Origin of the sequence: Paradesertivirga mongoliensis (assembly GCF_024436395.1) — a bacterium.
Lineage (GTDB): Bacteria > Bacteroidota > Bacteroidia > Sphingobacteriales > Sphingobacteriaceae > Paradesertivirga > Paradesertivirga mongoliensis.
In genome coordinates, this window is the sequence record NZ_JAFMZO010000001.1 from 486867 (window position 1) to 544537 (window position 57671).

At 41.9% G+C, this 57671-nt stretch carries 52 protein-coding genes (2 of these 52 cut by a window edge); 13 read left to right on the forward strand and 39 right to left on the reverse strand.

Annotation, left to right across the window (positions count from 1 at the left end; translation table 11 throughout):
* From J3P43_RS01835 to upp, 30 genes are all read right to left on the reverse strand, one after another.
* On the reverse strand, nucleotides 1–20 hold the start of the coding sequence (locus J3P43_RS01835) for an AglZ/HisF2 family acetamidino modification protein (protein ID WP_255898398.1). It extends 742 nt beyond the left edge of the window; 20 of the gene's 762 nt are visible here — the first part of the coding sequence; the start codon lies at nucleotides 18–20; its stop codon lies beyond the left edge, outside the window.
* Nucleotides 14–643: an imidazole glycerol phosphate synthase subunit HisH gene (gene hisH, locus J3P43_RS01840; RefSeq protein ID WP_255898400.1), complete on the reverse strand. Its 630-nt coding sequence runs from the start codon at nucleotides 641–643 to the stop codon at nucleotides 14–16. Before hisH ends, J3P43_RS01835 begins: the two co-directional genes overlap by 7 nt.
* Before the next feature lie 6 nt (nucleotides 644–649).
* Nucleotides 650–1720 (reverse strand): non-hydrolyzing UDP-N-acetylglucosamine 2-epimerase, encoded by a 1071-nt coding sequence (wecB, locus tag J3P43_RS01845; protein ID WP_255898402.1) that lies wholly within the window; start codon nucleotides 1718–1720, stop codon nucleotides 650–652.
* 12 nt (nucleotides 1721–1732) lie between these two features.
* Nucleotides 1733–3172: a lipopolysaccharide biosynthesis protein gene (locus J3P43_RS01850; protein WP_255898404.1), complete on the reverse strand. Its 1440-nt coding sequence runs from the start codon at nucleotides 3170–3172 to the stop codon at nucleotides 1733–1735.
* Between the two features lies 1 nt (nucleotide 3173).
* Nucleotides 3174–4337 carry a TDP-N-acetylfucosamine:lipid II N-acetylfucosaminyltransferase family protein gene (locus tag J3P43_RS01855; RefSeq protein WP_255898406.1) on the reverse strand — a complete coding sequence of 388 codons (1164 nt, stop codon included), beginning with the start codon at nucleotides 4335–4337 and terminating at the stop codon, nucleotides 3174–3176.
* Between the two features lie 31 nt (nucleotides 4338–4368).
* The gene (gene rffA / locus J3P43_RS01860; RefSeq protein WP_255898408.1) at nucleotides 4369–5526 is read right to left on the reverse strand and encodes a dTDP-4-amino-4,6-dideoxygalactose transaminase; all 1158 of its coding nucleotides are present in this window, start codon (nucleotides 5524–5526) and stop codon (nucleotides 4369–4371) included.
* Nucleotides 5523–6425, reverse strand: a complete 903-nt coding sequence (locus J3P43_RS01865; protein ID WP_255898410.1) for a formyltransferase family protein — start codon at nucleotides 6423–6425, stop codon at nucleotides 5523–5525. The genes rffA and J3P43_RS01865 overlap by 4 nt, the downstream gene beginning before the upstream one ends.
* Nucleotides 6412–7431, reverse strand: coding sequence for a Gfo/Idh/MocA family protein (locus J3P43_RS01870; RefSeq protein ID WP_255898412.1), 1020 nt, complete (start codon nucleotides 7429–7431; stop codon nucleotides 6412–6414). Before J3P43_RS01870 ends, J3P43_RS01865 begins: the two co-directional genes overlap by 14 nt.
* A 2-nt stretch (nucleotides 7432–7433) precedes the next feature.
* Nucleotides 7434–8009: an acyltransferase gene (locus J3P43_RS01875; RefSeq protein ID WP_255898414.1), complete on the reverse strand. Its 576-nt coding sequence runs from the start codon at nucleotides 8007–8009 to the stop codon at nucleotides 7434–7436.
* Nucleotides 8002–9138, reverse strand: a complete 1137-nt coding sequence (locus J3P43_RS01880; protein ID WP_255898416.1) for a DegT/DnrJ/EryC1/StrS family aminotransferase — start codon at nucleotides 9136–9138, stop codon at nucleotides 8002–8004. Before J3P43_RS01880 ends, J3P43_RS01875 begins: the two co-directional genes overlap by 8 nt.
* 133 nt (nucleotides 9139–9271) lie before the next feature.
* A complete protein-coding gene (locus tag J3P43_RS01885; RefSeq protein ID WP_255898419.1) occupies nucleotides 9272–10549 on the reverse strand; it encodes a nucleotide sugar dehydrogenase in 1278 nt (425 codons plus the stop codon).
* Nucleotides 10539–11618 (reverse strand): Wzz/FepE/Etk N-terminal domain-containing protein, encoded by a 1080-nt coding sequence (locus J3P43_RS01890; RefSeq protein WP_255898421.1) that lies wholly within the window; start codon nucleotides 11616–11618, stop codon nucleotides 10539–10541. The genes J3P43_RS01885 and J3P43_RS01890 overlap by 11 nt, the downstream gene beginning before the upstream one ends.
* Before the next feature lie 112 nt (nucleotides 11619–11730).
* Nucleotides 11731–14214: an SLBB domain-containing protein gene (locus tag J3P43_RS01895; RefSeq protein WP_255898423.1), complete on the reverse strand. Its 2484-nt coding sequence runs from the start codon at nucleotides 14212–14214 to the stop codon at nucleotides 11731–11733.
* A 574-nt stretch (nucleotides 14215–14788) separates the two neighbouring features.
* Nucleotides 14789–15925, reverse strand: coding sequence for a GDP-mannose 4,6-dehydratase (gmd, locus tag J3P43_RS01900; protein ID WP_255898425.1), 1137 nt, complete (start codon nucleotides 15923–15925; stop codon nucleotides 14789–14791).
* Between the two features lie 819 nt (nucleotides 15926–16744).
* On the reverse strand, nucleotides 16745–17221 hold the full coding sequence (locus J3P43_RS19620; protein WP_369414764.1) for a UDP binding domain-containing protein: 477 nt from the start codon (nucleotides 17219–17221) through the stop codon (nucleotides 16745–16747).
* Nucleotides 17222–17379: 158 nt separating this feature from the next.
* A complete protein-coding gene (locus J3P43_RS19625) occupies nucleotides 17380–17715 on the reverse strand; it encodes a nucleotide sugar dehydrogenase (protein WP_369414765.1) in 336 nt (111 codons plus the stop codon).
* 169 nt (nucleotides 17716–17884) lie between these two features.
* Entirely contained in the window at nucleotides 17885–18751 is an 867-nt protein-coding gene (rfbA, locus tag J3P43_RS01910; RefSeq protein WP_255898427.1) for a glucose-1-phosphate thymidylyltransferase RfbA, read from the reverse strand.
* Nucleotides 18752–18807: 56 nt separating this feature from the next.
* Nucleotides 18808–19671, reverse strand: coding sequence for a dTDP-4-dehydrorhamnose reductase (gene rfbD, locus J3P43_RS01915; RefSeq protein WP_255898429.1), 864 nt, complete (start codon nucleotides 19669–19671; stop codon nucleotides 18808–18810).
* 358 nt (nucleotides 19672–20029) lie between these two features.
* Nucleotides 20030–20611 carry a DUF3109 family protein gene (locus tag J3P43_RS01920; protein WP_255898431.1) on the reverse strand — a complete coding sequence of 194 codons (582 nt, stop codon included), beginning with the start codon at nucleotides 20609–20611 and terminating at the stop codon, nucleotides 20030–20032.
* A complete protein-coding gene (locus J3P43_RS01925) occupies nucleotides 20604–21389 on the reverse strand; it encodes a DUF3108 domain-containing protein (protein ID WP_255898433.1) in 786 nt (261 codons plus the stop codon). Before J3P43_RS01925 ends, J3P43_RS01920 begins: the two co-directional genes overlap by 8 nt.
* A gap of 8 nt (nucleotides 21390–21397) precedes the next feature.
* Nucleotides 21398–21913: a DUF2480 family protein gene (locus tag J3P43_RS01930; protein WP_255898435.1), complete on the reverse strand. Its 516-nt coding sequence runs from the start codon at nucleotides 21911–21913 to the stop codon at nucleotides 21398–21400.
* A 114-nt stretch (nucleotides 21914–22027) separates the two neighbouring features.
* Complete coding sequence (locus J3P43_RS01935; RefSeq protein ID WP_255898437.1) at nucleotides 22028–24139, reverse strand: peptidylprolyl isomerase; 2112 nt, start codon at nucleotides 24137–24139, stop codon at nucleotides 22028–22030.
* A gap of 91 nt (nucleotides 24140–24230) precedes the next feature.
* Nucleotides 24231–24797 carry an LPS export ABC transporter periplasmic protein LptC gene (gene lptC / locus J3P43_RS19630; RefSeq protein WP_255898439.1) on the reverse strand — a complete coding sequence of 189 codons (567 nt, stop codon included), beginning with the start codon at nucleotides 24795–24797 and terminating at the stop codon, nucleotides 24231–24233.
* Nucleotides 24798–24801: 4 nt separating this feature from the next.
* The gene (bamG, locus tag J3P43_RS01945) at nucleotides 24802–26091 is read right to left on the reverse strand and encodes a BamG family beta-barrel-assembly machinery protein (RefSeq protein WP_255898441.1); all 1290 of its coding nucleotides are present in this window, start codon (nucleotides 26089–26091) and stop codon (nucleotides 24802–24804) included.
* Nucleotides 26084–26827 (reverse strand): type III pantothenate kinase, encoded by a 744-nt coding sequence (locus J3P43_RS01950; RefSeq protein ID WP_255898443.1) that lies wholly within the window; start codon nucleotides 26825–26827, stop codon nucleotides 26084–26086. The genes bamG and J3P43_RS01950 overlap by 8 nt, the downstream gene beginning before the upstream one ends.
* Nucleotides 26828–27250: 423 nt before the next feature.
* Complete coding sequence (locus J3P43_RS01955) at nucleotides 27251–28228, reverse strand: DUF6427 family protein (protein ID WP_255898446.1); 978 nt, start codon at nucleotides 28226–28228, stop codon at nucleotides 27251–27253.
* Between the two features lie 75 nt (nucleotides 28229–28303).
* Nucleotides 28304–29293 carry a glycosyltransferase family protein gene (locus tag J3P43_RS01960; RefSeq protein ID WP_255898448.1) on the reverse strand — a complete coding sequence of 330 codons (990 nt, stop codon included), beginning with the start codon at nucleotides 29291–29293 and terminating at the stop codon, nucleotides 28304–28306.
* 15 nt (nucleotides 29294–29308) lie between these two features.
* Entirely contained in the window at nucleotides 29309–30157 is an 849-nt protein-coding gene (locus J3P43_RS01965) for a UDP-2,3-diacylglucosamine diphosphatase (protein WP_255898450.1), read from the reverse strand.
* A 75-nt stretch (nucleotides 30158–30232) separates the two neighbouring features.
* Nucleotides 30233–30922 (reverse strand): YjjG family noncanonical pyrimidine nucleotidase, encoded by a 690-nt coding sequence (locus J3P43_RS01970; protein ID WP_255898452.1) that lies wholly within the window; start codon nucleotides 30920–30922, stop codon nucleotides 30233–30235.
* Between the two features lie 192 nt (nucleotides 30923–31114).
* Complete coding sequence (gene upp / locus J3P43_RS01975; protein ID WP_255900163.1) at nucleotides 31115–31756, reverse strand: uracil phosphoribosyltransferase; 642 nt, start codon at nucleotides 31754–31756, stop codon at nucleotides 31115–31117.
* Between the two features lie 195 nt (nucleotides 31757–31951).
* Between upp and uvrB the strand changes: the two genes are divergently transcribed.
* The 5 genes from uvrB (at nucleotide 31952) to J3P43_RS02000 (ending at nucleotide 37739) form a co-directional block, all read left to right on the forward strand.
* Entirely contained in the window at nucleotides 31952–33991 is a 2040-nt protein-coding gene (gene uvrB, locus J3P43_RS01980) for an excinuclease ABC subunit UvrB (RefSeq protein ID WP_255898454.1), read from the forward strand.
* Between the two features lie 58 nt (nucleotides 33992–34049).
* The gene (locus tag J3P43_RS01985; protein WP_255898456.1) at nucleotides 34050–34247 is read left to right on the forward strand and encodes a YwbE family protein; all 198 of its coding nucleotides are present in this window, start codon (nucleotides 34050–34052) and stop codon (nucleotides 34245–34247) included.
* A complete protein-coding gene (locus J3P43_RS01990; RefSeq protein ID WP_255898458.1) occupies nucleotides 34244–34744 on the forward strand; it encodes a cupin domain-containing protein in 501 nt (166 codons plus the stop codon). The genes J3P43_RS01985 and J3P43_RS01990 overlap by 4 nt, the downstream gene beginning before the upstream one ends.
* Nucleotides 34745–34825: 81 nt before the next feature.
* Complete coding sequence (locus J3P43_RS19635; RefSeq protein ID WP_369414766.1) at nucleotides 34826–35083, forward strand: DUF4834 family protein; 258 nt, start codon at nucleotides 34826–34828, stop codon at nucleotides 35081–35083.
* A 175-nt stretch (nucleotides 35084–35258) separates the two neighbouring features.
* The gene (locus tag J3P43_RS02000) at nucleotides 35259–37739 is read left to right on the forward strand and encodes a YfhO family protein (RefSeq protein ID WP_255898462.1); all 2481 of its coding nucleotides are present in this window, start codon (nucleotides 35259–35261) and stop codon (nucleotides 37737–37739) included.
* A gap of 70 nt (nucleotides 37740–37809) precedes the next feature.
* Here the strand turns inward: J3P43_RS02000 and J3P43_RS02005 are convergent, their stop codons facing one another.
* Both J3P43_RS02005 and J3P43_RS19640 read right to left on the reverse strand, forming a co-directional pair.
* Entirely contained in the window at nucleotides 37810–39240 is a 1431-nt protein-coding gene (locus J3P43_RS02005; RefSeq protein WP_255898464.1) for a LamG domain-containing protein, read from the reverse strand.
* Between the two features lie 81 nt (nucleotides 39241–39321).
* A complete protein-coding gene (locus tag J3P43_RS19640) occupies nucleotides 39322–41349 on the reverse strand; it encodes a glycosyltransferase (RefSeq protein WP_369414767.1) in 2028 nt (675 codons plus the stop codon).
* Between the two features lie 92 nt (nucleotides 41350–41441).
* On the opposite strand from J3P43_RS19640, the gene J3P43_RS02020 reads away from it, so the two are divergent.
* On the forward strand, nucleotides 41442–42383 hold the full coding sequence (locus J3P43_RS02020) for a class I SAM-dependent methyltransferase (RefSeq protein ID WP_255898466.1): 942 nt from the start codon (nucleotides 41442–41444) through the stop codon (nucleotides 42381–42383).
* Here J3P43_RS02020 and J3P43_RS02025 read toward each other — a convergent pair whose 3' ends face one another.
* Genes J3P43_RS02025 through J3P43_RS02035 form a run of 3 tightly spaced genes read right to left on the reverse strand, consistent with a single transcriptional unit; the run spans nucleotide 42384 to nucleotide 45055 of the window.
* A complete protein-coding gene (locus tag J3P43_RS02025; RefSeq protein WP_255898468.1) occupies nucleotides 42384–43292 on the reverse strand; it encodes a glycosyltransferase in 909 nt (302 codons plus the stop codon).
* A 41-nt stretch (nucleotides 43293–43333) separates the two neighbouring features.
* Nucleotides 43334–44056: a class I SAM-dependent methyltransferase gene (locus J3P43_RS02030; protein WP_255898470.1), complete on the reverse strand. Its 723-nt coding sequence runs from the start codon at nucleotides 44054–44056 to the stop codon at nucleotides 43334–43336.
* A 6-nt stretch (nucleotides 44057–44062) separates the two neighbouring features.
* Nucleotides 44063–45055, reverse strand: coding sequence for a glycosyltransferase (locus tag J3P43_RS02035; protein WP_255898472.1), 993 nt, complete (start codon nucleotides 45053–45055; stop codon nucleotides 44063–44065).
* A 46-nt stretch (nucleotides 45056–45101) separates the two neighbouring features.
* Here J3P43_RS02035 and J3P43_RS02040 point away from each other — a divergent pair, with 46 nt between their 5' ends.
* Nucleotides 45102–46628 (forward strand): lipopolysaccharide biosynthesis protein, encoded by a 1527-nt coding sequence (locus J3P43_RS02040; RefSeq protein WP_255898474.1) that lies wholly within the window; start codon nucleotides 45102–45104, stop codon nucleotides 46626–46628.
* Nucleotides 46629–46661: 33 nt separating this feature from the next.
* Here J3P43_RS02040 and typA read toward each other — a convergent pair whose 3' ends face one another.
* Entirely contained in the window at nucleotides 46662–48467 is a 1806-nt protein-coding gene (gene typA / locus J3P43_RS02045; RefSeq protein ID WP_255898476.1) for a translational GTPase TypA, read from the reverse strand.
* A 115-nt stretch (nucleotides 48468–48582) separates the two neighbouring features.
* On the opposite strand from typA, the gene J3P43_RS02050 reads away from it, so the two are divergent.
* Complete coding sequence (locus J3P43_RS02050; RefSeq protein ID WP_255898478.1) at nucleotides 48583–48738, forward strand: FeoB-associated Cys-rich membrane protein; 156 nt, start codon at nucleotides 48583–48585, stop codon at nucleotides 48736–48738.
* A 1-nt stretch (nucleotide 48739) separates the two neighbouring features.
* Here the strand turns inward: J3P43_RS02050 and dxs are convergent, their stop codons facing one another.
* Nucleotides 48740–50668 carry a 1-deoxy-D-xylulose-5-phosphate synthase gene (gene dxs, locus J3P43_RS02055; RefSeq protein WP_255898480.1) on the reverse strand — a complete coding sequence of 643 codons (1929 nt, stop codon included), beginning with the start codon at nucleotides 50666–50668 and terminating at the stop codon, nucleotides 48740–48742.
* 117 nt (nucleotides 50669–50785) lie between these two features.
* On the opposite strand from dxs, the gene J3P43_RS02060 reads away from it, so the two are divergent.
* The 5 genes from J3P43_RS02060 (at nucleotide 50786) to J3P43_RS02080 (ending at nucleotide 56569) form a co-directional block, all read left to right on the forward strand.
* Nucleotides 50786–51544: a segregation and condensation protein A gene (locus J3P43_RS02060; RefSeq protein WP_379125805.1), complete on the forward strand. Its 759-nt coding sequence runs from the start codon at nucleotides 50786–50788 to the stop codon at nucleotides 51542–51544.
* 17 nt (nucleotides 51545–51561) lie between these two features.
* Nucleotides 51562–52833, forward strand: a complete 1272-nt coding sequence (gene glyA / locus J3P43_RS02065) for a serine hydroxymethyltransferase (protein ID WP_255898484.1) — start codon at nucleotides 51562–51564, stop codon at nucleotides 52831–52833.
* A gap of 256 nt (nucleotides 52834–53089) precedes the next feature.
* Nucleotides 53090–54094, forward strand: a complete 1005-nt coding sequence (locus J3P43_RS02070; protein WP_255898486.1) for a sensor histidine kinase — start codon at nucleotides 53090–53092, stop codon at nucleotides 54092–54094.
* Between the two features lie 134 nt (nucleotides 54095–54228).
* Nucleotides 54229–55608, forward strand: a complete 1380-nt coding sequence (locus J3P43_RS02075) for a LutB/LldF family L-lactate oxidation iron-sulfur protein (RefSeq protein ID WP_255898488.1) — start codon at nucleotides 54229–54231, stop codon at nucleotides 55606–55608.
* A 157-nt stretch (nucleotides 55609–55765) separates the two neighbouring features.
* A complete protein-coding gene (locus J3P43_RS02080; protein WP_255898490.1) occupies nucleotides 55766–56569 on the forward strand; it encodes a hypothetical protein in 804 nt (267 codons plus the stop codon).
* On the opposite strand, the gene J3P43_RS02085 is transcribed toward J3P43_RS02080, so the two are convergent.
* Together J3P43_RS02085 and feoB are read right to left on the reverse strand one after the other, a co-directional pair.
* Nucleotides 56566–57177, reverse strand: a complete 612-nt coding sequence (locus tag J3P43_RS02085) for a SprT family zinc-dependent metalloprotease (protein ID WP_255898492.1) — start codon at nucleotides 57175–57177, stop codon at nucleotides 56566–56568. The two genes, J3P43_RS02080 and J3P43_RS02085, sit on opposite strands and share 4 nt — an antisense overlap.
* 5 nt (nucleotides 57178–57182) lie before the next feature.
* Nucleotides 57183–57671, reverse strand: partial view of a ferrous iron transport protein B gene (gene feoB, locus J3P43_RS02090; RefSeq protein ID WP_255898494.1) — the final stretch only. It continues 1626 nt past the right edge of the window; only the last 489 of its 2115 coding nucleotides appear in the window; the start codon falls outside the window, past its right edge; the stop codon is at nucleotides 57183–57185.

Sequence of the window (57671 nt, forward strand, 5' to 3'; positions counted from 1 at the left end):
ATTACTCGGTGTCTCAGCATTTAACAGATAAAAAGTTTTTTAGTAAAGCCATTCCAAAAGTGTGACTTTTTTCCGGATGAAATTGCACACCGTATATATTATTGCGTTGCACTGCTGCGGTAATGTCAGATCCGTGGTGGGCTGTAGCTACTAAATCATCGACATCTCCACATATAGCATGATAAGAATGCACAAAATAATATCTCAGTTCTTCTTCCATTTCAGGAATAATACTTTCGCGACGGTATACGTTTAAGGCATTCCAACCCATATGGGGGATTTTAATTGGATCTTCGTGTGTGCTTACAAATCGTTTTAACCGGCCGGATATCCAGCTCAATCCAGGCAGTTCCCCTTCTTCGCTACCTTCAAAAAAAAATTGCATACCCAGGCAAATTCCCAATATTGGCACCTTTTTCTCAAGCACCAGTTTATTAAGCACATCAATCCATCCCTGGTCCCTAAGTTCGTTCATTCCCTCATCGAATGCACCCACGCCAGGCAAGATGATTTTCTTTGCAGAAGATAAATCTTCAGGGGTCATGGCAATAATCACTTCGCCTCCCACGCGTTTTATCATATTTGCTACAGACTGGGTGTTTCCAAGTGATAAATTAGGTATGTGAACTACAGCATTTTCCATGTCGAATTATATCACCTTGTCTTTAATAATCTTTACTATTTTTTTTCCAGCGTTTCCATCCCCATACAAATTTAGCGCTGGACTTATCTTCAGTTTCGCCATTCCGGCTACAACATCCGGGATATCGACTCTACCAGGGGCGGCCAATCGGTTTACGCCGGAATGAACCAGTTCTACCCACTCCGTTTCATCCCGAAGTGTAACACATGGTTTTTTGTGAAAGAATGCCTCCTTTTGCACACCACCACTATCAGTCATCACCATTAAACAGTTTTGTAGCAGCCAATGCATTTCCAAAAACCCCACAGGATCGATTACTTTAATGCTATCACCCAATTTTACATCACCCATTGCTTTAATGATACCAGCTGTGCGCGGGTGAAGTGGTAAGACGATCTGAGTAGTTTCGCTAATTTCATTTAAAGCACTGATAATCGCACGCAACTTTTGCTGATCATTGGTATTTTCTGCACGATGGATAGTGCACATTATGAACTCATCTCTTATATCTGAAAGCTGCGGACGACGGGTCTTTTCTCCATAGTACAGCGTAGCATCAAACATTACGTCGCCCACCTGACTTATTTTGTCAGCCGCAATTCCTTCATTAACTAAATTTTCAACGGCAGTTTCTGTAGGCGCGAATAATAGACTGGCAGCATGGTCAGTCAATACCCGATTAATTTCTTCTGGCATTTTGCGATTGAATGATCGCAAGCCCGCTTCGACGTGAGCTATCGGTATATGAAGTTTCGCAGCCGCTAAAGCGCCTGCAAGTGTAGAATCTGTATCGCCATAAACCAGTACATGATCAGGCTTTTCATCGATCAGCACTTTTTCAATACTCTCGATCATACGGCCGGTGTTCTCTCCGTGAGTACCCCCGCCGATTTTAAGGTTATAATCAGGTACAGGGATATCAAGTTCTGTGAAAAAAACGTCAGACATGTTGGCATCAAAATGCTGACCAGTGTGTATCAATACTTCTGTCAGTCCTTCTACTTCTGAAATCGCCCTGGATACAACTGCGGCTTTTATGAACTGGGGCCGAGCACCTATTATCGTACAAATCTTCATATTACTAATGATTTAATCAGGCGAACAGTCTGATAAATTCCGCTTTGTTAATAGTTTAACCTCTTCTATCATATACGTAAAATCATTTCGGTTGAAAATACAAATCAATATAATTGATAAACAGTTTACCACTGTTGAGGCTGCATCATTGGGGTAAAAAGTGTTCGCTGTAGCTGATACAAATAAAACCATACAACCGGATGCAAACTTAACTATATTAAAATCAACAGGAAAAAGGCGATATGAAAAATATGTCCGTAAACTAAAAAATACTAGATACGAACAGGCGGCTGATAGCGCTGCGCCTTTAGCTCCAAATTTTGATACTAGTGGAATTGTTAAAGCTATACCTACTACTGTACATACGATAGAAATAATGACATGCAAATATGTCTTCTTCATGAAATTAATTCCGCCAACAGTTATCTCTGATAGTGTATTGATAAGTGGTATAAACACTAAAAAAGGTATTATAACAGCTGCTGCTGAATAATCAGAAGCAAATAACTTAATTAACAGCCGATTAGATGCCATTAAAATTAAGCCTCCTAAAAAAAATAAGGCACTGAGACATTGAAACCAGCGACTTAGTAATAATTTCGCATCATTAGTTCCTTTTTCAAAGGCTTCTAAGGCTACTGGCACCCAAAAATTAGAAAACGTTGTTTGTAACAAGGTAAGTATTGCTACAATTTTCATAGCTGCTGTATATAAACCTAGCTGACTAAAGTCTGCCAACTGTTTTATTGCTACCCGATCAATTGCCTCGAATAACCAACCTACTATAAATGCCGGTATGAATGGTAAGCCATATTTTATAAGCGCTATAATAGATATGGGCGGATAAACACCTAATTTAACTTCATCCCTCTTTGTTGTAACCAAACAACTGGCGACTATTGTTGATACAACTAATCCAGACAAACATCCTATTAAAATACTTAGTAAATCAGCTTTTACATATTTTGCGTAAACAATCGTAACAGCAACATTTACAATAGAATTAGTTACTTTAACTATTGAAAATGCTACTCCTTTCTGTGCCATTCTAATCTTCAATGATGCAAAACGCTCCAAAGTAGCGGCAAATGATAATGCACCTAACAAAACAACCACATCTTTTCTCTCCTCACCAACCAGGTAGTTACTAATAGGTTTATAGAAATATAATAATGGCAGTACTAATACAGCACTTATAAAGATTGGAATAGCGGCTGACCGCTTTAGTAAGACCGGACGGCTTTGTTCCGGTGAATTATAGTATTCCCGTACATAACTCTGATCAAGGCCTAAAAGAATCACTTGCAACATAAAACTGTAGCATAGAATGATGAAACCAGATTTGCCAAAATCGACCGGTGAAACTAAGTTACTTATGATAGGTGTTGATGCAAAAGTGATAGCCGCAGCAGTAAACCCACCCAAAGAAAATGTGAAAAACTTCTTCAGCATCTTATTTGTAACTGAAATTACTAAAAAAGTCCTTTAAATTATTACTAAGCCTGGTTGTGGAGAGTCGATCTTTGAGAATCCGTCGATTCTCTAAGATTTGAGCTTGGGTAAGCCGGCCTAATGCTTCCTTGCCTACTCCAATTTCATCTACCGAATAGATATTGCATCCTATTCTTTTTAAGAAATGATACATGGTATTCCTATCACTCAAAAACACTTTAGCACCGATCCAAAGTAAACTTAATATATTACCGACCGCCTGTTGGCGGTAATGGTTCATTATTGCAACGCTACAAGTATTTAACAGCTTGTTATAATTCTCTAAGGGCATAAAGTCTGTAATAGGCATGAAATCTTCAGCCAACATCCGCAAGCCTTGATCTATTACTTTGTCTCTATACTCAAGGTCACCGTAACTTAATATCGTTACAACCTTAGCTGGCTTGATATCAATCGTTCTTAATACTTCAAAGATCTCGGCGTGATTATTTTCTGGAGTTGCAGAATTACCCAAAAGAATATTATCCCCTAGTACCGGAAAATCCTCTGAGTTTGTAAACACATGTTCGGGTGGATAATAACTGTATATAAGGGGTATACAATCCGGATGGACGGCTGTCTTTGCTTTTAAATTTACAAAATCCTCTTCATATGGAACTCCGATGTATTTAATTTTTGGAGCTACTTTAGCTATATCGCAATGTAATGACGAAGGGTAGATATACTTTCGGATTAAATATTTAACCCCTTTCAATGTCCAGAAATTATTAAGAGCTAACAACTGTTTAGTCGCCGGGCCCAGAAGCGTATCCCTATTAAGTTTAGGATTGTTGTAAACTTCTCCACCCCAAAACAGCCAAACAATTTTTTCAAACAAAGAAGAACTTAGCGCAAGATTGGTATGAACACGTGTAAGCCCATGAAAAACAATCACGTCAAAATCGCTCACCATGTGGATTAACTTATCTTGGGCATTAGCTTCATTGTAGCCCGTTATAAAGTGGTCACCAGTGTATATATGGTCATTTGCCCCACCTGAAATTAAAAAGAAAATATTCTGTCTAGGAAAGGCTTTCTCAAATAGATACTCGCTCGCTAGAATAAACGGGCTATCATGCTTATGTGATGTTCCAATGTGTAGAATATTTAAGGGCTTAACGCACATATCAGCAATTATCAGTTAGTTTCAGCAACTTTTAACTCTCTCTGCTCTTCAAATATGTTGTGATTAAATCACATATATATTCTACACTGCCCGACTCTAAGCTATAATACAATGGCATTCTTAATAAGCAATCTGTAAATCTGTCTGAGTTAGGCAGTTCCGAATGCGATTCGCCAAAACCGGAATAAAATTCACTTTTGTGTAAGGAAAGGTAATGAAACACAGCCAGGACATCATGCTTGCGCAAATGTTCAATTAATCCTGAACGAGTTTCCAGACTATTCAATATAATATAAAACATATGGGCATTATTTGTCGCATACGTCGGTATTTTGGGCAGCTCCAAAAGCCCAGCTTTTTCTAATGGAATTAGCTGATTATGATAGTGTTGCCAAAGTATTCTACGCCTATCCTGAATACGTTCTAAATTCTCAAGCTGCGCGTATAAAAAAGCAGATATTATATCCGAAGGCAAAAAAGACGATCCTATATCAACCCATCCATACTTATCTACTTCACCTCTAAAAAAAGCGGAGCGATTAGTACCCTTCTCACGAATAATTTCTGCTCTGCCTGCAAACCTTTCATCGTTTACTATAATCATTCCCCCTTCACCACTAATAATATTCTTGGTTTCGTGAAACGAGAAAGCTGAAAATGTACCAATAGATCCCAGTGGCATGGTTTCGCCGCTTGGATAGGTATAATAACTATCTATCGCTTGGGCTGCATCTTCGATAACCAGCAAATTATACTTTTCCGCTAACTGCATAATCTTATGCATATCGCAAGCAAACCCAGCGTAATGCACAGGAATAATTGCCCTAGTCTTTTCGGTAATTAAAGCTTCAATTTTGTTAGCGTCTATATTGGGGTGATCAACTTCGCTATCGCAAAATATGATTTTTGCACCTCTCAAAACAAACGCATTGACCGTTGATACAAATGTGTACGAAGGGGCAATTACCTCATCCCCAGGAGAAATATTTCCAAGAATAGCCGCCATCTCCAATGCGTCAGTACACGAGGTAGTTAGTAGCGCCTTTTTGAAGCCGTATCGCTTTTGGAAAAAATCATGGCATTTTTTGGTAAATATACCGTCTCCTGAGATTTTCCCCGAAGCAACGGCTTCTTGAATATATTTGGTTTCCTCTCCTGTTAAATACGGCTTGTTAAACGGTATCTTCATCTTAACCTTATTCTAAATTTCTTTAAAGGTAATATACTCGTATTATCATCGATAAACACTGCTTCATCAATTCTAAGTAGTCCTCTGCCACAGACTATTACCGGACGTTCGTTGTCAAACCATATAATTTTTCCTACGTCTCGGTTCTCTATTTTCACCTCAGGAAGCACAATCGCATCATCAATTCTGATGGTTCTATCAAGTAAAGACGTCCGGGCTCCTCCATAAGGAAATCCTACAGCGTTAATAAATCTTTCAATGTATTGGGCATCCCAATTCCAATCTATAAAATAGTCATTATCGCTGAGCCAAAGACTATACGTAGCATTACTACAATCCTGAGGCTCCGACTGCAACGGTATGTCATCAGCAATGGTCTGAAGTATCTCCAACACCAAAGCCTGATAAGCGGAAGCGATTAACTGTATCGCATCTCGAATTTTAATAGGATAACTGATTTTTATAGACTTCTGGCTAATTATTGGCCCTTCATCGTAATTTTCTGACGCAAATAACGCAGTAACACCAATTGAAGGCTCTCCATTTTTAAGCGCATTTACTAAAGGAGCAAACCCCCTGTATCTAGGCAACAGTGAGTCATGAAGTACAATTAAATTTATCCCCTTGCTTTCAATCATCCATCTCCATGATACCGCTAAAAGATATTTGACCTTATCGCCTGAAATATAGTCCTTTCGATTAAGGTATTGGATATCATTCTTTATACACAATGCGATTATTTCTTGTGAAGAGTCTTCAACAAGGTTTTTATCATCTCCGACACAGACAAATGAAATTAAATAATGTTGGTTTGACTCTATAATTGCTTCCAACACCTTTAGACCTTTAAAGGTCATCAAAAACAGGCCTATCCTTTTGTCGTAATTATTTTGACGCATTATAGATTCTTTCTATAATATCCACTACCTTCAGTCCTTCTAAAGCATTCGTCGTGATCGGGGCTTTTCCTTGTAGCACATCTACTACATTTTCTATTATATAGTGGTGATTCGCTGCTGAACCTTTATATGCTCCATAATCATTGCCGGGATTAGTGGGTGCTAATTGTGGCATGCTATAATCCTTTATATGGCAATATTCTACCTCATTCATGTATTGGCCACCAATCTTAACACTGCCGTTCTCAGCAATAATGGTCATCGAGCTCTCCAGATTCTGGCTCCACACAGAAGTGGAGAAATTGAGGCAACCCATACCCCCATTCACAAAATCAAAGCTTACAAAACCGCTGTCTTCAAAATCTGTAAGATCACTATGATTAAAATCATTGAACTTCGCATGAATATTTTCAATGTCACCAAATAGCCAGTACATGATATCTATGAAGTGCGAAAACTGGGTAAACAACGTACCACCATCCAGATCTTTTTTACCATGCCAGCTTTCGGGCTTATAATACCTGTTGTCGCGATTCCAATAGCAGTTAAGCTGAACCATGTAAATCTGGCCCAGCTTCTCTGACTCTATTAACTCTTTAATCCAAACAGAGGGAGGGGAGTAGCGGTTCTGCATAACAGCAAACAAATGCTTATGCGCATGCAATGCCTTAAAGATGACCTTTTCTGCATCATTTTTACTTAAAGCCATTGGCTTTTCTACAACAATGTGCTTTTTTGCTTCCAAAGATTTCAAAGCCTGCTCTGCATGAAAGCCATTGGGTGAGGCGATGTTTACCACGTCAATGTCTATCCCTGCATTTAAAAGTTCATCAATGTTCTTAAAAAGCGGAACCTGATAGTCTTCGATACCTAACTGGGCCTTTTCTTTTACATCAACAAGTGCAACAAGTTCACAATCAGGGTGGCGTATTATCATTTCAGCATGGCGTTTTCCTATATGGCCACAACCGATTACTGCAAATTTTATTTTATTCTCAGTTACCATTTTTATTTTATTCTGGTTACAGAATCATTTTCAAGTTTATATTCTTGCCCGCTTTCATGGCAAATCGCTATAGAAGTTTCTTTAAAATCCAGTCGATGTCCATATTCACTCACCCAACCCAACTGCCTGGCTGGATTACCTACCACTAATGCATACTCTTTAACTGTCTTGGTTACAACTGCTCCAGCGCCTATAAACGCGTATTTTCCGATGTCATGGCCGCAGACTATTGTTGCATTTGCACCGATTGATGCTCCTTTGCCAACATGTGTTGTTAGATATTGTCCCCGTCTATTAATTGCACTTCTAGGATTAGTCACGTTTGTGAAAACCATTGAAGGACCCAGAAACACGTCATCATCACAACTCACTCCCTCATATACGGACACATTGTTTTGTATTTTAACATTTCTCCCTAGCTGTACCCCTGACGAAATAACTACATTTTGTCCAATGTTACACCCTTCCCCAATCTTACAATTAGACATGATGTGAGAGAAGTGCCAAATTTTAACACCTTCGCCAATATCGGCACCCTGATCTACAATAGCCGTTTCGTGAACAAAATATTTATCCATGTGTGAAAAAATGCACTATATTTTTTATAATAAAGTCTTGTTCCTCAACCTCCATTTCGGTATGAATTGGAAATGAAATAACCTCTTTGCATAGTTTTTCGGATACCGGAAAATCACCTTCCTTATATCCATAAGAAAGATAAGCTTTCTGTAAATGTACAGGTATAGGGTAATAGATCATGCTAGGAATTCCTTGCTCCAGGAGATATGCCTTTAGCTCATCTCTCCGTCCGTTCTCAACACGACAAGTGTATTGATTGTAAACATGAGTTGAATACTGCGCCTTTTCGGGAAGAATTAGCCCTGCTATGTTAGATAAACATAGATCATATTTTTGAGCTACAGCTCGTCTCGCTTCGGTGTATTCATCCAGGTATTTAATCTTAACTTGTAAAATTGCAGCCTGAATTGTGTCCAATCTGGAATTTACTCCGATCGTTTCATGATAATATTTTTTTCGCTGTCCGTGATTGGCTATTATGTATAACTTATCACCGAGTGTGCTACTCTGGGTCATTAATGCCCCACCATCTCCGAAACAGCCTAAGTTTTTTGAAGGGAAAAAGGATGTGGTTCCGACATCACCTATCGTTCCGGCAAAGGCTCTTGAACCATCTTGGAACAGGTATTCAGCACCCATCGCTTGAGCTGTATCCTCTATGACAGCAATGTTGTATTTCCTGGCTACCGACAGTATGGCTTCCATATTTGAGCACTGACCAAACAAATGAACAGTGATGATCGCTACAGTTTTATTAGAAATGAGCCCCTCTAATTTTGAATAATCCAGCTCAAATGTATCCTCCTTTACATCAATAAATTTCGGAACAAGTCCGAGCAGGGCAATTACCTCCACAGTTGCTATATATGTAAAAGCAGGGACGATAACTTCGTCGCCGGGTTTAAAACCCAAGCCCATCATAGCAATTTGAAGTGCATCTGTTCCGTTCGCACAAGTGACCGCTGATTTAACATTATTATACTCCTGCAAGCTCTGAGCAAATAGTTTTACCTGCGGTCCATTAATATAGGCTGTCCCTTGAACAGCATCCAGTAAAGCTGCATCAATTTCTTCTTTTATTCTTAAGTATTGACCCCTAAGGTCTACCATCTGGATGGTATTTTTCATACATTAACTTTTTATCTCTTTAAGTTTCTAGCACAAGATGTAGTTAAGCACTTTTAGCGATCCGATTCAAACCCTTCAGATTCGGCTAAGAGCCCTTTAAGTGTCCTGCTAACTGGTGCTTCCTGTTAATATCCTAGAGCCTTGCATCAATCACACTACGATCCAGACAAGATTTAGTGTCGAAAATTACAGTATCATGCCCATTTCTAAGCTGTTTAAAATCAATCGATAAAAATTCTTTATGACATACTGCTAAAACGATTGCATCGTACTGCTCTTTCATATTGTTAACCAGATCAATATTATACTCTTGCTTAACCTCATGAGGATCTGCATATGGATCAAAGACATCTACAGTTAGGCCAAACTGTTTCAATTCTGTATAAATATCAATAACCCTTGAATTACGGATATCAGGACAGTCCTCCTTAAAGGTGACACCTAGAATTAAAGCTTTAGCACCCTGAATTCTGTGCCCTTTATGAATCATTAATTTTATCACCTTGTTGGCGACAAACATTCCCATGTTATCATTAACCCTGCGACCCGATAGTATTACTTGGGGATGATAACCCAAAGATTCAGCCTTATGAGCCAGGTAATAAGGGTCCACACCAATACAGTGACCTCCAACTAATCCAGGTTTATATTTTAGAAAATTCCATTTGGTTCCGGCTGCATCAATAACATCAGTGGTGTCAATACCAATCCGATCGAAGATTAAAGCCAATTCATTCACAAAGGAAATATTAACATCCCTTTGAGCATTTTCTATAGCCTTTGACGCTTCTGCGACCTTCAAGCTAGGAGCCTTATGTGTGCCCGCCGTAATGATGCTTGCGTATAGCTGATCTACTAAATCTGCAATTTCCGGTGTCGAACCGGACGTAACCTTTTTGATTTTTGTTAGTGTATTCACCTTATCGCCGGGATTGATACGCTCCGGCGAATAACCGCAATAAAAATCTTCGTTGAATTTTAAGCCGGAAAATTTTTCTAGAACGGGTACGCAATCCTCTTCTGTGCAGCCGGGATATACTGTTGATTCGTATATTATAAGGTCCCCCGTCTTTATTATTTTTCCGAGCATCTCCGAAGCTTTAAGCAAAGGTTTAAGATCTGGGGCTTTAAATTGATCAATCGGCGTGGGTACTGTAACTATATAGGTGTTAACCTTGTATAGGTCTTCGGTTTGACACGAAAAACTCAAGCCATTTCCGGATTTGTTACCCAAAACTAGCATTAGATCATCTAGATTTGCCTCTTTTGTACTATCAACCCCCTCGGAGAGCTCTGCTACCCTATTAGTATTAATATCAAATCCTACAACAGAATATTTCTTAGCAAATTCTATTGCTAAAGGCAAACCAACGTAACCAAGACCGATTACCGCAATGCTTCTATTTTCCATTCAAAATTTCCAAGTAATTCTTCCTAATGATCAAGAACAATATTGCCATAAACCCCCATATGATTCCCCCAAAAAATGCTCCTTTTAATTTCCCGAACTCATGCTTAGTTAATGGATAGATAGGTTGGTCTACCACTTGGATTAAAGGGGTTTCTTTTCGTAAACTCATTTTAGACAACTCCAAGTTTTTAAGTAGTTCTGTTAACATGGCTCTATTTGTCTCCGCATTAAATTGCGAGCGTTGCGCTGGTGCTCGTAATACCTGCCTAGCAGGGTTTAAATTTGGTGTCGCATCTACCGTACGAGCAGACGAGTAAATTGCCCCATTCATTACAGCCCGAACAGAATCCGTTTGATTTTGAAGGATCTGAACATTCTGCAGACTCTTCTTTGTCTTAGTTTCGATGTAAAAGTTGTTCACAGTCAATACAATTTTGTCATTAAACTCTTTGGCAAATTGTTGGTCTGCAGCTTTAACTTCAACTTTTAAAATATTTAGCTTCTTATCCAGCTTGCCTACCGCTATATTATTGGTCCTGATTTGACTAACTATCTCGCCAAGTATGCTGTCTTGAAGACCTGTGAACCTGCTGGTGTCTGCAAAGGATAATGCCTTTAATTCTGGACGTTCCCACCGTTCTCTTATTTTATTAAATTCAAGATATCGATCTATCAACAGTTGCCTTCTTCCATCAAAATCGGCAGGACTCAACAAAGCCTTTTGAAGCATTGTTCGCGATTTATATAACTCCAGTATATTTTCTCCCTGAAATAAACCTCCACCCCCTCCCATATCTATGCCCACCATGGCCGCCATGCCCGCGTACTGTCCAATCCCTCCAACCTCACCCTCTTCAAGCACAAACGTAGTTGTAGCTTCAAAAATGGGCTTTTTGTAATAAGCATATCCTAATCCTAGCAGAATGCCTACAGCTATTGCAATAAAAATCAACCATTTCTTGGTCCAAAGATAGTGGATCCACCTTCGCACAAGCAGAACAAGTTCTTTTAGGGAAATTTCGTCACCATCTTGAGATGATGAATTTAATTTTTCGGATCGTATTGTCATTACATTTGTAGCAGCGTTTACCTGCTTTACAGAAAATTAATCTACTAATTCAGCACCTTTACCATCGTTAAAACCTCGGCTATTAAAGAGTCTTCCCCGCTAGAGGACCGAATTACTTTATAAGATTTAAAACACCCAACACAATTGCACCCAACGAGGCTATTCCAGAGGTTAATCCGACAATTTCAGAGGCCGAGAGAGATTTCCTCTCCGCCTTTTTTGGCACGAAAATTTCAGCACCAGGCTTCACCATCGGATAATTATTGAAAAAAAGAAACTTCTTTGTACTTCTTACCGACCCATTTGCATAAATCACATACGACCGCTTCTTTAATGAATTATCAGAAAAGCCACCGGCATCCGATATGTATTGCTTAAAGCTTTTACCCCCATTAAAAATAGAAGTAGTAGGATATAATACTTCTCCACTTACTTTTATGGTTTGAAGCTGCTTTGGAATGCGCAAAACATCGCCTTCTTCCAAGATCAGATCCACTTTAGATTTAGGTTTATCCAATATTCTTCCCAAGTCGATACCTACAAAATCATTTCTTAGAATGGATTGTTGCTGGGTAATATCGATAGAGTCTTTCGTTGTTTCCTGTAAACGCTGTAGCTTCTGGATTTTTTGCTGATCTTCTTCTTGCGTATTAATCCGATTCTTACCGGAGCCTTTTTCACTCGCATCCGTTCTTTTTAAAGACGCTCCAGCTAAATACGCAAGGTCAGTCAATCCACCCACCCTCTTTATTAAATCTGAAATCCGCTCATCCTTCTTGGTAATGGTATAAGTCCCCGGATAAAGCACCTCTCCTTCCACACGCACCTGCCGCTGTACCTCATAGCCCGCAGCATTTCTCACCAAAACTATATCAAAAGGCTGAAGAACAAAAGTCGCTCCCTGAATTTGCAAATTCGAACTCACGTCTACCTGATAGACTTGAGCGATTCTCGAATTTGCGGCCCCAACCTCACTATCCTTCACTCGACGCGATATCTCTATCCGCTTAGGTGAAGCTCCTTCTTTGAATCCGCCAGCTAAAACGATCAGGTCCTCCAATGTCATGTTCTCGGCATAGTCTACCGTTCCGGGCGCTCTTACCTCTCCTTCAATGCTCACTTTATATTCCTCCCTCAAATCAAAGATGGAAGAGATCGTGATCTGATCCTCTCTTCTGAGCGGAATATCCGCAGCCGTTCCATTTAATATTTTTGCAAGATCGAAAGAGACGAGTTCCGGAGTATTGTCCGCTTTGAGACGGGTAATGTATCCACGCGATAAAAACGCATCTTCTGTTACGCCCTCCGCTTTTTGGATCAATTGACCAAGTGTTAAATTAGGATCTAACTGGTATTGACCCGGACGAAATACTGCGCCGTTAATGGTTACCCTGTTTTCAAAGCGATCCAGGATGGTTTCAGCAAAATACTTGTCCCCATTTTGAGGAATATACGTATTGAATTCAGTGGAAAGGACATCGGTAATGCGCCGTTCTTTAGGGGTGTTCTGTATGACTTTTACTCTCGCGATATAGGCTTCGCTGGTGAAACCACCCGCAAAACTGATGACATCTTCGAGTGTTTCGTTTGTTGTCGCCTCGAAGATTGCTGGCCGCTTAACCTCCCCAGAGAACTCCACGCGTTTGCGATAGGTAGGAATGCGAATAATATCCTGATCCTGCAGGCGAATATTGTTTCGCTGAAACCCCCGTAAAAGAAACTCGTACACATCGAGCTTGGCGATCACCCGGTTATTTCTGATAATCTCAATTTCCCTAAAGGATCCGTTTTCTGATGGACCACCGGATGAATAGAGGGCATTAAAAACTGTAGACAGGGAAGATAAGGTGTAGGTTCCGGGACGAGTCACCTCACCTAGTAATGTTACTTTGATACTTCTGATATTACCCAGGCTGATGTTGACTTTAGTATTACCGCCACGCATGTTAGGGTATACGGTAATCAGTCGCGAGCGAATCCGCTGACTTGCCTGCTCGATGGTTTGTCCGCCGACAGAAACGATTCCGACATAGGGGATATTGATATTGCCTTCCGGCGAAACTCTTAATTTATAGTTTGCTTCAGAATAACCGTAAATGTCAATATTGAGTTCGTCATCTGGCCCCAACTGATAGTTGAGTGGTGTAGCAAGACGAAGATTAGGTTCGAAAGAAATAGTCGAATTTCGGAAAAGCTCTGCACCGAAAATACGGGAGCGTTCGCCTGATGCGTCTACTTTAGCGGTATCTGCTTTGAAATTCAGTTCGCGGCCTTCGTTGCTGCCTGCTGCCGAAGAATTGTTTTGGTTCGAAGTGGTATTGGTGCTTGATGAGCCGGCTTGCTTGATCTTGTTTACCCGCGCCCGTAATTTTGATATTTCCGAAGCGCTCATTCCGCGGGCTTGGGCTACTTGCTCTAATTGAGATTCGCTTAGTCCCTGGGCTTCTACCTGCTGGACAAATTGTTTTATCTGGGCGTCGGATAACTGGTCGACGTTGATATTACTGAAGTTTTGAGTAGATTGTGCAAACAGGGGCTGAGTGAGGCCTAGGCAAAAAAACAGTATAAGTATTCTAACAGATTTAAATAGTTTCAATCTATTAATATCTTTAAATTTCATAAGTCTCAACGTTTTCCTTCGGCACTGTTTAAAGAATTTCTTTAAACAACTCATCACAAATTATAAGTGTCTTAATTTGTGAGGCAAAGATAGAAGAATTTGAAGAAGATTAAAGGGGTATTTTAAATCTTGGGGAGGAGGTTTAGTGAGCGGATTTCTTGCAGCACACTTCCGTCATTCTTGCGCAGGCCTAGCTACGGAACGGGCAGGCAGGAATCTGAATGCTGAGCACGATAAAATTACCGGCATGGTGCTTTACGATTGCCGATTTGCCCGACAATAACGAAGGACGTTTAATCCCCGTAGCCTCGATCCGCTGGCTGGCGGGCTCCAACCGTTGAAAACGATGGGTTATGTCTTCGAACCGCGGAGATATCTCACGCGCTGGTCTAGGGCGCGGGCCTGTTCGATATGACGGGGGAGTATGTTGGGTAGCTGTGTTATAGGGAATGCAGCTCAAAAAAGACCAAACGGAGCGGCAATAAAAAAAGCAGGCAGAATAAAATCCGCCTGCTTTTTTGCCTATATATGTCTGCGTTAATTACAGAAATTACTCAAAATAATTCAGCACCTGGTGCCCACCCTGCTTCAAATACTCATCTTTCTTCATCAGATTCAAGTCTGAAAGCACCATATCCTTCACTAAAGCCGGCAGATCGTATTTAAGCTTCCATCCTAATTTCTCTTTGGCTTTGGTTGGATCTCCTAACAACAGATCTACTTCAGTTGGACGGAAATAACGAGGATCTACTTTTACTACTGTTTGGCCTGGCTTTAAAGCGTCCAGATTTAGTCCCAGCTCAAGCGCTTTTGAAGAGTCAACGTCTACAATCACGCCTTTTTCGTTCTCGTCTTTTCCGCTGAACTCGATTTCGATACCCAGCTCCGCAAAGCTCATACGTACAAACTCACGAACTTCGGTAGTGATACCGGTAGCGATCACATAATCTTCCGGTTTATCCTGTTGAAGTATTAGCCACATTGCTTCGATGTAATCTTTAGCGTGGCCCCAATCGCGCTGAGCCGAAAGGTTACCCAGATACAGGCAGCTTTGTAAACCTAAGGCAATTTTTGCAGTAGCCCTGGTGATCTTACGGGTAACGAAAGTTTCCCCTCTTATCGGACTTTCGTGATTGAACAAAATACCGTTGCAGGAATACATTCCGTAAGCTTCGCGGTAATTCACGGTGATCCAGTAACCGTAGATCTTGGCCACCGCATAAGGTGAACGCGGGTAGAAAGGCGTAGTTTCACTTTGGGGAACCGCCTGAACTAATCCGTATAACTCGGATGTTGAAGCCTGGTAAACACGGGTTTTGTTGGTCAGTCCGAGAATACGCACAGCCTCAAGGATACGTAAAGTTCCGATACCGTCGGCATTCGCGGTGTATTCAGGAGTGTCAAAGCTCACTTTTACATGGCTCATCGCCGCCAGGTTATAGATCTCATCCGGCTGAACTTCCTGGATGATGCGTATGATATTGGTGGAATCGGTTAAATCGCCGTAGTGCAGTTTAAGCTTCACATTAGTCTCGTGGGGATCCTGGTATAAATGATCTATCCGGTCGGTGTTGAATAAAGATGATCTTCTTTTAAGGCCATGTACTTCATAGCCCTTTTTTAGTAAAAATTCGGCCAGATAGGCTCCGTCCTGGCCAGTAATCCCTGTGATTAATGCTACTTTCATTTAAATGTTTTTTATGCGAACTCGGTAAGGTATCTAAACCTCAAAAGTACAAATTAATAATATGTTACGATTAAAATCAGAAAAACATCAAATTTGAATAATAGTTTTCAATGAGCGAATTAAATAATTATAAAACTAATATCAAACAGCTTCAAAGATTGACAATTCTATATTGGGCCAGTTGACTTTTCATCAGTGGGTAAAACCCATATCACATTACCCGCATTATGCGTCAACCTGTCTCCTTTTGTTGGTGTCCCCACCAACAAATTGCTTTTTCAAAAAAACTGCTGCGGCGAAATTAACATCATTATTTCGGTTGGTGGAGACACCAACCGAGGAGCAGATTGACAATTCTATATTGGCCCAGTTGACTTTTCATCAGCGGGTAAATCTCCTATCACATCGCCCGCAACATTATGCGTTAACCTGAGGCATCAGGGGGGCAATGTGTGTTTAGGCATGCCGTGAGGATCTCCGCGGGGCGAAGGGGGAAACAGAGGTTTTTACTTTTATCGGTTGGAGACCTCTCATGGCGCAGGGCCTGGCACTGGCTTTCGAGGTGACGGTGTGGTGGGCAGGTGCTCTATTTCATCGGTTACTAAGTTTCGTAAGCATCGCCTGCGACGTTATCCGTCAAATGATAGGTAGCTTGTCGAGTTGGATATCGTCGCGCTCATTATCAGCCTATTACAGGCGCGAATTCACCCATTCCCGCTGTATGATAGACTTAGTATCGAAAATGACGGTCTGTTCGCCGGTCAACCTTTGAAAGTCCAGCAACTGAAATTCTTTATGCGCGACCGCGAGGATAACTGCCTAATAAGTATGTTGAAAAACATCATCAATCAGGGAAAACTGAAAGGCCTCTTCAACCTCCTGAGGCTTTGCCCATGGATCGAAGACGTCTACGTTAATTCCGTATTGTTTTAATTCGTGGTAGATGTCAATGCATTTGGTATTGCGGATATCCGGGCAGTTTTCTTTAAAGGTGATACCGAGGATTAAGGCTCTGGAATTCTTTACCGCGATATTCTTGGCGAGCATCAGCTTCACTACCTTACGGGCGATAAAAGTCGACATATAATCGTTCACCCGCCTTCCCGAAAGGATCACTTCGGGATGATAACCGAGGAGTTCGGCTTTATGCGCCGGATAATATGGGTCTACCCCTATGCAATGGCCGCCGACAAGTCCGGGCTTGAAGTTTAAAAAATTCCATTTGGTAGCGGCGGCTTCCAGAACATCAGAGGTATCGATCTCTAACTTATCGAAGATCAGGGCCAGCTCGCTCACAAAAGATATGTTGACATCGCGTTGTGCGTTTTCAATGGCTTTCGCTGCTTCAGCAACCTTGATGGACGGAGCCTTGAAAGTGCCTGCCGGGATAATTCTCTGGTAGAGATTATTTACAAAGTCTGCGGCCTCCGGATTTGAGCCGGAAGTTATTTTTACTAAGTTCTAAGGGTGTGGACACTATCGCCGGGACTAATCCGCTCCAGGGAATATCCACAGTAAAAATCCTGGTTAAACGTCAAACCACTTACTGCTTCGAGCACAGGTACACAGTCTTCTTCGGTGCATCCCGGATACACGGTTGATTCGTATATCACCACATCTCCTTTTTTGAGATGCTTGCCCACGCTGGCAGAAGCGCCGATCAGCGGCTTCAGGTCGGGCTTCTTTGATTCATCCACCGGAGTAGGAACGGTGATGATGTAAACGTTGCTGGCTGCAATATCAGATGAACTGTCGCTGAAGTGTATCTTAGACGAGAGAAGCCCAGACATCTCGACTTGCAGGGTATCATCCTGGCCGGCGCGTAGTTGTCTGATCCGGTCGCTATTATATCATAACCGGTTACAGTATATTGTTCGGCGAAAGCCAGGGCTAAGGGTAAGCCGACATACCCTAAACCAAGCACGGTTATTTTGATATCCTTCGATTTAGGAAAAGCCATTATTTCTGATTAATAACTCTCAGCAAATACTGTCCGTAACCGCTTTTTACCAGTGGCTCTGCAATGCTTTTCAGTTGCGCGGCATCAATAAATCCCATCCGGTAAGCTACTTCTTCAATACATCCTATCTTAAGTCCCTGGCGCTCTTCGATCACTTGCACAAACTGACCCGCCTGCATCAAGGAATTGAAAGTGCCGGTATCGAGCCAGGCAGTACCGCGGCTTAATACGCCCACTTTAAGTTTGCCTTGCTCGAGGTATACCTTATTTACGTCGGTGATCTCGTATTCGCCACGCGGAGAGGGCTTTATATTTTTTGCGATCTCTACTACCGAGTTATCGTAGAAGTACAATCCCGGTACGGCATAATTGGACTTCGGCTGTTCCGGCTTTTCTTCGATGGAGATTACATTATTTTCGATATCAAATTCCACCACACCATATCTTTCAGGATCTGAGACCGGGTACGCGAAAACGACACCTCCCTGCGGCTCTTTCATATCCTGTAAGAGATGAGACAATCCGTCTCCGTAGAAGATATTATCTCCCAAAATCAGCGCTGCGCTATCTGTGCCGATGAAATCTTCACCGATCACGAAGGCCTGAGCAAGTCCGTTGGGTTGTTCCTGCACTTTGTATGAGAATTTGCAGCCCAGTCGTGATCCATCACCCAGAAGCTTTTCAAAATTTGGCAGATCCTGAGGTGTTGAAATGATGAGGATCTCCCGAATCCCGGCCAGCATTAAGATGGATAAAGGATAGTAGATCATCGGCTTGTCGTAAACCGGCATCATTTGCTTGCTGGTAGCTAGGGTGAGCGGGTGCAAGCGGGTGCCGGAACCACCGGCCAATATAATTCCTTTCATGTTGTTTGAGATGTGAGAACTTTACAGCTCGCCTAAGTTTTTGGACTTTTTAATTTTTAATTTTGACTTTTTAATTTCCCAACGCATTCCACCAAACTGTCCCTCCAATACGGTATTTCCAATCCGAAAGTCCCTTTGACCTTAGATTTATCCATTACTGAAAAGCCTGGCCTGATGGCTTTAGTGACATATTCCACACCCCTTATGGGCAAGGTATTAACCTTAATATCTGCAATATCGAAAATTGCTTTGGCAAAATCGTACCACGAACATACCCCTTCGTTACTGTAATGATAGAGTCCGTATTGAGCGTTGTCGTTTTCGATAATGTGGAAAATATAGTGAGCGAGATCGATGGCATAAGTGGGGGTGCCTATCTGATCGGCGATGATGCGAAGTTCGTCCTTTTCGGCTCCCAGACGCATCATGGTTTTTACGAAGTTATTTCCAAATTCGGAATATAACCAGCTGGTGCGCAGAATATAATACTTATTTAGAATTGATTCGATAGCGTGTTCACCCTCCAGCTTGGTCAGTCCGTAGACATTGATCGGGCGCGCCTCATCCAGTTCAGTTAAAGGGCGGGCAAGATTTCCTTCAAAAACGAAGTCGGTGGAGATATGAATAAGTGTGGCGTTAAACTGCTTGCAAAGCGTGGCGAGATTTTCAGCGCCATCGCGATTGATGCGCCTGGCGAGGTCTACTTCGTCTTCGGCTTTATCAACCGCGGTGTAAGCCGCACAGTTAATGCAATAAGCCGGTGTTTCCGACTTGAAAATCGCTTCCAAACCTGCCACATCTAAAATATTAGCCTGCTCTTCCGGAAGGAAATTGATATCGCTGATGTTCTGCTTTTCGGAAACAACCTTTAGGCAAGCCCCTAATTGGCCTGAGGCTCCGAATACAATGATTTTGCTCATTAAAATTTAAAGCCCAAACTTACATAAAATAGAATGGGGGACAAATTTTATGGATAGGGGGTGTAACTTTACAAAAGTTTCGAACTTTTGGAAAGTTTAAATTCTCATTAGCGTACAAAGGGCGCTCTGTCATCGGATGACTCAAGGAACTCTCGATATAAGACCACCGGGTAAGTCATCCGCTGACTAAACTGGGGCATGCTCAAACTTACAAATTATCGAATAGTCGTCGGATAACTTACCACATTATCGAGTCACAAAATTCAGGCAAAGTCATCCGATGACTAAGACGTTATAGAGTAGCTACACCTTTCCAAAAGTTTCGAACTTTTGGAAAGTTTAAACGAGTCGTCGATGATTACAAACTACACCCCGCCTTATACGCCGTATTCGCTTCTTCCAGCTCATTGTACCATTCTTCGCCGTACTTTCTGATGAGAGGTTCCTTCAAAAACCTGAACACGGGTACCTTCAGTTCACGACCGAAAGAGCATGCCGAGCTGCAGATATGCCATCGATCATAATGAAGGACATCAAACTCAGGGTATTCGGTGGTGCGTATGGGATATAAATGACAGGAGACGGGTTTTTTCCAGCTGATCTTGCCATCAAGATAAGCCTGTTCAATTCCGCATTTGGTGATACCGTTTTCCCAGGTAACGTAAGCGCATTCTTTATTGCCGTCTACACAGGGTGTGGTATAATCGCCGTCAGAATCTTTCACCCAGGTTCCGTATTCTTCTATTGCTTCAATACCTTTTTGAGTAAGGTATGGCTTTACAACAGGATATATTTCTTCGAGCACCGACAACTCTGACTTTGCTAATGGTGCGCCGGCATCTCCCTCTACACAGCAGGCGCCTTTGCATTTATCAAGATTACAGACAAAGGTCTCCGTCAGCAGGTCTTCATCAACCAGCGTGTTTAATACTTCAATCATTTTTACTTTTTGATGCGCCTAAAGGATATCGCAACCCTTTGGCACCGGTCAGCTCCATCGTTACCGTTCCCACTAAAATCTCTACCTGGGCCTTAACCGGGATTCGGTTACCGTCATCTGTGATCCACAAATACAGCTTGCTATCTTTCTTGAAGACACGCCCAGCCTGAATTGAAGGATTAAATTTCAGGCAATTGAAATATCCCATACTGGTTTTGATACGCTCTTTACCGATATAAGTAATCTCCAGATCCGCCAGTCCGTCGTCGAGGAAATATGTCATTTTGAATGTTTGATTCGGACGAACGCCTGTGAGATCGAGGCTTCGTGCGAAATAATAAGCAGAGAGGATATCGAAGGTTTGGTCTTTCCCGGTAAATGTTCCTTTGTTAGACACTACCTTTCTTTGATCCTGGTAAAACCTCGCTTTATCATTACGCCTGTAATTTCCTTCCTTTATATTCTCTGTGTAAAGAAAAGGTGTAAGCTCGGTTTGATGCACATACGAATCATAGCGGTTTCTGACCTTATGAAAGAAGTCGAAAGAGCCCGAGGTTTTACCCTGAGCCACAAAATGATATGCAGATTTATTATCAAACTTTGCGTCGGAAGCGAGAACTCGCAGAGTGGCTTCGGCGGCGGTAACAATGCCATAACGCAAACGGTACCGGAGTTCCTCACCTACTTTAAAAACCGGCTCTTTCCGGTTTTCTAAGGTCTGCGCATTGCCCTGTGTTACAGCGATGAAAAATATGATCAATAAAAAGGCTTTCCTCATAAATACACTCAATCCTTCCGTTTATATATGGGAACTGTTGAACAAGGTTCGCCATACATAATACTTTTTGCCACCGCAGTAAGCTTTGCGGTAAGTTCAACATAAGCAGAAACCGGCACATAGATATCTCCGCAGCCCTTTATCACCACCCGTTCATCACGATACTTTTCAATATCCAGCTTAGCCAGCGCCCGGTCGAATAGTACGGTTTCAAGCGCTTCAAGGTTACCGAATACTACAGTGCTGGCATATGGAGCCATCTTGTTCGCTAAAAGCATATAAGCCCATGTCGGCACGATAGCGTCGGAAGAACAGGTGATCGCTACATGTTTGTCCTGGTATTGCGACCAGTCATGCTGCTTTACAAACTCACGGAAGTCCTTTTCCCTTAACATCAGTCCATGGAACAGATTGTCTTTAATATCATAAACTACTCTTTCCCCTGCAGGGTATAACTCCGCAGGATCCAAACTGATCAGGCCGCTCTGAGCAACCCGGTTAACAATATTTTCCTGTATATCCATTTTAAAAAAAGAAAAGTAATTTATAAAGCTTCGAAGAAACCTTGATCATCCTACAGTTATATAACAAAAAAACCGGAAGATTATTTCTTCCGGTTTTAATTTAGCTAATTTCTGTTAAAAGAAACGCAACCGGTTATCTTTAATTTCGGCCTTATCTTTTAATATTTCAAAAAACTGACTTTGAGCTCTTTGAGAAACTGATTGCAGGATCTGCTCTTTCTGTTTAAACGTATTTGTGAGAGGTGCAGGAGTGGAGAAGCCATTCACTTGTACCACATATACACCGCTCTCTCCCTCAATCGGTTTTGAAAGCTTATTTACCTGCGATCCAAATACTGTCCCTATAACTTTATTCTCTTGTCCGCCGCCCGGTATGATCGGATTGGCAAAAACAATGTTCTGTGCAGGCTGTACCGGCTTCTTAAGTTTTTGAGCCACCTGGCTGATAGAAGACGAGCCGTTAAGTGCTTTCTCCATTTGTTCGGTAAGCATTTTTGCTTTCACGCGGTTGCGAACCATCGGCTCAATATCTTTCTTCACCTTCTCAAGCGGCAAAATGCCTTTCTCGCGAATGTCTGTCATTTTTGCCACCACATATTGGTTACCAAGTTCGTAAACCTTATCCGTTACATCTCCTTCTTCAGCTTCAAAAGCCCAGCGTACTAACTCACGTGGATTTTCGAGTCCCTGGATAGAAGGCTGTGAAGCCGAAACATTTTCTGCTTTTTGAACAGCAAGTTTACTTCCGGCAGCCTTTTTATCGAAATCCTTAGCATCGTCAGCCGCGCCAAGGAATTCTGAGGCCTGGCGATAGGCTTGCTGAAGTGTCTCGCTGCTGCTTCTTACGTTCTTATCTACGATCGCCGCCTTAACTACTTTAGAGGCGCCTACCTGTTTGTCAATACGGACAATATGCACTCCAAACTGGCTTGTCACAACTTTCAAGTCTCCTGTTTTACCGTTGAAGGCAGCCTCTTCGAATGCCGGAACCATGGCTCCTCGTCCGAAAGTGCCTAAATCGCCACCCTGTGACTTAGAAGGGTCGATGCTGAATTTAGCGGCCATTTCTGCGAAGCTTGTGCCTTTGCGGATCAAAGCCAGAATAGAATCGGCTTTGGCTCTTGCCTTATCTAAACCGCCCTCGGTAGCCGGATTTAATAAAATATGGCTTGCTTTTACAGAATCGGGGCTGATCTTGGCGTCTAAAACTTTTGCAACTTTGAATGCTCCGCCAGTAAATACCGGCCCTACGATTGAACCAGGGGCAGCGTTAAACACCGCCGAATCTAAAGCCGGGTCTAACTGACCTTTCTTCACGTAAGTAAGAGGTGTTTTAGTGTCTGCGTTTATAGCTACAAAAAGAGAATCGTTAGTGGTTGTCCTTAAATCAGCTGCAATTTTGTTGATTGCTGCACGAACCGCAGCCGAGTCAGCTTTAGAAGGATTAGCATCAAACACGATATAATCAAATGCTCTGGTTTCTTCACGGTTTCTAAAACGCTTTTTATTTTCGTTATAGTAATCGCTGTAGTCACCATCTGTCAGAGTTACTTTATTATCGGGAATAGAAGCGTAGTCTAAATTCACATAACTGAAGTTAGCTGTTTTATTACGCTGTGAATAATCCTCTCTTGCTTCAAGGGACGTTACATACACACTGTTTTTTACAAGGTTATTGTATTTTTGAAACAGCCTGTCGCGACGGATAGAAGTTAAGAAATTGCCCCACTGCTTACCGATATCGCTATTAGGTCCCTGCATTTTCACATTATCCATGAAACTGGCGATCTGGCTGCGGTTGATTTGTCCCGTTGCAGGATCAGCGAAAGCCTGAACCACCTGCGCGTGCGGATTACTTCCGTGGATCATGTCGTTCAGCTCGGTTTTACTTACCTGCAAACCTAAACGCTCCACTTCTTTGTCGACCAATATTTCAGATATAGTTTGATTCCAGGTATTTTCTACTACATAGGCGCTCATCTGAGGATTCAGCTCTCCACCCATTTGCTGACGGAAATTTGCTTCGTTTTGATCAACTTTAGCTTTAAACTCCTCGTAGGTAACAGCTTCACCGGCTACTTCACCCACCTCGTTTGGATTGCCGCCCCATGTAGAACCACCGCCCATTTGAACTGCATCACCTAACAAAAATGCAAAAAGCGCAAAACCGATTGCTGCTATCAGGATAACTCCTGCACGGTTCCGCAAAAAACCCATTATTCCCATATGTTCTAGTATTCTTTCGTTTTAAAAGAGGGCGCAAGATACAATTTTTTAAAAAAAATTATAACATAAAAGCAGGCCTTAAAATTCATTATTAATGTGTTAGCTTATTCCCCGTAGCAAGGGTTCCTGTGGCGTTTTGAACGATGGGGTTGTCGAAATTTTGATCGCTTTCGAAACTAGTACCATTAATGGAGGTGCCGTCGGGTTTTGTAATATTTACTAATTGGTTGGAGTAAAACACCTTCCTCTTTTCGTCGTAAAAAAGCTCCTCAGATTTCAACACATCGCCTTTCTGGGTCGTAACTACTACATTTTTCCGTAGTTCTATCAGCTTGCCGTTCTCGCGACTGTAACCATGATCTGCTGTTATACGACTGCTTTCCTTCTGATTTTCATCGTAAAAAATAGCCGTGAGGCCATTTGGCATTTCGTGATACGGATTAGCAGCTTTATGATTTAATAGTACGGGAGTTATCAATTTACCCTTTACTACCGCAGAATCGCTTATAATGATTTCTACCCCTTTCGAGGTATCGACTGAAATATTAAGCGTTCGGGAGGAGATCTTTTCAATTTCCTTCAGATCATTTTCGCAGGATACGATCAAAGCCGATCCGACAAGGCATAATGCAGCAGTATAACGTTTAAAAGAGCGCACACCCTTAGTCAAATTTGTATTTCTGGAACCACTGGTCGTTCATGGTAAAACTTAGAAAGAGGTTTACATAACGCTCGCGAACCAGATTATTCTTCAAACTACCGCGCTGACCCAATTCCGTTCCGAAGTTGATCTTATAGAAAGTGGAACGGTTTGCCGGAAGAGGCAATCCGAGACCAAAAGTGAAAGCCATTTGCTTAATATCCTGATTCTGCAGATTGATATAAGTTTTATCGTATTTAAAACCGAAGCGATAGTCTACAATATTAAAATAGTTTCCTACTGAGCTGATATCGGGTGTAACCTGACCACCTATTGCAATTCCGGTGGAGTTCTGCAATCCGCCGTTAACCCCTCCTTCACTATAGTTTTTCCACTGCCCTAAAGACACATCGGCTCCGATAAGCCATTTGTTTGGACGCTGGAAGGCAAATCCGATTGTATGCATCATGGGCAGCTGGATCTTTGTAACATCGTTTTGCTTAAACTCGGTAGTATCCACCGAAACGCCGCCAACTCCGGAGTTGATATCTTTGTAATACCTGGTGGTAAGAAGCTCTGCCTTAGATCTGACTTTTGAATTTGAACTTCCGGAATATCCCAGTATAAGCGAAACCTTGCTGTTTACCGGCGCCTCGTACTGAACACCGTAATCAAAGGTCAGACCCGAAATTGAAGTACTTGACTGAGTACGCGAATTAAGGAAAGCCACGTCTTCATATTCAGCAGCTTTGCTTTCGGTAAGTTTACCAAACAGAAAGGAAGCATTCGCTCCAACACTCAGCCGGCTCCCTATCTTGAAACCGTAGCCCAGGTAAGCTTTCGAAATGCCGCCATTTGCGCTGTAAACGTAATTTACCGGCTCAGCATTAACAAAACCATCATCGGTGAAGTTGTAGCCTTTGCTGCTGTAGGGCACTAAGCCGAAACTTAAAGCAGAGGTTTTAGTAACCGGAATTCCAAACACCAGGTGATTCAGCGAAGCATCGAAAGTTTTTTCTGAGATCTCTCCTTTGCTGAGGTTAGTCTGACTTCCAAATACGCCGATATCAAACGTGGTGATTCTTATAGCTGAATATGACGCAGGGTTGGCCAGGTTTATATTATTGTATAAGGAAGGTTTTCTTAAACCGGCAGATATTCCGCCCATCGAGCGATTTTGGGGCAGCTGAGAACCATTTAAATTACCAATCCCATACTGCGAATAAGGAGAACTGGTGGTGCTCTGAGAGAAACCCTGCAATCCGCCCAGAAGAAAGATGGCGACAATTATATTTTTTAAAATTCTAGTCATTGTTATAATGTATAACTTCATTCAAACCAATAAGTACCAAATGCGGCTCGGTTTTTAGAGTGTGGGCAAAGATGCTACTTTTCAATTCGGTATCAAAAAAATTAACATCGCCTCCGCAGAGTAACACTTTTATATCATTCCATTTTTTAGAAAACGAGTCAATAAAGCCCAGAGCCTCATAAATCACCCCTTTCTGGACTCCGCTTAATATGGCCGAACGGGTGTCATCTCCATATTCAGGATGCCTTTCCGGATTGGGATCAACCAAAGGCAGGCGCCCCGTAAACCTGTTCATTGCTTTGAAGCGCATTGAAATACCCGGACTTATACTCCCGCCCCGGTAATTTTTGCCGGCATCTATAAAATCATAGGTAATACACGATCCGGCGTCAATTACCAAACAATTTTGGTTTGGATAAAGCGCCTCGGCTCCTATCACTGCTGCGTACCGGTCGAGGCCGAGGGTTTCGGGTGTTTTGTAATGATTAATGACTTTTGTAGACGTTAATCCGCTGAAGCGCTGATAATTTACCCGCTCCTTTAAAAGCGCTTCAAACTCCTCAACTTCGGCATTTACGCTGGAAATTACCGCATTGTCGACGGGTTGCTCATCCAAAAAATTGCGCAGGTATGGCGGACTAAAGTTATCAATCTGTAAAAAGCTGCTCAGCTTCCGGTTATTGAATATGGCCAGCTTTGAAAAAGTGTTACCAATATCGATAACCAGATTTGTCATTACGCGTGAACAGTTTTAAGGATCGATATGTTCTCTGATACACATGTATTGTCCTGATCGCAATTGGACCAGACGAGAACTACAACTCCGAACTTCATGATACAAAACTATTTAATTTTTAAGTTCTAATGAGGTTTATTTTGTTAAAAAAGGTTAAGATGATGTAAACAGAGAAGAAGGAGATTAGTAAACGAGTCGGCTCGGCGGCGGGTGTACTTCCGGACCACAGAACCACCTCTTGATCCCCTTCCCGAATGTGTCCGGGACAGGCTCTTAAAAAAAGAAGGGGTGGAAAGCGCACTAGGCGGGCAGGCTACAGAATACATTACGTTTTTGCGCGCTCCTTTTTTCCGGCTCTTAGCAATTTGTTATCTTCAATGCAATAAAAGATGATTAAAATTCTCTAAGGCATCAGCAATCAACCTAAAAAAATTGAAAAAACATAATACATCCCACGAGGACCAAATACAAACTCTCGTAAAACCATCTTTTATTCGACGAAATAAAATAGAAGCCCATAAACACCGCCGTTGCCGGCACTGCAAGCATAAAATGATACACCTGATACTTGGAAGCAATAAAGAAGGATAAGAGAGAAAATATCAGGATGAAAAAAAGCAATAAAAAGGCTTTCCGGATATGCACATAACTCCTGTAAAGCTTCTGTTGTAGAGATATGATAGATAAAAAGAGGATCAGGGCGAGCGGGATCAGCACCAGATAATTATAAATATCAATATGAACTAACTTAAATCCAATAGCCAGAGGCACTTCAAATTTCTCCAGTCTCTCGAACGAACCGGTCCAGTAATAGGCTACGGCGATAAAGAAATATACCATGGCAAAGCCGATGATCCCGGCGATCCACTCCCGCCAGTTAAAAGGCCTGAAAATGATCAAACAGATCCACAAAAGCAGCATCATCGCTACGAAAGGAAGATAAATAAGGGAGCCAATGGCCACAATCATGCCCAGATCGAACATAGTGGATAAGGCTGATTCTTTCCGGTGAATACTCAAAAATTTCTCCAGCATCCAAATTATCAGGAAATTACAAATCAGGGCGGGTGTTAACACCAGAAAATGCACCAGAAGGCTTGAACAGGTAACGTACATCAGGGCCGGGAGAAAGGAATGCTTGCCGAGTAAATTATATTCGTTCACTATAGAATTGAAGATCAGCGCCTGTATCAGCGTAAGCACCAAAGCCAGGACAAGATTAGTTTCTACAGAGAACAGATTTTCTGTCGGGATATTGAATAACACAGAGGCATACGACTCGAATATAGAAAAATCAAGATGCTGCGGTGGGTCTAAAAAAATCCCCAGTCGCAGTAATACTGCGATTATACCAAGGAGTAATAAATTAACGAGACTTAATGTTCTGAACAGACTGATCATGCCCTACCATGCTTTTCTTTGCAGGACAATATTAAAATAAAAAGCCGGCGGATTAAAACAATCTGTTCAGTAAAATCAGGCAGAGTATTTTTCAACCATATCGGCAACGATGTCTGAAGTGGAATCGGGGAAATGAACTGAAACTTTATCGGGACAGTGCAGCCAGGATTTTACTCTAGGGATAAAGTCGTCGTCGAGGCTATAAATAACCGGAACACCCATCTGCTTTATCGCTTCGGCATTGCACAATTGCTCATATTGGTATTTCATTGGCATCACCAGCACTTTTTTGCCGAGATACAAAGCCTCAGCAGGCCCTTCAAATCCCCCTCCGGTGAGCAGTCCGGATGAATTGGCAAGACTTTTATTGTATTGCTGATTGTTGATCGGTTGCACAAAAACATTCTTATCGGTATACGTTCGCTTAGAATGCTTTGAGAACACTTCCCACCGTACTTCGGGAATTCTTTTCAGGAAATTTACCAGGAGGTTATCATGGTAAGCCGGTAAATAGACGGTAATATGCCCAAAATCGTTTGTTTCGAGGCTTCTGATCTCGCTGCGGATAACCGGCGTATTGATAAAACTGTCGTATGTTTCAAAATGGAATCCTATTTGATGCGTGGTGGGAGCATAGTGTTTGAAAACCCACTCCTGCCAGTGAAAAGTATCTTTCGGCCGCGGAGTGTTCTTTGACAGGAAGGAAGCCTGATGGCTCAGCGCTACGCTTGGACGACCCTGAAGTTTACAGGCCCAGGCAGTAACCGGTTCAAAATCATTAATGATCAGATCATATTCGCTCAAAGGCAGCGAACGGATATCGCGCCACAACCTTCGAAGGTTCATGGTTTTATAGGTTTCCCAATGGTTTACGCTCCCCTTTTTTCCAAAAATATAGCTGAACCCATGAAAACGATACCGTAATGGGCAATTGAGCAACACATCGGCCTGTGTACCGCTCACTAATAAATCTAACTCTCCGTATTGCTTAAGCAAAGGCACAATCTCTCTGGCCCTGCTGATATGGCCGTTTCCTGTCCCTTGTATTGCAAATAGTATTCGCATAATGATGTTGTAATACTAAACAGATTCTTCCAGAAAGTGTGCAAATAAATTTTTCATACTCAGTTTTGAGCTTAGATCCTCTTCGTCCGAAGCGTCTGTTTCTATCTCGTCGGTGATGAAATTGGCCGGAATATATTTAAAAATTGTCCATTCGCCATCATTATATTCCAGCGATGTTAAATTTTCAACCCAATCGCCGGAGTTGAGATACATCACCCCGCCTTTACCGTTTTCAATGATCCGCTTTTCCGTTTGGTGAATATGCCCGCAAATAACAAAATCGTACCCTTTATCGATCGCCAGATCTGCTGCGGTTTGCTCAAAATCGTTTATAAACTTAACGGCGTCTTTAAATCTTGCCTTTATTTTTTTTGAAAAACTGAGCTTTTCCTTTCCCAGAATCGACAAGCACCAGTTAACAAAACTGTTCAGCAAGATTAAGGAATCATATCCGATTGCACCTAATTTTGCAAGCCATTTGGAATGCTGCATGGTAATATCAAACACATCGCCATGAAAAACCCAGGCTTTTTTACCATCAAGTTCGAGAACCAGCTTGTTTATGAGCTTGAAGCTTCCGATATCCAGTTCGGCAAACTTACGAAGCATTTCATCATGATTACCCGTCAGGTAGTATACAGGTGTGCCCTCTGAAATAAATTTCATGATACGCCTGACAACCTTCATATGAGATTCGGGCCAGTATGACTTGCTGAACTGCCAGATATCAATAATATCCCCGTTAAGGATCAAGGTTTTGGGTTTTATGCTTTTCAGGTAGCGAAGCAATTCTTTGGCATGGCAGCCGTAGGTACCCAAATGAACATCGGAAATAACTACCACATCTACGTCGCGTTTGGGCATACTCTTGTTTCGCACTAAAATGCGTCACAGATATTAGTAAAAAGTTAAGAATTGATTAAGGAATGCCCGGGCTGTTTAAAGAATTTCGATTAACTCATTTAAACTGTTAATCTGCCTGGCTACATCGGCAGGCACCTCCTTTTGCAAGGGATTGAAATAGATCGCTTCCATTCCAAAACCGATGGCTCCGCGGATATCGGCCTCAATACTATCGCCTATCATAATACTTTCTTCTTTACGTGCTTTTGCAGCATTAAGAGCGAATTCGAAGATGGCTTTATCGGGTTTGTTTATTCCAACTACTTCCGATATCACGATATTTTCGAAATATTTAGCCAGGCCGGTAACCTGTATCTTCAATTCCGTCGACTCTTTGAATCCGTTAGAAATAAGATGAAGCGTATATTTCTCTTGCAGGTAGCTTAGCGTTTCATGGGCTTGGGGAAAGAGATTGGTCTTTGTAGGACAAATACGGACATAATCCTCTTCAAATTTCTTTGGAATGTCTTCTGCTGCCAAACCCAGCTCGAGAAATGTGGTACTGAAACGGGTGGTACGAAGATGCTCCTTGCTGATCTTTCCGGTATGATAATCGGCCCAAAGCAAATGATTATTGCGCGTATAGGTTTCGATAAAAGTAACGGGGCAGGAAAGACCTAAGCTCTCTAAGGAATACTGATGATAGAGCTCATGAAGAGTCTCTTCCGCATTTTTGTCGAAATCCCAGATGGTATGGTCTAAATCAAAGAATATATGACGGAGCATGAGAAGGATGTGCAAATGAGAGAATGTGCAAATGTGCAGATTTCCCGGCAAACGAAATTAAGTGGATTGTCAAATGGGCAAAAATTTTAGATGGGCGCATTTTGGATATGCGAACGATGTTAGCTGTGCAAATCTTTATGCACCACGCATTCATCTGCATATCTGCACATTACCTTCATTTGCACATCTATTCTATTCCCTCACCCCGAACGCCAAATCTCCCGCATCACCCAGCCCTGGAACGATATACGCTTTGGTGGTCATTTCTTCATCTATCGCACCCAGCCACAGTTTCGCTTTGGGTAAATTTGCTTTCACATGAGCTATCCCCTCGGCACTGGCTATAATCGCAACAATGTGCAACTGCTGAATGCTATACTGGCTAAGAAGTTCTTTACAGCAGGCAACCATACTTAGTCCGGTGGCCAGCATCGGGTCGGAAAGGATAACAATTTTATTGTTTAGATCGGGCGTGGCAACATACTCCTGTTGAATGATAAAATCTCCGCCTTTTGTCGGCTTTCGGTAGGCAGCTAAAAAAGCAGAATCAGCCTTATCGAAAAAATTAAGCAGTCCCTGATGCAGAGGTAAACCCGCTCTTAAAATTGTTGCTAAAACAGGTTGTTCTTTAAGGATAGATACTGTGGCAGTGCCTAAAGGCGTTTCAAACTCTGTTTCGATGTACTCGAGCTTTTTACTTATTTCATAGGCAAAGATCTCTCCTAAGCGTTCAAAGTTTCTGCGAAAGCGCATACTGTCCTGCTGAATCTGCGCATCGCGTAACTCTGCTAAAAAATTATTGCCAATGGATGGTGTATTGCTGAGTAGAAACATCCTTATAAAATTAGCGTTTTTAAAAATAAGATTAGCATTGGTTTCATTAAAACCAAAATAGTTCTTCTTAAGTTTGACTTTATCTAACATGTTGCTTTTGTTAGATAAGGTTTGTACGGGGATCCACCAGGTGGTTCCCCTTTTTTATCTGCCCAACACACATCATAAGCGTTCAATTTGTAAATTTGGTTTCGCATGGATTTTAAAATATTATCAGAATATCAGCCTGCCGGCGATCAGCCCGAAGCCATCAGGCAATTAGTCGAGGGCGTAAGAGGCGGCGAACATTACCAGACTTTACTCGGTGTTACGGGATCGGGCAAGACCTATACGATTGCGAATGTGATCGAACAGACACAGAAACCTACCCTGATACTGAGCCATAATAAAACATTAGCGGCGCAGCTTTACGGCGAATTCAAGCAGTTCTTTCCGGAGAATGCTGTGAACTATTTTGTATCCTATTACGATTATTATCAGCCTGAGGCATATATAGCGAGCTCAAATACGTACATCGAAAAAGATCTGCAGATAAATGAAGAGATTGAGAAACTGAGGCTGCGAACCACTTCATCATTAATGTCTGGCCGCCGCGATGTGATCGTGGTATCATCCATATCCTGTATTTATGGTATGGGGAACCCGGAAGATTTTTATAACTCGGTTTTTAAATTTGCGGTGGGAACCCGGATTACCAGAAACGCCTTTTTGCACCGTTTAGTTGAAATTCTCTACTCCAGAACAACTGCCGATTTCAGAAGAGGAACCTTTAGGGTCAAAGGTGATACGGTAGATATTTATCCTGCTTATCTTGACCATGCCTACCGTGTTTCATTTTTTGGCGATGATATTGAAGAGTTAACAGCGATTGATCCGGCTACGGGTAAAACGCTGGAAAAGATGACCCACATGGTTGTTTATCCCGCAAACCTGTTTGTTACGCCTCGCGAACGTTTTAACGAATCGGTCTGGGCTATCCAGGAAGAGCTCGAAACACGAAAAAAGCAGTTTGTAGACGACCAGCGTTATCTCGAAGCCAAAAGGCTGGAAGAGCGGGTTAACTACGATCTGGAAATGATTCGTGAACTGGGATATTGCAGCGGGATAGAGAACTATTCTCGTTTCTTTGACGGCAGAACCCCCGGAATGCGGCCATTCTGCCTGCTTGATTATTTCCCTGAAGATTATTTGATGGTGATTGACGAGAGCCATGTTACCGTCCCCCAGGTTCGTGCCATGTATGGCGGCGACCGCTCAAGAAAGTTGTCGCTGGTTGATTATGGTTTTCGATTGCCTGCTGCCCTCGATAACCGCCCGCTTAATTTTGAAGAATTCGAAAGGCTTGCTCCTCAAACCATTTATGTAAGCGCCACTCCGGGCGATTATGAGCTGGAACAAACAGGCGGCGTAGTGGTGGAACAGGTTATCAGGCCAACCGGATTGCTGGACCCTGTTATCGAAATCCGACCCGTAATTAACCAGGTAGATGATTTGCTGGACGAAGTAGATAAGACCATTAAATTAGGCGACCGGATCCTGGTAACCACCCTGACAAAAAGGATGGCCGAAGAACTTGCCAAATACATGGATCGACTCAATATAAAAGTACGCTACATTCACTCAGAAGTAAAAACACTAGAGCGGGTAGAAATATTGCGGGGACTACGCCTCGGCGAGTTCGATGTGCTGATCGGTATAAACCTTTTACGGGAAGGGCTCGACCTACCTGAAGTATCCCTGGTAGCGATTCTGGATGCAGATAAAGAGGGCTTCCTGCGTTCTGAACGTTCATTAATTCAAACGATAGGGCGTGCAGCACGTAATGACCGCGGACGTGTAATTATGTATGCTGATACCATTACTGAAAGCATGCGAATAACTATACAGGAAACCAACCGTCGCCGGGAAAAACAAATAAAGTACAACGAAGAACACGGAATAACGCCAAAAACCATTGGAAAATCGCGTGAAGCTATTATTGAACAAACGTCAGTAGTCGACTTTAAAGGCGGAGTTCAGAAAGTGTATGTGGGTCATGAAGGAGCCGATAGCATTGCCGCAGATCCGATTGTACAGTACATGACCAAACCCGAGCTCCAAAAAGCTATTGATAAAACCAAGAAAGAAATGCTTGCCGCAGCAAAAGGAATGGACTTTTTGATGGCTGCCAAACTGCGTGATGAAATGTTTGCGTTGGAGAAAATGATGGAAGAAAAGTTTGGGAAGAAAGGGTAAGGAGGAGAAAGGTGAAAGGTGGAAGGTAAAAGCAAAAAGGTAAAAGGTAAAAGGTGACATGAACGGACAAAACAGAGAAGATATATATCCAGGCTTGGAGGTTGATATTATATTAAAAAAAGATCAGCGAAGCGGCAAATTAACCCGTGGTATAGTGAAGGATTTGCTCACCAGTTCCTCATTCCACAGTCGTGGGATTAAAGTGCGTTTGGAAGACGGGCAGGTTGGACGCGTAGCAAATATCGTCGAGGAATGAACTATACGGCATGTTACTTTGTCAACAAGCTGGGGCTGCAGGCACATCCGGAAGGAGGCTACTTTGCAGAAACGTACCGGTCGGTCGAGCAAATCTCATCAAGAGCTCTTCCATCGCGATTTATCGGCGACAGGAATATTTCAACGGCTATCTATTTCTTATTAGAAGGACATCAATTTTCGGCTTTTCATCGAATTAAGTCGGATGAGCTTTGGCATTTCTATTATGGAATACCGCTTATGGTTTACATCATACATCCGGATGGCCAACTCGAAACTTTAAAAATTGGGAATGATCCTGAAGAGAGTTGCCTTTTCCAGGGCACTGTAAAAGCCGGATGCTGGTTTGCTTCCAAGCCAATAAATGAATCAGGATTCTCGTTAGTAGGGTGTACTGTTGCACCGGGTTTCGACTTTAACGACTTTGAATTGGCCAATGAAGAGCTGATTCAACGTTTTCCGCAGCATGGCAATTTGATAGCCGGGCTTATCCGCTAATTATCACGAAAGTGTAAGCTTGCTCGGACGACTGAAACATTTAATTTTTTTTATAGTCATATTTGTAGCGATTTAATAGCAATGCCATTACTTAAGTTTTTAATTATAACAATCCTTGTACTGTGGCTTATCCGAATGATAGCCCGCTTATTACTACCCCTTTTATTTAAAAAAATGGTGAGTAAAGTCCAGGAACAGGTAAACAATCAATATCGTCAGCAAGAATCACCCCGCCGCCCGACGGGAAAATTAAGCGTAGACTATGTTCCGCCAAAAGATAAGGAAGCACGTGCCGCTGACAAAGCCGGCGACTTTATTGATTTCGAAGAGCTGAAATAGCGCTCTCGCCTATTATTTCCCAAAGAGTTGAACGAAACTTAAGTCGCCTTCCTGTTGTAGACATGTTTATTCATTAGGATATTTGCAGGCATCTGCACATCTGCACATTTACGATTTTGCACATTTATTAATCCCATCCTTTTTCCTACTTTTGGTTTCTTCAAAATCGAAATAAATGAATAATTGGTTCAAAAATAATGGTATTCACCTGGCTATCATCGGGATTTTTATCGCTTTATGTTTTGCTTATTTTAGTCCGGTAATACAGGGTAAATCTTTATATCAAAATGATGTAAGGCAAGCTCAGGGCGGACAGAAAGAAATAATGGATTACAGAGCCAAAGACGGCAAAGCTCCATTGTGGACCAATTCTATGTTCGGGGGGATGCCAGCCTATCAGATCTGGGCAGAATACCCCAGCAACGTTACCAGCTATATTATTTCCTTTTTCAAGACGATTTTCCCGACTCCGGTAGACACCGTATTGCTTTATCTGCTTGGGGCATATTTGCTGTTTTGTGTTTTGCGGATACATCCCTGGCTTGCCGCTGCAGGAGCCATCGCATTTGCATTCTCATCTTATAACTTCCAGATTCTTGAAGCAGGGCATAGTAATAAGGCCCTTGCAATAGCCTTTTTTGCCCCAATACTGGCGGGTATCATATTGACTTTACGCGGTAAATACTTGTTGGGTAGCCTTTTAACAGCTTTCTTTCTGGCACTGGAAATCAGGTCGAACCATATTCAAATGACCTATTACCTGTTTCTTGCCTTGTTAATACTTATTGGAATTGAGATTTATCATGCCGTTAAGGCAAAGACAACGACCGGCCTGTTCAAGTCGTTTGGATATCTGGCTGCTGCTGTAATCATCGCGGTAGGGGTTAATGCAGGCTCCTTGTGGACTACCTACGAATACGGCCAGGAAACCACCCGAGGCAAGTCAAATCTCACAGCTGAAAATGCAAGTCAGCCCGCAGATGGCCTGGATAAAGAATACGCCTATGGCTGGAGTCAGGGCATCATGGAAAATATTACCTTTTTGATTCCGAATGCTTATGGTGGCGCTTCGGGCGGCGAGCTGGATGAGAAATCGCACGTAGCTAAATTACTTGTTGAAAAAGGTATTGCCCCCGAACAAGCTGCCGGAGCGGCACGGGAAATGCCCACCTACTGGGGAGAAAAAGCTTTCACCTCGGGTCCATTCTATTTCGGAGCAATTGTCTTTTTTCTTTTTGTTGCTGGTCTGTTCATTGTTAAGAGCCGGATAAAGTGGTGGATCCTTTCTGCCTTTGTGCTAACGCTATTTCTATCCTTTGGAAAGAATTTTCCGCTTATTTCAGATTTGTTTTTCAACTATTTCCCTCTCTATAATAAATTCAGAGCGGTTGAATCGATTCTTGCGGTTACTGGCCTGTTGGTACCAATGCTAGCCATTCTTGCAGTCAAAGAAGCTGTGTCCGGCGAGCAGGATTCAAAAACCTTAATGAAAGGCCTAAAAACTGCTCTGTATATTACGGGTGGCATCATACTGGTAGTGTTAATCATGCCAACCCTATTGCTTGATTTTAAAACTTCCAACCACGATGAGTACATCCAGCAATGGGTACAACGGGTAGGCGACCAGGGTCTTGCTACCGAAATTGTGAATGCTTTAGTAAAAGACAGAATTAGCATGGCCCGTGCAGATGCATTCCGCTCACTCATATTTGTTCTTATCGGAGCTGGCTTATTATGGGCTCTGATCCAAAAGAAAATTACGGCGCAGCTTGCTTTTATGCTTTTTGCCGGAACAATATTGGTAGACATGTGGACTGTTGACCGTCGTTACTTAAGCAACGAGAACTTTACCGATAACCAGCAAATACAGGAGCCGTTCAGGGCTCGCCAGGTTGATGAACTGATTAAAAGGGATCCGACTTTAGGATACCGGGTATTCGATCTTACCACAAATCCATTTTTAAGTGTTGATGCTTCGTATTTCCACCATAGTTTGGGTGGTTATCATGCAGCTAAGCTTAAAAGATATCAGGAACTGCTTGATAAACAATTCAGCGCTTCTATAAATGAAGATGTTCTGGACATGCTTAATACCAAGTACGTGATCACCAGATCTGAAGACGGCCAGTCTGAGCGGATACAGAACCGCGAGACTGCGGCAGGTCCGGCCTGGTTTGTACCAGGCATCAGATGGGCAAAAACTGACGATGAAGAAATGGCCGGATTAAACAGCTTCGATCCTAAAAAAGAAGCTATCATCCATGAAGAATTTAAATCGCTGATTGATGCGAAAAAAGTGGGCGTACCGGTAAATGCCGATATCAAATTGATTAACTATCACCCCGACCATTTAACATACGAGTATTCGGCCGCAAATGACGTGATAGCGGTGTTCTCAGAAATCTGGTACGATAAAGGCTGGAACACGTATGTAGATGGCGAAAAGATCCCGCACTTCAGAGCGAACTACGTTCTTCGGGCGGCTCAGTTGCCAGGCGGCAACCACAAAGTGGAGTTTAAATTTGAACCGACATCCTATTATACAGGAGAGACCATTTCGTTGATCTGTTCGATATTACTAATAGCAGGATTGGCTTTTGCGATATTTGTGGAGGTGAGGGGAAAGAGGAATACGGAACTGGCTCCGAATACGTAAATCCGAGCTCCATATAAAAAACAAAAAGCCCAGGATTGGCATCCTGGGCTTTTTGTTTTTTTGTTTATTATCACTCTTCTCCAGGAGCACAACCGCCGGATGTACTACTGTAAAACTGTTTGATTTCCTGGGAACTTAAAGCCCTGCCATATATTCGGAGATCATCCATAGCACCTTTGTAATAATACATGTTCGTGGGTTGATCTTTACCGATGTAAAGCATTGCAGATATATTCCCATTAGGACTTAATATACCATTTGATGTATTGTTAAGTTCTCCGTCGATGTACAAGCTGAGAGTTTGCGCGGATTTATTATATACACCTGTTACCATATGCCATTGGTTAAGGGTAACAACTGTAGTGCCCACTGCATTGTTACTTCCGCCCCCCGGGCCATAAAACAAAGGCCCGGTAGCAGGGCTTGCATAACCACAAACACTCCAGCCCCAACCGTTATTTAGACCCGTAATATGCTTGCTTAATATATTCGATCCATATGAAACATTGTAAGCATCCATTTTGACCCAACCATTTAAAGTGAAATCTGTGTTGTTTAAACGGAGCTTCATGTTATCCGCTACCGATGCATAACTACTTATACCATCAAAATATAAAGCACCCCCAGCTCTGCAAAAACGGTCGGCTGTAGGAGACAAATTATGGAGACTTGCAGTATTGCCATTATTGGAGTGGTCTTTACCATCACCATCAAAAGGCCAGTAAGCAATTAACTCATTAGACTGCGGTTTGCTTGCATCATGAAGTTCCTTTATCCCAGTGCTGCTTATCGCTTTCGAATAAATACTTATATCGTCTAAAGCTCCCTTAAAATGGTATTTGTTTGTAGGCTCATCCTTACCGATAAATAAGGAGGCAGAAATAGCCGCGTTAGGACTGGCTATTCCACTAACTACATTATCCAGTATCCCATCCAGGTATATACTTAGTTCTTGGGTGGACAGCCTATATACCGCAGAAACCATATGCCAGTCATTGAGACTTACCACCTTTTTTCCAACCGCATTAACGCTTCCTCCGCCGGGTCCGTAGAATCCAGGTCCGGTGGCAGGACTAGCATATCCGCAAACACTCCAGCCCCATCCATTATTTGCACCTGTTATGTGCTTGCTTAGGATATTTGATCCGAATGACGAGTCATAAGCGTCTAATTTTATCCATGCATTTAATGTGAAATCAGTGTTACTCAGACGAAGCACCTTGCTATCGGATATTGAAGCATAACTGTCTGTGCCATTAAAGTACAATGCCTTGCCAGGCTGTCCAAATCTATTCGCGGTAGGCGTTAGATTATTAAGACTTACATGATGTTTATAAATTGAAGTGTCTGTGCCGTTGCCATCGAATGCCCAGTAGGCTATCAAGTCTGAGGGCGTTTGATCGGAGTCATCCGTGGCGTCCGATTTGTCACAAGAACTAAAAGAGCTTAAAAGTAAGCCGCCAAATAACAAGTAGAAGAGGTGTGATAGTGATTTGTTCATGTAAGGTTTATGTTTGATTGTTCAGGTCCTGTTACAGGATTTATTTTGAAAAAGTTCAACAAATTAACAAAAAATATAATGTTAATCGTTTGTCCGCCTGTTTTTTAGGTAATAGGAAACCAACCTTATCGAAATTATAAAATGATTGAAAAGGTTAGGCACAACGCCGTAATACTTCGAAAAAATCTCAAATCGTTCCTTTAGACTTTGGCGGTGTTTCTTTTTGGACATCCCACCAACCAGATATTTAGCGACATATTGCTTTGTATTCACTACTTTTTTCGAACGCCTCAACGCATTCAGGATCCATTCAATATCAGCACTTAATTTGTAATTGGTATTGTAAACTGACGTGATAGCCCGTCGGATATAAATCGCCTGGTGGCTGACGCTCATGCCGTATTTAAAGCTTGACAGGCTTAACGTTTCGGGGGCTTTATGCCTTCTCTGGCCCAGACTTCTCCAGTTTTCATTATACATTTCGGTCTCACCGTAATATATATCTGCATTTTTCCCAGACGCGAAAACGGCTTCCACGGTGCTCTCATCAAATATCTCATCTCCTGAGTTCATAAAAAGTACATAATCGCCGGTGGCCAGCGCCAGTCCTTTATTCATCGCGTCATAGATCCCATTATCTCTTTCTGAAATTAATTTCGCAATCCTGCTCTCATATTTCCGGATAACTTCTAAAGTGCCGTCAGTAGAGCCGCCGTCAATAATTATATACTCTATGAAGGGGTACGTTTGATTAAGTACGGATAGGATAGTCCGCTGTATATCCTTTACGTTGTTATACACCACGGTTATAACAGATAGGCTGGGATTCTTTAGAGAAGGGTTTTCACCTTGGTTCAAAAGTTCTTTATACAGACTAATGTGTTGATCAGCAATTACCTGCTCCGAAAACTTTTCGACTACAGTTTGTCTGGCGGCTAATTCAAGTTCCTTAGGTTCCGTGTGATTGAAAATCCAGGCAATTCCATTAGCAAAGTCATCGGCAGACTTATAGGATGCCAGGTAACCATTCTCCTGGTGCTTTACCATATCAGGTATTCCACCGGTTGTGAAAGCAACTACCGGGGTTCCGCAGGCGAGGCTTTCCATCACCGTATTCGGGAGATTGTCTTCAAGAGATGGGGTGAGAAACACATCGGCTGCACTATAACAAACTGCCAGCTTTTCGTCGTTTGAGATAGTTCCCAGAAAAGTAGTTTTGAAAGGAAAATCCGGAACGTTCTTTTCATCTCTATTACCAAAAACAATCAGTTCTGCTTTATCAGGATCAATAAGATTCCTGGCGATCAGTATCTCAAGCGCTTCGATAAGGAAAGGTGTTCCTTTATGTAAATCTTTACGGGATGGCATAAAGCCGCTAAGCATAATAAACTTATCCGCATTCAGGCCCAGATATTCCTTTGAGGAGCTTTTCGACGAAGGGAAAAAGACATCTGTTTCCAAAGTATTGGGAATTACATGAACATCAGAAGTACCCAACAACTTACTTCGGTGTACGGAAGTTCCCATCCATTTACTTGGAGCCACCACAGAAAACTTTAGTTGCTCGTAGACCTTATTTTTAGCCAGCCAAATTTTATGGGAGAGATCATTTGCATGTGATTTCTTTAACAAAGGGCAGTTGCCGCACTCATTCTCAAAATGATTACAACTGTATCGTACATGACAACCGCCGGTAAACGCATTGCTGTCGTGAAACGTCCATACTATAGGTTTATTCAGTTTCGCGAGTTTCGCCAGATCTCTGGGACGAAGAAAGCCGTGGTTTACCCAATGAATATGAATAATGTCGGCTTTTAAAAGAGCCGGATGATTGGATATATCCCTCCCCCAGAGAGGTACGGAAAACGGAATTTTGAGCTTTTTTGCGAAGGCAGACGACACAAAACGTTCGAACAAGATCCCAAAGGTGGTTAATGCTCTATTGACAATGCCCTCTGAGAAATTTTTTATTTGTGGATTGTTACCAAATTTATAATTAGCCCAAACTTCAGACTGGACACCCTGTTGCGACAGTGCCTTATCTAAGCGCAGGCAAGCTCTGCCTGCACCGCCATTCCCATCATACGTATTTAGATGTACAACTTTCAAACTTGTCAAAAATACAAATAAGGACGGAAGCCGTCATCCTTAATCCGCGTAATCACATTTTTTAAATACTTTTGACAAAAATTCAGATTTACATGGCAGTGATAAGCCCGTTAACGCAGAAAGATAATACCGAACTTATTGAAGAAATAAAAACGTCTGATCTGGTTCGTCTCTATAAAAAGCTGGGGTTCTCTGAACTGAAAGAACTTAAACCCCATGAGACTATCGGCTTATACCGCTGCCTTGACACCGATCTCCGGTTCTTCTTTCCGCAGGCAACCGGCGAGGCAGAATTTTATGAAACACTGCAAACTTATGATTGGTACTATCTTGAAGGAAAAAGCGAATACCTGTATGCGGAATCACTCATCAATAAAGGAGACAAAGTTTTAGATGTAGGTTGTGGCAGAGGCCAGTTTGGGTCACAACTCTCGTCAAAAGCAGATTTCACCGGCCTGGAATTTAATGGTGAGGCTATAAAAAAAGCCCAAATCGCCGGATTGAATGTAATTAAACAATCTATTGAAGAACACGCTGTTGAAAATGAAGGCAGATACGATGTCGTTACATCTTTCCAGGTTCTTGAGCATATAGGCAATAGCAGAGATTTTATTCGGGCTAGCTTAAGCGCTGTTAAGCCGGGCGGCAAGCTGGTAGTGTCTGTGCCGAGCTATGATTCCCTGGTATCCGTTCAGTTAAATAACACATTGAACTTACCTCCTCACCACATGAGCTGGTGGTCTGACACAGCCCTGGAGAGCCTGGCTGACCTATTCAATATGGAATTAATCGCCATTCATCATGAGGAATTAGATACCGCTCATAAACAGTGGTATAGCTTTTTGTTGATTGCTGAGGTCTTAAAAAAGATGCTAGGCTTTAAATCGAGCAGAAAAGTGATTGATACCTCACTTTCTCTGAAACTAATACACGGAGTTGCTAAAGTTTTAAGCCCATTGTTAGCCAAGGGGTTGATTGACAAACGAATGACGCCTTATGGTCATTCGGTTACAGCGGTGTACCGGAAGAAGTAATTACCTGTTAAAATTAGAAAGTAACTGATTGAGATAACGCGCACCTCTCTGGAATAGAGTGCCCTTTCGGTTGTTAAGGAAGGTCTTCACAATCTCGAACGCTTTTTTATCCTCCTGTATCATTGTTGGAAACTGTGTTACAGGACTGCGATTCACTGTTACCTTATAAATATCATTAATGCCGGAGTGTACGCCTGTTCCATCGTGCCCGATATTATCTATCAGGGATTTTGAAGGATAGAGACTTAGTCCCTTTTTTAGAAACACCGAGGCATACCAGCGAATGGCCCAGGAATTATTCTTCCCGGCTTTAAAATGACGCATGTGCTTCCAGTAATTCATCGCCCCCTCCATCTCAAACTCGTATTTAGCCCTTGAATCAAATTGGTTCATCAACCTATCGATATCAGGCTCGAAAGCCTTCCATGCCCGATCCCAGGTTGCCCATCCCCAACTGCTGGTAGACCGCAGAAAGAACGTTTCAGGAAGATCTTCATCGTTCAGCGGATACATATATGCGCCAATGTGCATTACTTTTTCTTCGTTCTCGTAGCGCTGAAGAGCCGCGTTAAAGTATTGGAGCGTGTAAGGTGAAGAGATTAAGTCGTCTTCAAATACAACGACTTTTCCGTATTTATTACAAAGCTTGGTAACCCCGGTGATGATGGAGTTTGCGAGGCCCAAATTCTGTTCACTATGAATAATCTCCACCGACTTAAAGCCCTGAATGCCCTTTATTAATTCCCTTACCTCTGCCACCGCAACTTCATGTCCGGGCTTCGCTCCATCTGAGAAAATAAATAAGCGCGATTCGTCTGCCAGCAGATTTTGTTGGAGAAATTTCAATGTCCTTCGGGTATGCTCTGGTCTGTTATAAACGAATAATGCAATTGGAGCGAAATTCTGCATTGGTATTACTTCTTAAACAGTCTGCTGAAAATTTATCGGGCCTATAACGCTTCGTAATAATATCTTAACTCAGAAGCATCCTTTAAGTTTAGAAGTTCTTTTCGATTCTGGTCTAAGTCGCTATAGTTCAGATTTTGAATTTCTTCCATAGAGAAAGAAAGCATTTCCTCAGCCTTGTCTTTAGAAATGTAGCCAATACCATAATCGCAATTGAACACAGCAATCTTTAAGTCGTCTCTTCTCGAACGTAGTTCTACGACAGCTTTCCATACATCACCATTCCATTCTCCGGTCCAACCAAGAGGAGGGTTTTTTCTGATTTCAATTGGCGAATAGCCACGAGTTGCCGCTGCTTCGGAAGCTGGATTGCAATCGTGCATTAAAATCACCCCACCCGGATTCAAAAACTTCAAGGCATTTTCGACGTCGATCACCACTTGCTCGTAAAGGTGCAAACCGTCGATAAATATTACATCAATTCCACCGATCTCTTTTAAATAGTCGGAGTGCTTAAGAAAAAACTCGTCACTAGTAACTTCAAAAAACTTATTTTTAAAATTCGCTGTATTACTTAAATAAGCCTTGATTTTTTTTGAGGGCTTAATAATAAAATTTGGGTCTACAGCTACCTTTTTATCCGCCTTTATCTTGAAAAAGCACAACCCGGTTTGAACACCGATTTCTACGTAGTTAACCGATGACTTCTTTTTCTTTATTCTGTCAATACAAGCTTGTATTATGTGATATCTTTTTACTTCTTCCATTATTTATTAAAATTCTTTTTTACCTAGCTTCCCAGCCAGTCCGTCATTCACAGCTTCTAACAAAGCATTAAACACTTTCCTCTTTGAACTGCAAATGCTAATTATGTATAATCCCGTCAAATATATATTCTTATTCACCTTGAACAGATAATTATTTTTAATTGCCTTTTTATTGAAGTATATCATGTTTCTCACGTGATAATACGTCCTAAAATTCCAGTTATCTAACAGAGCAGACCTAAGCAGCCGGTTCTTATAACCCACTCCTTGAGACTTGTCAATATCGATAATCCGGCAAGACGGAATAAGCCAGATTTCACCCCCTTTTTCTGTTATTCGGTAAGTAAACTCTGTGTCGTCTACATATAAATAAAAGGTTTCGTTTGGAAAACCGATTTCCTTTATAACAGATAGATGAAATAATAACCCCCCATAAGGAGCAAAAGGAATTTTTGAATCTTCTAAAGCCAATCCACTCTTAGATCGGTCCCTGGTCTTTTTGATCTGATTCGATATGAGCCGAGAAAGACTGAAGCCGAGAAAGTTGTTTGGAACCAGGTAAAAACGATAAGGGTCTTCTCCCTGCGCAATCTTTATATGTTGTGTTCTATCTTCCCGCAGACAAAACAATGCTTTCTTATTACTGTCTCCTGGAATAGATTGCCACTTAACCAGCAATTCTTCAAGACAATTTTCCGCAGGTAAATTGTCATCATCTAACAGCCAAATAAAATCGACATCGAGCCTGGAAGCATATTCAATTCCTTTTTTATACCCTCCGGCCGACCCAAGATTTGTCTCCTGATTTAATAGTGTGTATTTCTCGTTTGATATTTTGCTAATGCAGTTTCCCACATCATAATCTGAGGCATTGTTTACAATAACTACACTGGTTACATGAGACAGGTCTTGGACCTGGCTTAGTACCTGACTTAAGAATTTCCACCTGTCCCCATAAGTAACCGTAACTACGCAAACTTTATATTCTATCTTTGACATCAGCATTCAAAAGTATTAATTAAGCCACAAGATTTAGAATCCATTAATGGGTATCATACAACAACAAACTATTAAAGGCACCTTTTACTCGTATTTAGGTATTTTTATTGGGTTTATTACCATCTACTTAATCCACCCGCATGTTCTTACGCCAGAACAAATTGGATTGATCGGAATCTTAACAACCTTTTCCCAAATGTTTGCTCAGTTCTCGATTCTGGGCTTTAACGGTACGGCTCGATATTTTCCTTATTTCCGGGATGAGCAAAAAAATCATAACGGGTATCTTTTTCTTCTCTGTATAGTTGCCCTAACCGGTTTCATTTTATTCGCTGGCTTATCCGTTGCTTTAAAAGATTTTATAATAAATCAGAAGGCACAGACATCTGCCATATTCAAAGATTATTATTGGTATCTCTTACCGCTAACCTTTTTCACACTATTTTTTAATATCCTTGATATTTATTCGCAAAGATTATACGATACCTTATCAGGAAGGATATTAAATGAGTTTGCAAAAAGATCCTTCATTCTTATAGCCACTTTATTTATAGCTTTCAGATTCCTGCCTTTTGATTCTTTTATGCAAGTATGGCTCTTGGCGAACATCATTCCAACTGTATTGCTTGCTCATCGGCTTTATCGTAAAAGACAACTTGTATTAAAGCCAAACTTTCAATTTATTGATAAAAGCCTTAGGAATAAACTCATCACTATGAGTTTATTTGCAATTCTTACCGGTTCGGCCCCGCTTTTAATTCAAAACATTGATTATTTTATGATCAATCAGTACCTGGGCTTAAGTGCCGCAGGGATTTATACTATAGCGTTTTATCTGGGAACAATAATAGCTTTGCCTGCACGCTCTTTATATTCTATCGCCTATACGATCATTTCTGAATCCTGGAAAACAAATGATTTCGAGAACATCAAAACTATTTACCATAAAAGCTGCATCAACCAATTAATTGCAGCTCTTTTTATTTTTATAGTTATATGGGCAAATGTAGATAGCATAATTGCCTTATTACCTTCCGAATATGCGGCAGGCAAGTATGTCATCTTCTTTATAGGCATAGCAAACGTGATCGATTCTGCTACTGGCACCAACGGAGTCATTCTTGCCACCTCTAAATACTTCAAGTATGATTCCCTATTTTATTTTAGCCTGATTGGAGTGGCTATTGGCGCTAACGTGCTATTTATCCCCATTTACGGTATTACTGGCGCTGCCATAGCGTTTATGGTTACCTTGCTTATATTTAATACTTTTCGATATCTCTTTATACTTATCGCATTCAAAATGCAACCATTTACCTACAAAAACCTGCTGATCATCATTATAGGTCTCGCCATTTACTACATATCCTCTTTTGTGCCTAATTTAAGCTTAACATCAAGTATTGTATTAGCAACCCTTTTGGATATAGGTATCCGGTCACTTTTTATAACAGTATTATTTTTAGGTATTGTTTATGGCTTTAATTTATCGGAAGATATCAACAGTACTTTAAGAGCTTACATGAATAAGCTTTATTCTACAAACACTGTAAAACACAAAAAGCTGCCTTAAAGACAGCCTTTTGTGTGAAACTAATAGCTTACTCTATGCAAACTTCTTTGCATTATTCCTTCTCTCACTCTCAGTAAGATAGATTTTACGCAGACGCATACTTTGTGGCGTAACCTCGATATACTCGTCAGCCTGGATATATTCCATAGCTTCCTCCAAAGAGAATTTAATGGCTGGGGCGATACGGGTATTATCATCCGTTCCGGAGGCACGCATATTGGTTAATGCTTTACCTTTTACCAGATTAACTACTAGGTCGTTATCGCGGATATGTTCTCCAACAATTTGACCTTCGTATACGTCAACGCCCGGATCGACGAAGAAACGGCCTCTGTCTTGTAATTTATCAATAGAATAAGCAGTTGTTTGTCCTTTTTCCATCGATACCAAAACACCGCTTAAACGACCAGGAATTGTTCCTTTCCAAGGCTCATAAGCTTTGAAACGGTGAGCCATAATCGCTTCACCAGCTGTTGCTGTTAAAACGTTGTTACGCAGGCCGATGATACCACGGGCAGGAATATCGAATTCCAGATGCTGAAGATCACCTTTTGGTTCCATGATTAATAACTCTCCTTTACGTTGAGTTACCAGTTCGATTACCTTTCCTGAAACTTCTCCGGGTACGTCAACAATCAGGGTCTCTATCGGCTCGCATTTAACGCCATCAATTTCTTTGACGATAACCTGCGGCTGACCAACCTGTAGTTCATAGCCCTCGCGACGCATTGTCTCGATCAACACTGATAAGTGAAGAATACCTCTTCCGTAAACCAGATATGCATCAGGAGATTCTGTTTCCACTACTTTCAACGCAAGGTTTTTCTCCATCTCTTTGTACAAGCGCTCACGTAAGCGCTGAGATGTTACAAACTTTCCTTCTTTACCGAAAAACGGCGAGTTATTAATGGTGAATAGCATGTTCATGGTAGGTTCATCAATTTTGATTACCTCCAGTTGTTCCGGCTTTTCAAAATCAGCAATCGTATCGCCAATGTCGAAGCCTTCGATACCTACTACAGCGCAGATATCGCCAGAACTAACTTCCTGAACGCGGACTTTACCCAATCCTTCGAAAGTATAAAGTTCTTTAATACGTGATTTTTGGATTTTACCGTCACGCTTAACAAGCGACACCGGCTGATTTTCTTTTATTGTTCCTCTTGCAACTCTTCCGATAGCAATACGACCTACGAAAGATGAATAATCCAGTGAGGTGATTTGCATTTGCAAAGTTCCTTCAGAAATTGGAGCCGGAGGAATGGTAGCCAAGATAGCATCCATCAAAGGAAAAATGTCTTCCGTTGGAGTTTTCCAGTCGGTATTCATCCATCCTTGTTTAGATGAACCATATATTACCGGGAAATCCAGCTGATCTTCAGTCGCGTCAAGGTTAAAGAACAATTCAAAGATTTGCTCATAAACCTCTTCAGGACGACAGTTTTCTTTGTCGACTTTGTTAACCACCACAATCGGCTTTAAGCCTAAAGCAAGAGCCTTTTGGGTTACAAAACGCGTTTGAGGCATCGCACCTTCAAATGCATCGCAAAGCAATAACACGCCGTCGGCCATTTTTAACACACGCTCTACTTCACCACCGAAATCGGCGTGACCAGGTGTGTCGATGATATTGATTTTTACATCTTTATATTGAACAGAAACGTTTTTCGAAACAATGGTAATCCCACGCTCGCGCTCCAAATCATTATTATCAAGAATCAAATCGCCGGTTTCCTGATTATCACGAAAAATGGCGCAACTGTGTAAAATCTTGTCAACCAGAGTGGTTTTACCGTGGTCAACGTGTGCAATAATTGCAATGTTTCTAATCTTCTGCATGAAAAATGCCTCTCAAAATTTTTTGCAAAGGTAGGTTTTTAATTTTGTATTCTGTGTTTTTGCAATGCTTGAAATTTAATGACAATCAGGGGCTATCATAAGTTTAACTTTGTATATGCAAATACAGGAAATACTTCTGGTGCTGATCTTTACAGCAGCGTTGTTCTATATAGGCAGGATCGTATACCGGAATTTGAAGTCCGACAAAGGTTGCAGTTCTGGCTGCGGCAAATGTGGAATAGATTTTTCGGAAACCGGTTTGAAAAAATAAATTAGCTGGCCAAACTCTTGGTAGTTCTTATTACAGCCATCTTTTCCACAGCTTTAATAATTGCCCCGGCATCATAGCCGCATTCTGCCCAAAGTTCGGGCTGTTCACCGTGTTCAATAAACTCGTCGGGAATCCCGAGTCGTATCACAGTGGCGCTATATAAATTATCGGACATAAATTCCAGTACAGCACTTCCTAAGCCGCCCTGCAAACAACCGTCTTCAACAATAACCAGTTTACTGAAATTCGCAAAAATGTCGTGCAGAAGATCCTCATCAATAGGCTTTACGAAGCGCATATCGAAATGCGCCGGATGAATTCCAAGAGAGCTTAGTTCATGGCAAGCTTTAACGGCTTCGTTGCCGATATGTCCGATAGTGAGAATTGCAACTTCTTCCCCATCGCTAATTTTTCTTCCTTTACCTACCGGGATTGCTTTAAACGGGCGCTTCCAATCGGCCATCACTCCTGTTCCGCGTGGATAACGAATGGCAAAAGGGCCCATATTTTCTTGCTGGGCAGTATACATCAGGTTTCTTAATTCCTCCTCATTCATGGGAGCAGACACCACCATATTGGGAATGCAACGCATAAAAGCGAGATCATATGCTCCGTGATGGGTAGCACCGTCGGCGCCTGCAAGCCCCGCGCGGTCTAAACAAAATACTACGTTCAATTTTTGAATAGCAACATCGTGTATCACCTGATCGTAGGCCCGCTGCATAAAGCTTGAATAAATATTGCAAAAAGGAACCATTCCCTGCGTTGCCAAACCGGCCGAAAAGGTTACCGCGTGCTGCTCAGCTATCCCTACATCAAAAGCGCGGTCGGGCATAGCTTTCATCATAATATTCATTGAGCTTCCGCTGGGCATTGCCGGCGTGATTCCCATTATATTAGGATTCGCTTCTGCGAGCTCAACTAAAGTATGGCCAAAAACATCCTGATATTTGGGAGGTTGCGGCTTGTCGCTAACCGATTTTTTTATTTCGCCGGTGATCTTATCAAAAAGACCTGGCGCATGCCATTTGGTTTGATCCTTTTCGGCCAGTGAAAAGCCCTTACCCTTTACGGTCACGCAATGCAAAAGCTTCGGACCGGGAATACTGCGCAACTCTTTGATTACTTTGGCCAGGTGTTTAACATCGTGCCCGTCGATAGGACCAAAGTATCTGAATTTCAAAGCTTCAAAAAAATTACTCCGTTTTAGCAGCGTGCCTTTGATGCTCTTTTCTATCATTTTTACCATCTGGTGGGCGTTTGGCCCCAGCTCAGAAAGTTTACCCAGTACATTAGAGATATCGTCTCTGAATTTATTATACGGCCTGGATATGGTAATGTCAGTCAGATATTCCTTTAAGGCCCCTACATTCGGGTCGATTGACATGCAGTTATCATTCAAAATAACCAGCAAGTTGGTGTTTTCTATACCCGCATGATTCAGCGCTTCAAAAGCCATTCCTGCTGTCATCGAACCATCGCCGATCACGGCCACATGCTGTCTGTCTTTTTCGCCTTTATATTGAGATGCTACAGCCATCCCCAGGGCCGCAGATATAGAAGTTGAAGAATGACCCACTCCGAATGTGTCATACTCGCTTTCTGCCCGCTTGGGGAATCCGCTGATACCATTGTGCATTCTGTTGGTGTGAAAAACAGATCGGCGGCCGGTTAATATTTTATGTCCGTAAGCCTGATGACCTACGTCCCAAACCAGTTGGTCGTAAGGTGTATTAAGAACGTAATGAAGGGCTACGGTGAGTTCTACTACTCCAAGACTGGCTGCAAAATGACCTCCATTTACCGACACAACATCGATAATATACTGGCGCAGCTCCTGACAGATGCGCTCCAGATCGCTTTCAGAAAATTTCTTCAGATCAGAGGGATAATTAATTTGCTCCAGTAGTTCTCCCGCCTTAACTTCCATTCTTTTGAATCAAAAAATTGAATCACAAAGTAACTCAATATTATTTAAAAAATATAACCAGTTCTTTTGTTTCCTATTTCCATACCAAATTAAATCTTTATTTTTGAGGCGATTGTGATACAGCAGGATAGTTTCGAAATAAGGCTGCCTCAATTTGCCGGCCCGTTTGATTTACTTTTGTTCTTTATTGAACGTGATGAGCTGGATATTCGTGACATTCAAATAGCTAAGATAACGGACGACTTTCTGGATTATATACACCAGATGAACGCATTAAACATTGAGCTTGCCAGTGAATTCATTTTTATTGCAGCCACATTAATGCGAATAAAAGCTAAAATGCTTTTACCGATGCCCGATTTAGATGAAGCGGGCAATGAAATCGACTTAAAAAAGGACCTGGTTCAAAAGCTGATTGAATATAAAAGATTTAAACTGCTTTCTGAAAGTTTCAAAGAACTAGAAGAACAGCGGTTTATGCAAGAAAAGAGAGGAAATATTCATACTGATCTTCAAAAAGTTGCCGAGTCGTCTGCAGAAACAGGCGAAGAATTAAGCTCGGTGGGGTTATATAGGTTGATGATGGTATACGAAAGGGTTATGTCTCGTTATCAAAACCAGCAACAGGATGTAAAACATACGGTGATCCAATATCCCTACACCATAGAGCAACAAAAGAAAGTAATTGCAGAACTGATCGGGTTGAATCAGAAAATTGATTTTTCTAAACTGATGCGCAACTCAGATAATAAAGTTCATTTTGTATATAACTTTCTGGCCATTTTAGAAATGTTGCAGCAGCAGCTTATTTCTATTCAGATAGGCCTGGGATTTAATAATTTTTCAGTTGCGGTGAAAACTGCTCCATCAACATAAATAACAATTAATAAAGAATGAAAAGAGATAAGGTCATCTTTAAACTCATCGAAGAAGAACAGGATCGTCAGGAAAACGGCCTGGAGCTGATAGCATCAGAAAATTTTGTTAGTAAACAGGTAATGGAAGCCGCCGGCTCTGCCTTAACTAATAAATATGCTGAAGGCTTACCAGGAAAGCGCTATTACGGAGGCTGTGAGGTTGTTGATGAAATAGAAACCATTGCTATTGAGAGAGCAAAAGAACTGTTTAATGCAGAATGGGTAAACGTACAGCCACACTCCGGAGCTCAGGCAAATGCTGCTGTGTTTCTGGGAGTGTTAAAAGCCGGTGATAAGATCCTGGGATTTGACCTTGCACACGGAGGCCACCTGACGCACGGATCTCCGGTGAACGCATCCGGTAAATTATATCAACCATTCTTTTATGGTGTAGAAAAAGAAACCGGTCGCATAGATTATAAAAAATTAGAAGAAGTTGCTCTAACAGAAAAACCAAAACTAATTATCTGCGGTGCATCTGCATATTCACGAGAGTGGGATTATAAATTCATCCGCCAGGTGGCAGACCAGATCGGAGCCCTGGTGCTTGCAGACATCTCTCATCCTGCGGGATTAATTGCAAGGGGCTTACTCGATGATCCGCTTCCTCATTGCCATATTGTAACTACCACTACGCATAAAACACTTCGCGGACCACGCGGTGGTATGATCATGCTGGGTAAAGATTTCGAAAACCCATTTGGTCTGAAAACTCCAAAAGGCGAGATCAGAACGATGTCGTCTTTGTTGGATATGGCTGTCTTCCCCGGAACGCAAGGCGGACCGTTGGAGCATATCATCGCTGCGAAAGCCATCGCTTTTGGCGAAGCTTTAAGTGATGATTACATGAAGTACATTATACAAGTGAAGAAAAATGCTGCGGCTATGGCTGACGCATTGGTAGCTCGTAATTATCAACTGATTTCCGGAGGAACGGATAATCACCTGATGTTAATTGACCTCCGCAATAAAAACATCACCGGTAAAGCTGCTGAAGCTGCGCTTGGAAATGCTGATATTACGGTAAACAAAAATATGGTTCCTTTTGATGACAAATCCCCATTCGTTACATCAGGTATCCGGGTAGGAACCGCTGCAATCACAACCCGCGGTTTAAAAGAGAAACACATGGAGAAAATTGTTGACTATATCGACAGCGTGCTATCAAATCCGGAAGACGAAGCGGTTGTAAAGAAAGTTCGTAAGAAAATTCATGAAATGATGGAAGAACATCCATTGTATAAATAAAGAAAACGGCCCGGTCTCCATAAAGGTACCGGGCTTTTTAATTACTATTCTTCCTGCGCAATTTTAGTACTTTTATACGTTAAAGCTTCGATTACCAGATTTGTTGAAGTACCACAAACCAGCCAGAGGCAGACATATCCTCAAGCTCTATAAGTAAGTTCATTATTCACCAAGTTCTTTTATCCTTGGAAGATAAATAACACAGGTTTCGTCTAATTACTTGCAATCTTCACTTTTCTTCAAGTATTTTTAGAGCTTGAATATAGCACAGAAGATATTTCTCCATTCCATTGTATGGGTCGCCATATTGATCATTTTCGTATTTCTCGGCGTTCGAAATGGAGATTACCATCAAGCTATCATTATTTTCGTCTATTTCGGGATTTTTAATATCGCTATTTTCTATCTCAACTATTTATACATCCTTCCCAAATATCTCAGCAAACGTAAATATTGGATGTTCTCTGCCTGTATCGTTTTGCTGGTATTAATCTCTGGTCTGCTCAAGTATGGTTTCGCATTTCTGTTCAGAGACGTGATTTTAATCAGCAGAGATGGCCAAATCCCGTTTGAACGGTATTATATCGGTGCTATATTCACCGGACTGTTTTTTATTTTTCTTAGTACGGCGTTTAAGTTTGCGGTAGACTGGTTTCTGAATGAAAAAGTAAGAAAGAACCTGGAAAGCGAAAAGCTGATCGCTGAACTCGCTTTTTTGCGATCGCAGATTAACCCGCACTTTTTATTTAACTCGTTGAATAACATCTACTCGCTGGCTTATCAAAAATCTGATAAGGCGCCCGAGGCGATCATGAAGCTTTCCGAAATCATGCGATATATGCTGCAGGAGAGTAATGAACCCCGGGTGCAGCTCGGTCGCGAGATAAGGTATCTGGAGAACTATATTGAACTACAAAAGCTCAGGTTTAAAGGACAGGCTTATATTGAACTCAGCATCAGCGGCGATTACGGTGAACAGAGTATTGCGCCTCTTATACTCATTTCGTTCGTAGAAAATGCCTTTAAACATGGGGTAGCTTCAGATCCGGACAATCCGATTAAGATCAGCGTACGAATTTTAAATAATCAACTTCATTTCGAGATTCAGAATAAAAAAAGCCTGCTGAACAAAGACGAAAGCAGCGGAATTGGCTTAAGCAATGTAAAGCGTCGCCTGGATTTGCTGTACGTAGGGAAATATGCCCTGGACATCGAAGAAGATTTAGATACTTATTATTGCAAATTAGATTTAAACCTCTGATTGTGCATACTTTTATAGATGACATTGGAGTTTTAGTAAGAACACATTGTGCTTCCTGATGTTATTGATGCATTTATTTGCAGTTTTTTACCCTGTCGGGACCTCATGTTTCTAAAATTCAATACCTTCGCACTATGACAAACTTTGCTGAAGATTTTCTGGAAGTTTCTGAAGATAAAGCATTTAATTTAGATCATCGCCGGATCATAAATTTTAATATCGGACGCTACGACACGGCAGTGAGCCGCGGACTATCGAGGCTTGCCAATCTTGAGCAGTCGAAACGCAAAGCTCACGTTATAAAATGGAAAGTAATGGAGAACCTGGATAAACTGTTACCAGAGTTTGAAGCTAACTTTCAGAAGCGTGGCGGCAAGGTGATTTGGGCAAATGACGCAGATGAAGCTAACCGCGAGATCCTTAGTATCATCAGAAAAGCTAATGCAAAAACGGTCATAAAGGCAAAGTCTATGACTACAGAAGAAATTCATCTAAATGAGTTTCTAGAAAAAAATCACATTGAGTCGCTGGAGAGCGACCTTGGCGAATACATTGTTCAGCTTCTGGGACAAAAGCCTTACCACATAGTTACCCCTGCAATGCATTTAAGCAAGGAGGATATTGCCAGGCTTTTCCACGAAAAATTTGGAACACCCGTTGATGCCACTCCGGATATATTAACGCAAAAAGCACGCGAACTACTTCGCGAAAAATACACTTCGGCGGATGTGGGGATAACAGGGGGTAACTTTCTCATAGCGGATACAGGAAGCGTGGCCCTCACCGAGAATGAAGGGAACGCACGCTTGTCAACCACTTTTCCGAAAATCCACATTGCTATTGTGGGAATCGAAAAGTTAATTCCTTCTATCAACGATCTGGATTTGTTCTGGCCATTGCTTTCGACTCATGGTACCGGCCAAAACTTAACGGTTTACAATAGCATTTTAACCGGTCCGCGTCAGGCAGATGAAACCGATGGCCCCGAAGAAATGTACGTGGTTTTGTTGGATAACGGCCGGACTAATTTGCTCGCCCAGAAAGAGCAGCGCCAGGGGCTGTATTGCATCCGGTGCGGCGCTTGCTTAAATGCCTGCCCCATCTACAAAAATATTGGTGGCCATGCCTACGAAACTACTTACAGCGGTCCAATCGGTTCGGTAATCACCCCGCACCTGCGTGGAATGGAAGAGTTCAAACACCTTAGCTACGCATCGAGTCTTTGCGGCAAATGCTCTGAAGTTTGCCCGGTAAAAATCGATATCCATAAAATGCTCCTCCTGAACAGGCGAGATTCGGTAAGCGAAGGGCTAAGTCCCAAAGCCGAGAAAATTGGTTGGAAGGCATGGAAAAAGGGAATGATGAAAAGGCAGTTTATGGATTTTGTGAGCGGCAAATGGAAAAATCTTATCCTGAAAACTTTCTTCAAGAAAAGCTGGGGCAGTTATCGTGAGATGCCAGTGGTAAATAATAGGTCTTTTAGTAAACAATGGCAAGAACGAACGCCTGAATAGTATTCCAAATGCTACACTGAATCTTTTTCAGGAACAGGCGCTTGATTTATTTTCTCTCTTAAAGCATGTTCTTATCCTTTTAGTATAGAGACGTATACGATGTTGAAATTTAGCCTCTTAGGTGTGTTTTGGCACAATTTTTCGATAAATATGTGCGATGCATTTTTACCTTAATAACATTCTATACCTCTCAGCCATTCTGTGTACCACAAGTTTCTCTTTTGTTTCGTGCGATAGATCGTATTCGAATTATTTAACCGAGGCTGCCGATTCGCCGGAATTAAGGGCTTTGTCCAGCGAATATGAAATAAACTTATATGCCGATTCTATCGACGCGCTTCTGCCGTTCTGTAAGGTGGAACGTAGTATGGTCTACTCTCTGGGCGATTATTCTTTCCATGTAAATAAGTATTCGTACCAAGGACAGGCGGTTTTGTACCGGGAATGGGGTACTAGTGGCGAATATGGAAGTACGGATAAGCGCTACTATATAAAAGATCAAAACGTATCTTTTCTGGTAGAGAACAGTTATACACCAACTGCTTCCAAGCCATATTCTTTTTTAAAAGCCTACTTCAAGGATGGCGGGGTGTTTCATGCTAAACAGGTAAATGCGCTCACAAAACAAGCCCTTTCAGATCAGGATTTTGAGGATGTAGAGTTCACCGGGTTTAAGCCTGCCAACATAACCCTTTTTGAAGATGCTCTGAGCCAGCAAGGGAAATTCGACCTGACATTTGAGAGGATTATAGAATGCTCGAAAGCTAAGTATCTGATTTTCTCAAACAACGGATTTAATTCTTATCGAGCTCCAGTTAAAGTTGAAAATACAGATGAGTTTATACAGGAAATAACATCCAATCCGCTCCGGTACAAAGGTGAAAAATTGGATATAGTTTGGGGCTTGAGTGATAGTAACGAGGTGATCTACACCAATGGTAAGCTAAAAAAGCGGGACTAGTCGCCACTAACGGGGAATACCTCTGCAAGGGGACTAAACAGATAAATCCTCCGCGTGTTTATTTCCATACATTTAAACCGTTTCCTTACAAGCTCATCTTTCCTGAAAGTTCTGCCATCTTTAAGCATAAAGACAGTTTTCATCGCGAGCGACTCTACAGCTACACCCTGAGATTGCTGGTCATATCTTTTTAAAGCTCTGAAAAGATTCAGGTCGCTGCAACTTGAGGCGGCCGGATTTTCCAAATAAGAATTTATGGCATGTTTTAAATCTGCAGGGAAAACCTCTTTCTCAAAGAACGGCCTCATCATTTTTTTGAAGTTCAGTTTCCACTCCAATCCATGTGGCCTGGCTCCTCCTTTATATTCATTCCAGGTTTGAAGATGAGCAAATTCGTGGACCGTTGTAACCAGGAAGGCGTAAGGGTTTAGGTTGTAATTTACAGAAATACGATGATTGTCGCCGTTGTACGGAGGCCTATAATCGCCAAACTTCGTATTTCTGCCTTTGGAAACCTTAAAGTCGCATTTAAAATAGTCTATCCACCGGGCCACAATAGGAGCAGCCTCTGCAGGCACGTATTTGGCCAGAATCCTCTCCTTATCCAAGCGATTTATTTTAAAATATTATACACGATAAAACTTGCAATATAAGCAAGAGCTGTCATATATGCCAGCTGTATAGAGGGCCATTTCCAGCTTTTCGTTTCTCTGTAAACAATAGCCAGAGTACTCATACACTGCATGGCAAATGCGTAAAAAATCATTAAGGAAAAGGCTACGGCAAAGGTAAAAACAGGTTCTCCTGTATCGGGTTTTTTCGCCCGACGCATTTTATCCCGTACTGATTCCATTTGCGCATCATCGCTCACGCTGTAAATGGTGGCCATGGTACCAACGAAAACTTCTCGTGCCGCGAAAGATGTGATCAAAGCAATGCCAATTTTCCAATCAAAACCCAGCGGTCGGATGGCAGGTTCAATAGCCTTCCCAATAACTCCGGCGTACGATGTTTCCAATTTTTCTGCTGCCTCCATACTTTCCAGTTCTTCAGGAGTATGTCGAGATCTTAGTTGTTCAGACTGGTATTTAGCGGTAAGCGC

Excerpts from the sequence above, each read along its gene's own strand:
- hisH (WP_255898400.1), bottom strand. The coding sequence starts at position 643 with ATGGAAAATGCTGTAGTTCACATACCTAATTTATCACTTGGAAACACC.
- wecB (WP_255898402.1), bottom strand. The coding sequence starts at position 1,720 with ATGAAGATTTGTACGATAATAGGTGCTCGGCCCCAGTTCATAAAAGCC.
- J3P43_RS01850 (WP_255898404.1), bottom strand. The coding sequence starts at position 3,172 with ATGCTGAAGAAGTTTTTCACATTTTCTTTGGGTGGGTTTACTGCTGCG.
- J3P43_RS01855 (WP_255898406.1), bottom strand. The coding sequence starts at position 4,337 with ATGTGCGTTAAGCCCTTAAATATTCTACACATTGGAACATCACATAAG.
- rffA (WP_255898408.1), bottom strand. The coding sequence starts at position 5,526 with ATGAAGATACCGTTTAACAAGCCGTATTTAACAGGAGAGGAAACCAAA.
- J3P43_RS01865 (WP_255898410.1), bottom strand. The coding sequence starts at position 6,425 with ATGCGTCAAAATAATTACGACAAAAGGATAGGCCTGTTTTTGATGACC.
- J3P43_RS01870 (WP_255898412.1), bottom strand. The coding sequence starts at position 7,431 with ATGGTAACTGAGAATAAAATAAAATTTGCAGTAATCGGTTGTGGCCAT.
- J3P43_RS01875 (WP_255898414.1), bottom strand. The coding sequence starts at position 8,009 with ATGGATAAATATTTTGTTCACGAAACGGCTATTGTAGATCAGGGTGCC.
- J3P43_RS01880 (WP_255898416.1), bottom strand. The coding sequence starts at position 9,138 with ATGAAAAATACCATCCAGATGGTAGACCTTAGGGGTCAATACTTAAGA.
- J3P43_RS01885 (WP_255898419.1), bottom strand. The coding sequence starts at position 10,549 with ATGGAAAATAGAAGCATTGCGGTAATCGGTCTTGGTTACGTTGGTTTG.
- J3P43_RS01890 (WP_255898421.1), bottom strand. The coding sequence starts at position 11,618 with ATGACAATACGATCCGAAAAATTAAATTCATCATCTCAAGATGGTGAC.
- gmd (WP_255898425.1), bottom strand. The coding sequence starts at position 15,925 with ATGAAAGTAGCATTAATCACAGGGATTACTGGCCAGGACGGAGCCTAT.
- J3P43_RS19625 (WP_369414765.1), bottom strand. The coding sequence starts at position 17,715 with ATGTCTGGGCTTCTCTCGTCTAAGATACACTTCAGCGACAGTTCATCT.
- rfbA (WP_255898427.1), bottom strand. The coding sequence starts at position 18,751 with ATGAAAGGAATTATATTGGCCGGTGGTTCCGGCACCCGCTTGCACCCG.
- rfbD (WP_255898429.1), bottom strand. The coding sequence starts at position 19,671 with ATGAGCAAAATCATTGTATTCGGAGCCTCAGGCCAATTAGGGGCTTGC.
- J3P43_RS01920 (WP_255898431.1), bottom strand. The coding sequence starts at position 20,611 with ATGATTGAAGTATTAAACACGCTGGTTGATGAAGACCTGCTGACGGAG.
- J3P43_RS01925 (WP_255898433.1), bottom strand. The coding sequence starts at position 21,389 with ATGAGGAAAGCCTTTTTATTGATCATATTTTTCATCGCTGTAACACAG.
- J3P43_RS01930 (WP_255898435.1), bottom strand. The coding sequence starts at position 21,913 with ATGGATATACAGGAAAATATTGTTAACCGGGTTGCTCAGAGCGGCCTG.
- J3P43_RS01935 (WP_255898437.1), bottom strand. The coding sequence starts at position 24,139 with ATGGGAATAATGGGTTTTTTGCGGAACCGTGCAGGAGTTATCCTGATA.
- bamG (WP_255898441.1), bottom strand. The coding sequence starts at position 26,091 with ATGACTAGAATTTTAAAAAATATAATTGTCGCCATCTTTCTTCTGGGC.
- J3P43_RS01950 (WP_255898443.1), bottom strand. The coding sequence starts at position 26,827 with ATGACAAATCTGGTTATCGATATTGGTAACACTTTTTCAAAGCTGGCC.
- J3P43_RS01955 (WP_255898446.1), bottom strand. The coding sequence starts at position 28,228 with ATGATCAGTCTGTTCAGAACATTAAGTCTCGTTAATTTATTACTCCTT.
- J3P43_RS01960 (WP_255898448.1), bottom strand. The coding sequence starts at position 29,293 with ATGCGAATACTATTTGCAATACAAGGGACAGGAAACGGCCATATCAGC.
- J3P43_RS01965 (WP_255898450.1), bottom strand. The coding sequence starts at position 30,157 with ATGCCCAAACGCGACGTAGATGTGGTAGTTATTTCCGATGTTCATTTG.
- J3P43_RS01970 (WP_255898452.1), bottom strand. The coding sequence starts at position 30,922 with ATGCTCCGTCATATATTCTTTGATTTAGACCATACCATCTGGGATTTC.
- upp (WP_255900163.1), bottom strand. The coding sequence starts at position 31,756 with ATGTTTCTACTCAGCAATACACCATCCATTGGCAATAATTTTTTAGCA.
- uvrB (WP_255898454.1), top strand. The coding sequence starts at position 31,952 with ATGGATTTTAAAATATTATCAGAATATCAGCCTGCCGGCGATCAGCCC.
- J3P43_RS01985 (WP_255898456.1), top strand. The coding sequence starts at position 34,050 with ATGAACGGACAAAACAGAGAAGATATATATCCAGGCTTGGAGGTTGAT.
- J3P43_RS01990 (WP_255898458.1), top strand. The coding sequence starts at position 34,244 with ATGAACTATACGGCATGTTACTTTGTCAACAAGCTGGGGCTGCAGGCA.
- J3P43_RS19635 (WP_369414766.1), top strand. The coding sequence starts at position 34,826 with ATGCCATTACTTAAGTTTTTAATTATAACAATCCTTGTACTGTGGCTT.
- J3P43_RS02000 (WP_255898462.1), top strand. The coding sequence starts at position 35,259 with ATGAATAATTGGTTCAAAAATAATGGTATTCACCTGGCTATCATCGGG.
- J3P43_RS02005 (WP_255898464.1), bottom strand. The coding sequence starts at position 39,240 with ATGAACAAATCACTATCACACCTCTTCTACTTGTTATTTGGCGGCTTA.
- J3P43_RS02020 (WP_255898466.1), top strand. The coding sequence starts at position 41,442 with ATGGCAGTGATAAGCCCGTTAACGCAGAAAGATAATACCGAACTTATT.
- J3P43_RS02025 (WP_255898468.1), bottom strand. The coding sequence starts at position 43,292 with ATGCAGAATTTCGCTCCAATTGCATTATTCGTTTATAACAGACCAGAG.
- J3P43_RS02030 (WP_255898470.1), bottom strand. The coding sequence starts at position 44,056 with ATGGAAGAAGTAAAAAGATATCACATAATACAAGCTTGTATTGACAGA.
- J3P43_RS02035 (WP_255898472.1), bottom strand. The coding sequence starts at position 45,055 with ATGTCAAAGATAGAATATAAAGTTTGCGTAGTTACGGTTACTTATGGG.
- J3P43_RS02040 (WP_255898474.1), top strand. The coding sequence starts at position 45,102 with ATGGGTATCATACAACAACAAACTATTAAAGGCACCTTTTACTCGTAT.
- typA (WP_255898476.1), bottom strand. The coding sequence starts at position 48,467 with ATGCAGAAGATTAGAAACATTGCAATTATTGCACACGTTGACCACGGT.
- J3P43_RS02050 (WP_255898478.1), top strand. The coding sequence starts at position 48,583 with ATGCAAATACAGGAAATACTTCTGGTGCTGATCTTTACAGCAGCGTTG.
- dxs (WP_255898480.1), bottom strand. The coding sequence starts at position 50,668 with ATGGAAGTTAAGGCGGGAGAACTACTGGAGCAAATTAATTATCCCTCT.
- glyA (WP_255898484.1), top strand. The coding sequence starts at position 51,562 with ATGAAAAGAGATAAGGTCATCTTTAAACTCATCGAAGAAGAACAGGAT.
- J3P43_RS02075 (WP_255898488.1), top strand. The coding sequence starts at position 54,229 with ATGACAAACTTTGCTGAAGATTTTCTGGAAGTTTCTGAAGATAAAGCA.
- J3P43_RS02080 (WP_255898490.1), top strand. The coding sequence starts at position 55,766 with ATGCATTTTTACCTTAATAACATTCTATACCTCTCAGCCATTCTGTGT.